Consider the following 57671-nt stretch of genomic DNA (forward strand, 5'->3'; position numbering starts at 1 on the left):
GCTGCATTCAAGGCGGCTTTGAGATCCGCCGGTGCGCGCTGAAGAACGTGATCCGCGCCGAGTGCCTTAACGTCTGCATGTTTGGCGGGCGACGCCAGAGCAATAACAGTCGCGCCCCGGCGTTTGGCGAGTTGGACCAAGGCCGATCCGACACCGCCCGAGGCACCAGTCACCAGAACCGTATCTTTTGCACCGACATTGGCGCGGCTGAGCATCCCTTCTGCGGTTGTGTAGGAACAGGAAAAAGTTGCCAGTTCTGCATCAGATAGTGTGCTGACGATGGGTCCGACATTCCGGGCATCAACAACCGTATATTCGGCAAAGCCACCGTTGCACTCGGAGCCAAAATAGCCGGTCTTGTCCATGTTGTCCGGATCGGACCAATCGCGCAGCCAGCAATCGACCATGACGCGCCTGTTCAGGAGGTCTTCAGAAACTCCATCTCCCAACGCGACGATCGTGCCGATCGTATCGGCGCCCTGAATCCGCGGGAAGGTAATGGGGCGTCCGCCCCAGGTCGGGTCTTCCTCTGCGACTTCTCGATAGGCTCCGCCGGTGGTCGCCTCGGAGACCGTTTTAGAATACCAGCCGGAACGGGTGTTCACGTCGGTGTTGTTGAGGCCGCAAGCTCCAACCCTGATCAGAACTTCACCGGCTCCCGGTTCGGGTGTCGGCCAGTGTTCGTGCCAGACGATCTTGTCCAGATCACCATGTCCCTCAAGAACCATCGCTTTCATTGTGGCGGGAATGCTCATTCCGCGGCCACCCCGACCGGTGCATCTGTACGCGGCAAAATGCTGTCCGGATCGTACGCCGGGACATCGAGAACTCTTGCAGCCCTCGCCCCGTTCATGACGACGACTTCCAACTGTGTTCCTGCTTGCGCAGCTTCCGGTTTGACGTAGGCGAAGGCCAGGATCTTGCCGACTGAATGACCGTAGGCAATCGAGCTTGTTGCTCCGACAACCTTCCCGTTCATCAGGACGGCTTCCCCGCCATGACCATCGGCGACGCCATCCGGTTCCACTTCAAGATAGACACAGACCCAAGGGAGTGCGCTTTCCGCGCTCTTTGCGGTTTCTTCACGGCCGAGGAAGTCACCCTTGTCGAGTTTGACGAAGCGCATCACATCCGCTTCCGGCAAAGTGACTTCGTTTGTCAGTTCACCAGCGCCTTTGAAGCCTTTTTCGAGCCGCAGGGCATTCATTGCAAATGACCCGTAGTCCGCGAGGCCGAGAGGCTCCCCGGTCGCCCAAAGTGCCTCATACACCGCCAGCATGTCTTCCCGGGGAACGTGGAACTCCCAACCAAGCTCGCCTGCATAGGACATGCGGAAGGCCCACAGTTTGCGGCCTGCCACTTCGATTTCTTGTGCCGTCAACCACCGGAACGACGCATTGTCCAGAGCGGCCGGGGTATTGGGAGCCAGAATATCGCGGGCCCGCGGCCCGTTCAGCGCCATCGCCCCCCAGTCGGTCGAGAGGTTTCGGACCATTACAGATTCACCGTCAAGGTGCTGGGCCAAGTGATCAAGGAGACGCTGTTCGAAGAACGCCGCGCAGACGAGATAGAACCGGTCCGGGCCAAGCCGCACCACGGTCAGCTCCAGCTCAATCCGGCCACGCCGGTTGAGCATATGGGTCAAGGCGATGCCGCCAACCTTTTTGGGAAGCTTGTTGGCAACGAGACGATCAAGGTAGGGTTCTGCGTCCGGACCGGACACTTCGATCTTGGTGAAAGCCGAGATATCCATGATGCCGGCAGTGTCCCGCACAGCCCTCATTTCCTCAGCGACCACGCCATGCCACTCAGGCCGGTTGAAGGAATAATAATCGCGCTGCTCCAAGCCGTCCTTTGCGAACCAGCGCGGCCGTTCATGGCCATAGACTTCTTCGTAAACCGCACCCTTGTCTTTCAAACGCTCATAAAGCGGGCTGGGTTTGATCGGCCGACCTTCCAGGCGGTTGAAGTGCGGGAACGGAATTTCGTGGCGCAGGCAATAGTCTTCCTTGGCCTTGATCACCTGCCAATCCTTGTCGGCATAGTCACCGAACCGGCGCGGATCGAATTCGCGCATGGAAATGTCGGCAGCGCCATGCACCATCCATCTGGCCAGCTCGCGGGTAAGGCCCGGACCCCAACCGATGCCGATTTGGGTGCCGCAGCAGCACCAGTAATTCTTGACGCCGGGAGCTGGGCCAATGAGGGGGTTGCCGTCCGGTGGGTGTGAAATCGCACCGTGAACTTCCCGCTTGATGCCGAGTTCTGCGAAAATTGGCATCCGGTCCATGGCGTTTTCCAGCCAGGGCATGATCCGGTCATAGTCGGCCTCAAACAGTTCGTTTTCCGCTTCCCAGGGGCAATGGTCTTCCCAAACCGTGTTTGGGTTTTCCTTTTCGTAGATCCCTATCAACCCGGATTTCTGCTCCATGCGGATATAGCCGGAGACCAGCTTGTCGTCGCGAATGACTGGAAGTTCTTTATCCAAATCAAGGAACTCAGGAACCGTGTCCGTGACGATGTAATGGTGGGTCATGGAAGTCATCGGCAGTTGCAAGCCGCTCCATTCGCCCATTTGGCGCGCATAGGTGCCACCCGCATTGACCACGTGTTCGCAGGTAATGTCGGCAAGTTCCGTGAACACCTTCCATTCGCCAGTCGGCAGCTGCTTGATGTCTTTTGCGCGACAGCGCCGGATAATTTTGACACCGAGTTTCCGGGCACCGATAGCAAGCGCCTGTGTCACGCCGGATGGATCTGCATGCCCATCGTCAGGTGTGTGAAGCGCGCCGAGAACGCCGTCGAGATTGTAATAGGGATGCAACTCCCGGATCCGGTCCGGACCCACAAGTTCCATCGGAAATTGAAGCGCACGGCCAACGCTCATGGTGTGGCTCAGCCAATCCATTTCGTCTTCAGTATAGGCGAGACGGAAAGACCCGCAGCCATGCCAGGTGACGGACTGCCCGGTCTCTTCTTCCAGTTGCCCGGAATAAAGATCGATGTTGTAACCGACGCATTTTCCAAGGCCAAAGCTGGAGGTGGAATGGGTAATCTGGCCTGCAGCATGCCAAGTCGAACCGGATGTCAATTCTGCCTTTTCCAAAAGCACAACATCGGACCAACCTTCATGCGCCAGATGATAGGCAAGACCACATCCCATAATACCGCCGCCAACGACGACGACACGCGCCGAAGACGGCAATTTCGTAGCTCCAAGTTCCGACACGTCGCATCTCCATGGACCGTAATTTTTCGATGGACAGCGTAATTGTACAAATGTACTCTCGTCAATCATGAATGATATGAATGTACCAAAATCTGATTTGAAGGCGCCGCAAACAGTGCTGGACGACCTGGCTTCCGAGCTTGAGGAACTCACTCCCGAGCTGCGCAAGGCGGCCAGCTATGTGCTTGAAAACCCGAATGATGTCGGTGTCAGCTCGATCCGCGAAATTGCAGATGCAGCAGGCGTGAAACCCAACACCTTCGTCCGGATGGCGCGGTCGGTGGGATTCGAAGGCTACGAGGATTTCCGGCAGCCGTTCCGTGAAGCGATCCGCAGCCGGGGCACGGATTTCCCGGATAGGGCCCGCTGGCTGCAATCTCTGTCAAAGGGTGGTCAGCTCGGTGAACTCTTTGCCGAAATGGCGGCCTGTGCGATCTCCAACATCGAAAACACATTTGCGGCGACCGACGCTGATGCAATGAAGGCGGCGGCCGATGCGATCGTCAACGCACGGCACACCTATGTGCTCGGGGTTGGTGTCAACAATTCCAACGCCCGCAACTTCACTTACCTCGCGGATATGGCCGTCGATACAATCTGGACGATCCCGCGCTTGGGCTCGATCGCAACGGATGACTTGGCACGAGCAGATACCCGAGATGTCCTTGTCGCCATGACCTGCAAGCCGTATCGCACCGATGTCATTGAAGCGGTAGAAGTCGCTCGCGAACAGTGCCTAACCATCATCGCAATCTCCGACAGCCCAGCGTCCCCCATCGTGGTCGGCAGCGATCACGCCTTCATCATCGATGCTGAAACACCGCAGTTTTTTCCCTCGTCCGTATCGACAATCGCGCTCTTGGAAACTCTGCTCGCCTTTGTCATTGCCGATGCGCCGCCGGATGTGGTTGCCAGTATCGAGCGTTTTCACACCCGCCGCCATGCCATGGGGCTCTACATGCAAGAATGGAAGGACCGCTCATGAACGTTCACAGTCAGCTGATCCATTCGCTTGAAGCCCGGTATTATACCGATCCGGCTCATTTTGAGCAGGAAAAAGGCGGTCTGCTGGCGCGAACGTGGCAGTTTGCCGGACATGCGTCCCTTCTGCAAAAGCCAGGAGACTATTTCACGGTTGAGATCGCCGACGAAAGCATCGTTTGCCTCAAGGACCGCGACGGCGTGTTGCGCGCCTATTACAACGTTTGCCAGCATCGAGCCCATCAACTGGTCCAGGGCGAAGGCAACACCAAGCTTCTGGTGTGCCCCTATCACAGTTGGACCTATGAGCTCACAGGCGGACTGCGCTCCGGTCCGAATGTGAGATCAGTACCTGGCTTTGACCGCAATGAGATCTGCCTGACGTCTGTCCGAATTGAAGACTTCTGCGGCTTCCTGTTTGTGAACTTAGATCCCGATGCCAAGCCAATGGACGCGTGGTTTCCCAACGTCCAGGAAGAGCTGAGATCCTTTGTGCCGCATATCGACCGGCTACAGCCGCTCGAGTGGGTGGAAATAGAAGAAAACTGCAATTGGAAAGTCTCGGTCGAGAACTATTCCGAGTGTTATCACTGCCCCATCAACCACCCGACTTTCGCAACCGGTGTCATCAAGCCCGAAACCTATGACATCCAGCCTCAAGGGTTTTGCCTGCGCCATACAACAGAATGTCAAAATCTGGAGCGCATGACCTATGAGATTGACCTCAATTCCAACGAACATGCAGGAGACTATTCATCCTGGTTCTTGTGGCCGCTGTTCTCCTTCCAGGTCTATCCAGGCAACATCCTGAACACCTATCATTGGCGGGCGGTCGATGTGGATCACGTCGTCGTCTGGCGCGGCTGGTACACGATTGACGGCGTCGACAGTGAGGTGGTGCGCCGCCTTGCCGTGCAGGATCGCTCCACCACGGTGGAAGAAGACATCTACCTGGTGGAATCCGTTCAACGTGGGCTGAAAAGCCGGGGCTACAAACCCGGTCCGCTGGTTCTGGATCCAGCCTGCGGTGTGCATTCCGAACATTCGGTACAGGCGCTGCAAAGCTGGATGCGCGACGCATGATTGGCAGAATTCAAGCTCACTGGCAAAACTTCATCGATGGCGAATTTGTGGATGGCGGTGCCGGACGTCTCGAAGTACTCAATCCGGGCACCGGAGAGAAACTTGCCGAGCAGGCGCTGGCGGATGCCGCTGACGTCGATCGCGCGGTTCGGGCCGCCAAACGGGTCAGCGATAGCCGCACGTGGATGGATCTTCGCCCTGTTGAGCGCGGCCGGATCGTCCGCAAGATGGGCGATTACCTTCTGGAACGTATCGATGAAATTGCCCCGATCCTGACCCGGGAAGCCGGAAAGCCACTTTGGGAAGCCAAACTCGAAGTCGAGGGCGCAGCGCGGTACTTCGAATATTACGGCAATCAGGCCGAAACCATGGAAGGCCGGTCGATCCCGTTGGGCGGCGGGTACTTCGACTTTACGGTCCACGAACCCTTTGCCGTTTCCGCCCAGATCATTCCGTGGAACTATCCGATGGAGATGACGGCACGGTCTGTTTCCGCGGCGCTCGCTGTTGGATCCGCTGTGGTGGTCAAGACACCGGAACTCGATCCGCTCACGAACCGGTATTTTGCAGATGCGGCCCTCGCCTGCGGTCTGCCGGCAGGCGTCTTGAATATCCTCTGCGGTCTTGGCAAGGAGGCCGGAGCGGCCTTGTCCGCCCATGCTGACGTCAATCAGATCGTCTTTACCGGGTCCGTGGCAACAGGCTCAGCCATTGCGACGGCTGCGGCCCGGAACATTGTGCCCTGTGTACTTGAACTTGGAGGGAAATCGGCTGCGCTCGTCTATGATGATGCCGACCTCGATGCCTTTCTCTCGGATGTCCGCTGGGGGATCTACTTTAACGCTGGGCAGGTGTGTTCGGCCATGTCCCGCGTCATCGCCCATGAAGCCATCCATGACAAGTTGGTGGACGGCATTGTCGGTATGGCGGAAGGCCTCAAGGTCGGCCCGGGTCTCGAGTTTCCGGACTTTGGCCCCAACATGGGCCCGATGATCTCTGAAGGCCAATGTCAACGCGCTGCTGGCATGGTCTCTCAAGCTGAACGCGAAGGAGCCCGGGTTGCGACCGGCGGCCGCCGCATGAACCGCCCAGGTTACTTTCTCGAACCAACAGTTTTGACCGGCGTCGCCCCTGATATGGCGATTGCAAGCGATGAAGTTTTCGGGCCAGTGCTGTCGGTTCTGAAGGCACGGGATGAAAGTGAAGCGCTCGAGATCGCTAACGGCACACCCTACGGCCTCGTGGCTGGGGTCTTCACCGCCAATGTCGATCGGGCCATGCGCGCCTCCCGGCAACTCCGGGCAGGTCAGGTGTTCGTCAATGAATGGTATGCTGGTGGGGTTGAAACGCCGTTCGGCGGTTTTGGCAAATCCGGCTATGGCCGGGAAAAGGGCCGCGAGGCCCTGCTCAACTACGTTCAAACCAAAAACATTGCAATCAGGATAGGCTGATGGACCAGGATCTATTTGAAAAAGGACTTGCTCAACGCAAGGCAACCCTTGGTGCGGAGTATGTGGAGAAGAACCTTGCGGCCGCCGATGATTTTACACGGCCGTTTCAGGAGGCAATGACGGCCTGGTGCTGGGGTTTTGGCTGGGGCGATGATGTCATAGACGCCAAGACCCGCTCCATGATGAACCTCGCCATGATCGGGGCGCTCGGCAAGATGACCGAGTGGGAAACCCATTGCCGCGGTGCCGTCACGAATGGCGTTTCCAAGGAGGAGATCCGCGCCATCATTCATGTGATCGGCATCTATTGCGGCGTCCCGCAGGCCCTCGAATGCTTCCGGGTGGCCAAGAAGGTTCTTGAGGAAGAAAATCTGATTTGAGGCGCGATACCGCCCGTTCTGATACGCACGGTCCCGCTCAATGCGAAGCATAGAGTGTTAGATTTAAGTATGCTCTACCAGGCCTACGGCTTCCTCGATGTCTATGCCTAAATACCTGACCGTTTTCTCAATCTTGGTAACTAGGCAGGATCTGGATCGCGCGCATGTTACCGATTGAAAAATCTATAAGATCCTCTCCTCAATTTGGTATCGTTCCTTATTTACGAGAGCCTGATCCCCCAGGATAGGTTCAGCCACTACCTTCGAGGGTCACATATGACATCACCCTTGCAGCTCCCCGGCTCCTGGATTTCTGCTCGCCAACACGCTCTGGCATCAAACGGGGAATGAAAACATAGGCTTTCATTGCTCCGGGCATCATGATCAACACGAAAAACCTGCCCCATCGAAGTGGTACGGAATTCCATGTGGGGGCGATATTGAATCTATTCGCCGCACCGCAACTATCTGTTGGCTTGCATGATTACTATTATGCCCAGATCATTGTAGTTTCAGGCTCGAGTACCACACTCGGCGGTTTCAGGCATGAGCCCCTCGAAGTTAGCCTTGGCTTTGTCTGACGCCCGAGGCGACAGGTCGTGATTGTCGCTCTCCGGAAAATGGATGCATGACTTCCACGCTAACAATCCCTTTTAATCCGACTACGCTACAATCGTTGGCGCCCGGAAACTCTAGATGCCATCTAATTGAGGCGATTAATTAACGCCCGAGCAAGACCAAACGAAGTAACGATTTCTTGGCGCCAGTGATGAGATCGTTTCATGCATTGAAAAGAATGCTCTGGAACAAATACGACCGATTTTGATGTAGTGGTGGGATCCGAAGTTTATGCTATTAGGTCGTGAAGCCGACTTGCGGTTCACAGGAGACCTGCCCGGCGTAAACAGCGTATTGGCAGACAAGCTTCCTGATTGAAGTTTTATAAGTAGACTTTCCGCCAATTCGAGCACACGCTAGGCCACGACCCACAGCGTTTGATAAAGAGTTCGCTACTTGACGGAGGCAAGTTGCGCTAGTCCAACGGCGCTTCTCCGGCGAGCTTGCCCAAGACGACCGCGCTCAGAAGGCCATTGCCGGAGAGATAGCCGCTGTCTCCGCTGCCTGAAACACCGCACGCAGCCCCGCCGCAGGCGTAGAGGTTGGGGAACACCGTACTGTCGGTGCGATAAACACGAGCATCTTTGCCCGTTCGAAGTCCACCTTGCGTGTGAAACAACGCGCCGGTTACGCGGACACCAAAGTAAGGTGTTTTCAAGGCTGGGCTTTTGAAGGTGCGGCCGAAAGCATCTGGGCCGTCTTCTGGAATGGTGTTCATGGTCTCCACGAACGGGCCAACCGGCAAGCCGAGCTCTCCTGCCAGACCTTCGAGTGTTGCCGATACCTTGATGGCAGTGGCAGTTTCGGCCTGTTTGAAATCCTCAAACTGCCGGGCAATTTCGGCGATACGGCCATCGAAAATGGCATAGGCCTCGCCCCTCGGCTGGGAAAGGACCGCACGTGCGGCTTCAGAATACCCTTTGGTCTCATTCCAGAAACGCCGGCCCTCACAGTTGACCTGGACTCCCCCCTCCATGATGACCGCCCAGGTGATCAGGATGCCATGGGGATGTGCGACGTTTCCGTGTCCCTGATAGGCGTTCAGGTGTTGAAGATCGGCACCGATCTCATGCCCCCAAAGCAGTGCTTCACCTCGGTTGCCGTCATGCCCGAACCAAACACCGTTTTCGATCTCCGGCATGAATTGATGTACCAGGTCCCTGTTTCCGCCAAAACCGTTGCAAGCCAGAACGAGCTTGTGACAGCCGATTGTCTCAACGCCGCCATCTGGTCGCGTAACAGCAACACCGGAAACGCGGTCACCTTCCAAAAACAAACGATGGGCTCGGCGCTCACAAATGATGTCTATCCCGGTGCTTTCGCATGTTGCCCGCAACCTGTCGATCAACTCCGCTCCCGACCGTGTCGGCAGGCCGTGCATGCGCCTGCGGCTGTGGCCAGGATAATCAAAATTGGACACCACCGAAAACGGCATTCCGAAAGTTTCCGTCAGCCAGTCAATGACCGGACCTGACGCATTGGCCAAACGGTCGACCAACGCTTGCTCGTTTTCGTTGTCAGCCTTGGTCTGAATGTCAGCTGCGAACAGCACCGCTTCATCGTCAATTCCGGCAACAGCCTGAGCTTTTGTTCCCGCGGCCGGGATCAACCCGGCGGAAAGGGCGGTCGATCCTTGCGGCACTGGGTCGGCCTCAATCACCAGCACCGACTGACCGGCTTCATGGGCCGCAAGCGCCGCCACCAAACCGCCGGCTCCCGCACCGATAATCAGGGTTTCACAGGTTAGGTCGAAGGCGTCAGGCGCAGGAACAACGTCAGGTTTCATTGCGGTCATAGGCAACGCCCTTGGCAAGCATGTCCGCCGTTCCGATCACGCCATTCAAACCATTGAAGTCGAACATCCTGTCGGCAAAGGGCCGGTTGCTGCCATGCTGGTGCAGGCTCTGATAATAATCTTGAGCGGTACGGGCCAGGGCGCGTACGATGCCGCCTGGGAAAATGACGATGGAATAGCCCTGCTCTTCCAGGTCGTCCGCGCCCGTAATCGGTGTTGCACCCCCTTCGACCATATTGGCCAGAAGCGGAACGCGCCCCTCAAAACGCCCGGCGATATCCGAAAGCTGCTCCCGCGATTGCGGAGCTTCGATGAAAAGGACGTCAGCGCCCGCTTCCAGGTAGGTTTCGGCACGGTCAATAGCTGCCTGAAATCCTTCAACGGCAATAGCATCCGTTCGAGCAATGATCAGAGTTTCGCCCGAACGGCGCGCATCGGCCATCGCCCGAACCTTGCCCGCCATTTCCTCTGCAGGGATTAGCGATTTGTCCGACAGGTGTCCGCAACGCTTAGGGTAGGTTTGATCCTCGACCTGAAGCGCTGAAGCTCCGGCCCGCTCATAAAGGCGCATGGTGCGCTGCGCGTTGAGTGCATTGCCGAAACCGGTGTCCGCATCAATGATGACCGGCAATTCGGAGCGGTCAGCGATCAGCGCCATGGTGTCAGTCATTTCCGTCACCGAGGTCAGGCCGATGTCGGGCCGTCCAAGACGTGTATAGGCAACCGCTGCACCGCTTAGATAAAGAGCTTCGAAGCCTGCCGCGGTCGCCAAGGACGCGGTCAATCCATCATAGACCCCTGGGGCGATCAGAATGTCTTTCTTTTGAAGGCGTTGTTTCAGGCTCATAATGTTGCCTCCAGCCAGGCCAGTACGTCCTGGCAACTCATCTCACGGGTAACCGTTGCCAGCGACACCAATGTTGCGTCGTGGACATCCTGATTGAAGGCCGCAGTGCCGTCTGTCAGGAGGACCGTGTCAATGTTGCGTAAATGGGCATCGCGCAATGTGGAAGCCACGCCGCCATTGGTCACGATACCGCCGACGATCAGATTGTCGATGCCGACAGCGCGCATGATGTATTCAAGACGCGTCTGATAGAAGGCGGAATAGGCCACTTTCTCGACCACAAAATCGGCCGGATACAGAACGTCGACCAGAGTGTTGCCGAAACTGCCCGGTGCGAAATCTCCTTTACCCAGAAAGGGACGCAGCTTTTTCAGATGCGGCGCAATCAGCGGCTCGCCGCCGGCGTCGGGAACCAGCGTAAATTGGGCTGAAACATAGTGTCCGCCGCGTTGCCGAATGGCAGCGACCAACGGCGCTATACGCTCCGGCAATGCGGCAATGCTATCTGCACGCTGTCCGGCCCGGCCATAAGCACCTTCTGGATGAATGAAGTCGTTTTGAAGATCGATCGTCAGGAGCGCCGTCCTGGACAAGTCCCACGTGTTCGGCTCGCTCATGACGCGCCCTCCGAAGGTTCGATGATGGTATTGCCAAAGGCGTCGACACGCGCTTGCAGGTCTGGTTCAACGAGCACGGTCGTATCCGGTTGTTCCAAGATTGCGGGTCCCTGAACGACGGTTCCCACAGGCAGCGCGAGCCGGTCGTAAATCGCGGTCTCGTGCCATTCGTCTCCAAAATGGACGTTTCGTTTTGTTCGGGGCTGCGGGTCTTCCGTGCCAGTTGGCGCAAGGGCTCGCAGATCGAATTTTGGCCGAAGTCCTGTCACCGCGCTGCGCAGGTTCAAGACACGCCGGACACCGTTTTCCAGTAGCCGTCCGAAAGCCGCTTCGTAGGCTGCATCGAAGGCCGCTTCAATCTCCGCTGTGGTTGGCGGAAGAACTTTGTCTTTTTCCGTTCGGATTGTTAGCGGCACAGAGACTGTATGCGTCTGGCCGACATAGGCCATGTCCAGTTCAAAACTAAGCGTGCGGCTGTCGAAGCGGGTCCGAGCCGCATCGAGCATTGCCAGCCCTTGGTCGACATGGATCTGCATGAAAGCTGTGAGCGCGACAACATCCAGTTGGTCTACCAATGAATTGATGGTCTGGACAAAATCCTGGCGCATGTCCGCAATGACACAGCCCATCGCTGAGGTAACACCGGGATAACGGGGAACAATGGCGCGGGCGATGCCGACATCCTTGAGCATGGCACCTGCATGCAGCGCGCCACCACCGCCAAACGGCATGAAGGCAAAGCGTTTTGGATCAAAACCTCGCTCAATACTGACAAGGCGGATCGCTCCGGCCATTCGGGAATTGGCCACCCGCAGAATGGCCTCAGCCGCCTGGATGGTGTTCAGGCCGAGAGGTTGGCCGACATGCTGATCGATCGCCTCAGAAGCAGCCTCCACATCGAGCCTTTCAAGTTTTCCGCCGATCGGATTGTCCGGATCGATGCGGCCGAGGACGACATTGGCATCCGTCACAGTCGGGCGGGTGTTCCCCAATCCATAAGCGACTGGCCCGGGGTTCGATCCGGCGCTTTCCGGGCCAATGTTCAAAAGCCCACCCTTATCAACCCAGGCGATGGACCCACCACCTGCACCAATTGTGGTGATTTCGATCATTGGCGTGCGCACCACCATGCCGAAATCGATAGCGGTTTGCGGCGACAGCATCGAGTGGCCGTCCGAAATGAGCGAGACATCGAAACTCGTCCCGCCCATGTCACCGGTGATCACATTGTCAAAGCCTGCCGAAGACGCAATGTAACCGGCCGCGATCACGCCTGCAGCCGGGCCTGACAGTGCTGTGCGGACCGGGAGACGGCAGGCCGTGTCGACCGCCATGACACCGCCATTGGACTGCACAATCATGAACTCGCCGTCAAAACCGCCTGAGGTCAGCGCACGCTCGAGCCGGTCCAGGTATCCGGAGACCTCCGGCTGAAGATAGGCGTTGAGTGCAGTCGTTGAAAACCGTTCAAACTCGCGGATTTCAGGCAGAATCTCCGAAGATGCCGACACATGCGGGTTATGCCAGATCTCGCGTACGGCTGTGACGGCTGCAGCTTCGTTTTCCGGATTGGCGTAAGCGTTGGCAAAAAGGATCGCGATCGCATCACAGCCCTGTGCCTGGAGCTGCCTGGCCGCCGCGCGCACAGCTTCAAGATCAACGGGTGTACGGATTGTGCCGTCGGCCAATGTACGTTCAGGCACTTCCAACCGGTTGCGCCGGTCAACTACCGGCTCGAAATCGCCCCTGAGGCCCCAAGTGCGCGGCCGGTCCCTGCGGCGCATTTCCAGGACATCGCGCAGGCCTTCAGTGCAGATAACCCCAGTTATTGCACCTTTTCGCTCCAACAGCGCGTTGGTGCCGGCGGTCGTGCCATGTACCACAACGGAGATTTCCGAAAGATCTGGAACCCGTTGCGAAATCCCGTCCAGAAATCCGCCCGATTGGTCCGGACGCGTTGTCGGCACCTTGGCGACAGATGCAGTTCCGTCTTCCTCGTTGAGTACGAATATGTCGGTAAATGTGCCGCCGACATCAACGCCAACCATGCGCCTGCTCATGAGGAGGCCTCCCGCCATGTGCGTCCATAGATCCGGTCGGCCGCCTCCGCTTCAACAAGCCCGCGGGCCACGTCCCGGGCAATGTCAGTAGCTGAGCGCTCCTCCGCATTGCCGTAACCGCCGCCTCCAGGCGTTTCCAGACGAACCGCCTGACCCTGCTGCAATTTAATGCCGCGCATTTTGGATGCGAGGGGTGGCGTCTGCCAGCCGTCATCCTGCTCGAAGGAAAACCGGTTGAGCGCACCGTCCTGGCCGTTCGCAATCCCCTTGGGAGCAAAGCGTCCGCGTTCACCAAACAAAAATGCCTCCGCGCCGTTTTCTTCCAGAACTTCGATCTCGTAGACCGCGCCCATGCCGCCGCGATGTTTGCCTGCTCCAGCGCTGTCCGGGCGCAGTGCCCATTTGCGGAACATCACCGGATAAGCGGCTTCAAGGATCTCCATCGGAGGGATGGTCGCCGTCGAAATCGGTGCATTGCCATGGTTGAGACCATCGCTTTCGGGAGAGCCACCATGCCCCCCGCCGTAGAAACTGAACATCACCCAGGGTTTGCCGTCACTGCGTTTGCCTGCGATCGACAGCGCGTTGATGGTGCCGTAAGCGTTGGCGACGACGCGGTCCGGCGCCGCCTTTGCAAAGGCTGAGAAGATGACATCGATCATGCGCAGGATTGTCTCCGTGTAGCCGCCCGTGGGACTTGGAAACTCTGCCGACAAGAGAGACCCTTCCGGCACCTCGACAGCGATTGGGCGCATGACACCGGCATTGGCCGGCAAATCTGGAAAGATATGTTTGATGGCGACATAGGCCGTTGCGACTGTTGTCGGCAGCGCAATGTTCACGGGTCCGGCGCATTGGGGAGCAGATCCTGTGAAGTCGAGGGTCATGCGGTCGCCCTTGATTTCAAGCGCCACCCGAATGGCGAGCGGTTCATCCGTAATGCCATCATTGTCGAGAAAATCTTCCGCTTCCCAGCGTCCATCCGGCAGATCAGATAGCTCGGCCCGCATTAATGCTTCCGCCCGATGTCCCAGCGCATCGAGGGCGGAGCGCACTGTCGGTGCACCATATTCATCCAGCAGTTCATCCATGCGCCGGACGCCGAGATCGAGGGCTCCCAGCTGGCCGTTTAGATCGCCCCTGGCAGATTGTGGCAGGCGCGTATTGCGCAAGAGAATGTCGATAATATCCTGGTTGATGGTGCCTGCACGGGCCAGCCGGACCGGCGGTAGCACAAAAGCTTCCTGAAAGACTTCCGTGGCTGCAGGGTTGTAGTTCCCAGGCACGGCGCCGCCAACATCATGCCAATGGCCAACGGAAGCAAGATAACAAAATAGCTTTCCATCCCGAAAATAGGGCCGGACGAGACGCATGTCGGAAAGATGGGTGCCGCCAATGTGCGCATCGTTGAAGATGAAGATGTCTCCGTCGGCCAAATCTCCGTCAGCTGCAACCTTTTCAATCACCGCCTTGACGGCAAAAGACATCACACCGACAAAAATCGGCAATCCGGATTTGCCTTGAACCAGCGTATCACCGCTGCCGGCATGGTAGAGCCCATGGCTGGCGTCGTGGGCTTCGGCGATGATCGGATTGAAGGCCGCGCGAAACAGCGTAGCGTCCATTTCATCGGCAATCTGCTCCATGCGGCCAGACAGGACCGACAGGGTAATGGGATCTATCTCGCTCATACTATTGCCTTCACCTCCGCAAGATCGTTCCACACGTCTTGGCGCGTGATCTTGCCAGTCTCGATTTCGAAGCGGTCGATAAATCGAATGCCATCAAACGGGGTACCGTCGGGCCATTCTCCAGATAGGGTGCCACGGCAATAAACCAGCGCCGCGGGGCCGGTGTCTTGCAGGACGTCAAAGCCTTGATACGCCTTTTTGACAAACCGGTAGCGAGGGCCTGCCCAGGCAATCAATTCCTCCAGTGTGTACATCGGCGGCGCGCCGGGAAACTGCATGAAAAAGTCCTCACTCAAGAACGCACGCGCGCTCTCAAGATCCCGCGCTTCCATGGTGCCCAAGAAATCTTTCACGATCTCTGCCGGATTTGTATGCGCAGCGGCACCTGTCCGGTGAATGCCGCCACGGGAATAGTTCGCCGGCTCCATTTCGTGGATCATGACAGTGATGGCCTCAGGCGCAGCAGGTACCACCAGGCGGACGGCATTTGTCAGGCCTTCATGCAGTCGGCGTTTGTCCTCGGCCCCATATCCCTGCAGTAGATGCAGTTCGACGATTGGCATACCGCCCTCCCAAAATTGTATTTTCTATAATACAGCTTTTTATATGTTGGTAATACCAAAAAAGACAAATTTTTTGTACAGATGCTTGATCTTTTTGACGACGGCGATAACATTGAGTGCGGAATAGGGAGGTATTTCCAGCGTGAGCAAGCCCGAAAAATCGCTGCTTCCGGAAGGTGCGAAGGCAAGACAGGTTTATCTTTCTCTGCGCGATCAGATTTCTGATGGCCGCCTGGAAGACGGGGACAGCCTGCCGCCGGAGCAAAAGCTGGCGGAAATTTTCGGTGTCTCCCGCGTCACGATCCGACGGGCACTGGATGCATTGGCTGCCGCCAATCTTGTCGTGCGGCGCGCAGGTAGCGGCACAACAGTCCGCACCTCCGGCCAAGCCGGACAACCAATGGCCATGAACCTGGCCACCTTGATGCCGCAGCTCGTCGAGATGGGGCAGACCACTACAGCGCGTCTGTTGTCCTTTTCTTATGGTGCGGCGCCGGAGTTCGTTACCAGTGCCCTGCAGCTGGAACCGAAAGAACAAGTCCAGATCGCAACCCGGGTCCGCAGCACCGATGCAACACCTTTCTCGCATCTGACCACCTATGTCCCTGCCGGCATTGCCGCAAACTATTCAGAAAACGATCTGGCGACGACGCCACTTTTCAAGCTCTTGGAATTAAGCGGTGTCCAGATCAAGGATGCACATCAGTCCGTTTCAGCCACGCTTGCCGGACCCGATGTTGCAGAAGCTCTTGACGTGGCTGTTGGTTCAGCCTTGCTTTCCCTGCGCCGCGTCGTGCGCGACGTCAATGACAACGGCGTAGAATACCTCTCCGCGCTTTACAGACCGGATATGTTCCGTCTTGAAATGCCGTTGACACGGGTCGGCGACGGCAGCGCACGCCATTGGCAGCCGGCCATCGGCAAACCGCCGGGTGAGCCGGCATGACGGCCCCGCGCACCCTCCTTGACAAGCTCTGGTCCGCACATGAAATCGTGCGGCGTGAGGACGGTGCATCCCTTTTGTGGGTAGACCGGCATCTCGTGCACGAGGGCTCGCACCACGCTTTCGGGAAAATAGCGGCAAGAGGCGCACCAGTCGCCGAACCCGACCTGACCTTTGCTGTGGTTGACCATTATGCCCCGACGCGGGGGCGCGACCGAATTTCCGATCCGCAGATCAAATACATGGTTGAGACTCTGCGCAAGAATGCCCAAGCGCATGGCTTGCGGTTGTTTGACCTTCAAGATCCCGGCCAAGGCATTGTCCATGTTGTTGGGCCCGAACAGGGGCTGACACTGCCTGGTCTCCTTGTTAATTGCGGTGACAGCCACACTTCTACCCACGGTGCATTCGGGGCACTTGCGTTCGGTATTGGTGCAACTGAAGTTGCGCATGTTCTGGCGACCCAGACCATTTGGCAAAAGATGCCAACCGCAATGCGCATACGGATCGAGGGAACACTTGGTCCGGGTGTCAGCGCCAAAGACATTGCGCTCAATTGGATCGCGCGCCTTGGTGCTGATGGTGCCCAGGGACATGCCCTTGAATATGCAGGCAGCACAGTTCGCAGCCTTTCCATGGAAGGCCGGATGACCTTGTGCAATCTCTCGATTGAGGGCGGTGCACGCTTCGGTCTGATTGCGCCGGATGAAACGACCTACGCCTACTTGAAAGGCCGCCCATACGCTCCAAAAGGGGTCGACTGGGAAGCTGCTCTGGAGCACTGGGCGGAGCTGAAAACCGACGAAACGGCTTCGTTTGACGAAGACATTCTCTTAAGTGCCGAGGATATCGCACCGACCGTAACTTGGGGCACCAGCCCCGAACAGGCGATCCCGGTCACCGCTGATATTCCTGATCCAAATCAGCTGGCAAACGGCAAGGCGCAAGGGGTGCGGGATGCACTCGAATACATGGGACTTTCCGCCGGCCACAGGATTGAGGGAACGCCAGTCGATCAGGTTTTTATCGGCTCATGTACGAACGGACGGATTGAAGATTTGCGCCATGCGGCGGCAGTCCTTTCCGGCCGCAAAGCAAAGGTCTCCGGACTGGTTTCTCCCGGCTCGGCGCTCGTCAAGGCGCAGGCTGAAGAAGAGGGGCTCGACAGGATCTTTCTCGATGCAGGCCTGGAGTGGGCCGCTTCCGGTTGTTCAATGTGCGTGGGCATGAATGGTGATCTGGTTTCGCCCGGCAAACGCTGCGCTTCGTCCACCAACCGCAACTTCCGAGGCAGACAGGGTCCCGGCGCGCTCACTCACCTGATGTCTCCGGCGATGGTAGCCGCAGCGGCTGTCACTGGGGCGATCACGGATGTGCGTCCGCTCTTGAAAGGACGCAAGGTATGAGCGGCTGGAGCCAGCATAAGGGGCACGCCGTGGCCCTGCCGATCCACAATGTCGATACGGATCAATTGATCCCCTCGCGGTTTATGTCGACGCCAAGAAGTGAAGGTTACGGCCGGTTTCTGCTGCATGATCTGCGCCGGGATACAGCCCGTGAAATCCGTCCCGACTTTCCTTTGAACCGTCATGATCATGCCAGCATCCTAGTGGCGGGCCGAAACTTCGGCAGCGGCTCGTCGCGCGAAGCTGCTGTCTATGCTCTGGTTGATGCCGGTATCAGGGCCGTGTTTGCGCCGAGTTTTGGCGACATATTTGCCAGCAATGCCATCAACAATGGCCTTCTACCTGCCCGGATCCGCGAAGAAGAGTTGAACCTGTTGTTTCAGGCTCTCGCTTATGAGGCGCTCTCTGCGGAGATTTGCCTTGAAAAGAGCAGCTTGCTGATTGGTGACCAGCTGATCGGATTTGATCTCGATTCAGGCTGGCGCACCAAATTGATCAACGGCTGGGACGACATCGATCTGACCCTTGCCCATAAGTCCGACATAGACCGACACAAGCAGAACCTAATGCAACGCGCACCGTGGGCGCTGCCCGCGCAAATGACAAAGAGCTCTTGATCCAACAGGAGCAGCAAGCCTCAGGACAATTCCTGAAACCGGAGGGGAGCGGCAAGGGCCGCCAGAAAAGTGGAGTGAGACTATGAAGAGGTTAATACTGGCCGGCCTGCTTGCCGGATCAACACTGCTCAACGTATCGGCGCAGGCGGAAGATACTCTGTCTGCCGTTCATGCTTTCCCTGAAACTTTGATCTACACGAAGAGCTTCCTGTCCTTCGTCGATAAAGTGAATGAGGCTGGCAAAGGCGTGGTGCAGATCGATGTGCGCGGTGGTCCTGAAGCAATCGGCATGTTCCAGCAGCCGGACGCGGTGCGTGACGGCATTGTCGACATGGTCTATACGCCGGGCTCTTTTTATGGCGGCGCTCTCCCGGAAAAAGATGCTATGGTCGCCTCCAACCTCACGGCGGTTGAAACGCGCGGAAATGGCGGTACTGAGCTGATCGATCAGATCCATCAGGAAAAGATGGGGCTTAAGTATCTCGGCTGGTTTGACAGCGGTGTTTGCTACAATCTTTGGACGCGCAACGAGCCCACCTTTGACGCAAACGGCAATCTGGAAGTTGAAGGCCTGAAACTGCGCGGCAACAACGTCTACAACGCGTTCTTCACCAACTACCTTGGCGCTCAAGTGATCGACCTTCCGACGGGGGAAGTCTACTCAGCCCTGCAGCGCGGAGTTGTTGATGCCACCGGCTGGACGCAAATCGGTCTGATCGATCTGAAATGGAACGAATTCCTGAACTACCGGATCGAACCCTGCTTTTTCTCGACGGACCTGGGTGTCATCGTCAACCTTGAGAAATGGAATTCTCTGTCTGACGAATCCAAGAAAATCCTGCAGGACGTTGCCATTCAGCACGAAAAGGACAGCGTGGCGGCGCTACGCGCGAAGCGGGATGAGGATTTTGCTGCGCTGGATGCTGCCGGCATGACCGCCATTTCGCTTGAAAGCGAAGCCAAGGCAAACTACCTGGCAGCGGCACGCGAAAAGACCTGGGAGCGGATGAAAGGCCTGATGGCTGAGCAACCGGGCGGAACTGGGAACTATGACAAGCTGATCGAACTCTTTTACGATCTGAATGCCGCAAAATAACAAGACAGTCAGGCCCGCCGGCAGGCGGGCCTGATTTGCCGATCCGGGGCGTATGCATGACGGCTGTTTCCAAGTTTTACAAATTTCTGATTGATGCCATGGCGATCGTAGCAGGCGCCACACTCGTGTGGCTGATGGTATCCGTCGTGATTTCGGTCGTGATGCGCAATCTGGGTCTGCAGCCATTTGCCTGGCTGTTTACGTCTTCCGAGTACGGGCTTTTGTATATGACCATGCTCGGAGCGCCGTGGCTGGTTCGCGAAAAGGGGCATGTTCACATCGAGTTGGTGACTTCCGCCATACCGGACGGCCCAAGGCGCATTGTCAGCCGATTGGTGGCACTTGCCTGTGTGCTTGTCTGCGTCATTCTAGCCTGGAAAGGGCTGGAGCTGTTATTGAAGAACATCGAGCGCGGCGACTATGACACGCGTGCCTACTACTACCCCCGCTGGCTGCTTACGATCACCTTTCCGCTGAGCTTCGGCCTTATGGCAGCTGAATTTATGCGCTTTGTCGTCGGCTCGGAGCTGATGCATACCGGTGAAGCGGGGATACACGAGTAATGGAATGGTACGAAGCTCTCGCCCTGCTGTTGGGCGTGATTGTGTTCCTCATGGCCATGGGCATGCCGGTAGCCCTGGCGTTTTTGGCGGCCAACATTGTTGGCGCTTGGGTTTTCATGGGCGGCGAACGCGGTATTGGTCAACTGCTTAACAACGGACTTGGGTCGCTCACCAAATTCGCGCTCGTACCGATCCCACTGTTTCTCTTGATGGGTGAGATTTTCTTTCACACGGGTCTTGGCGGACGCATGTTCAATGCGATCGACAAGCTGCTCGGCCGGCTTTCCGGCCGGTTGAGTTATGTCACCGTTTTGGGGGGCACGGCCTTTTCGACCCTCTCCGGCTCCTCGATGGGGTCAACGGCGTTGCTCGGATCGCTCATGGTGCCGGAAATGAACCAGAGGGGCTACAAGCCGCACATGAGCATCGGCCCGATCCTGGGCACGGGCGGTCTTGCCATCATCATTCCGCCTTCAGCGCTGGCGGTGCTCCTGGCCACATTGGCTCAGATCGATGTCGGCGCTCTCTTGATTGCCGGGGTCGTTCCCGGCCTTATCCTGGCCGGCTTTTACATTGGGACCATCTGGCTGCAAACCAAGCTGGACCCGAGCGCTGCGCCTGCCTATGACGTGGAGCCGCTCTCCTTTTTAAGCAAGATTTCCCTGCTCCTGCGGGAGGTCGTGCCGATGGTCGGTGTGATGGTGGTGATTATCATCCTGATGATCAATGGCTTCGTCACGCCATCAGAAGCTGCTGCTTTCGGCGCCTTGGGTGTCTTGATTCTAGCAGCGATTTTCCGCTGCCTGACTTGGGAAGCTATGCGCAAATCCGTGACCGGAGCGCTTAAAGTTACGCTGATGGCCTATCTGATCGTCTTCGGATCGGCGACTTTCAGTCAGCTCCTGGCCTTTTCCGGCGCCTCCAGGGGGCTGGTCAATTGGGCCATTTCCTTCGAGCTTGCTCCGATCGCTATGTTGATGGTGATGTTCGCGGTCTTGTTGCTTCTCGGTATGTTCATGGAGCAAATCTCCATGATGCTTCTCACTGTGCCGATCTTCTTTCCGCTCGCCATGAACCTTGGTTACGATCCGATTTGGTTCGGCCTAATCATGCTATTGGCACTGGAAATCAGCTTCACCACGCCGCCTTTTGGGCTCCTGCTTTTTGTCATGAAGGGGGTTTCTCCACCCGGGACAACCATGCGCACGATTTATACGTCGGCCTTCCCATTCATCGGCTGCTCGCTTCTGTTGGTTGCCCTGCTGGTGCTGTTTCCTGAAATCGCTCTGTGGCTCCCGGGGCTTTAGCAACGAATAATGCGCAGAATTCCGATAAGGCATTGAATTTATGAACTTATTTTCCTCTCTCGTGAGAACGAAGTATCCGTCCAATTGGGCGCTAAGCGAACTTCCGTTATGCTCCGATTGACCGGCCGTTTTGGGCTGGAAGTTGCTCATTACCAGCGACAAACGAATATCAAATTTCCCGCGGAGCCATGCAAACCGGACTTTCAGTTATGCGCCCTCAAATGCTACCGTCATCTGAATTCACGATCTTGAACAGCCACTTTACCCTTTGACGGCCAGCCAGTTGGATCACCCTGCATGAATGAAATCTTACGTTTGTGTCTGTGTTTTTCGTTTCTTCTGGCAGGTGCGTTTTCAGCCACGGCGCAAACCACAGCACATCCGGACTATGTAGGCAGCGAAACATGCATCGGTTGCCATGAGGCAGAAGCGGCCGCGTGGCAAAAGTCTCACCACGCAAAGGCCTGGATGGAACCGAGCGAAGTCACGGTAGATGGAGATTTCGACGATGCGGAATTCACCCACAAGGGACGCACGACCAAGTTCTTTCAGGAAGATGGCACCTATTTCATTGAAACAACGGACATTTCAGATGCACCCAAGGTTCTGAAAGTCGTCGGGGTAGGCGGCATTTATCCGCTTCAGCAATACCTGATCGAGACCGAACCGGGTCGAATGCAATCGCTTGATGTCGCCTGGGATCAGAAAAAAAAGACCTGGTACCACATCTATGAAGATCAGGAGCTCAAGCCTGAAGACGGATTTCACTGGAGCAGGTCGTACAAAAACTGGAACGGCCGGTGCGCCGAGTGCCATGCAACAGGATTTGAAAAGAACTACGATATTCGGGATCGCCAATATCACAGTACTCAAGTCGAGGTCGGCGTTGGGTGCGAAGCCTGTCATGGGCCGGGAGACGCGCATGTCGCCTGGGCAAATGGCGGAACTGCAAAATCCGAAAGTCCGTTTCCAGGTATGACCGAGACCGGGCTTTTGGTCGGTTTCTCGAAGGACAGCGCAGAAACAGAAATCCAGCAATGCGCGGGCTGTCATTCCAGACGAGAGCCTTATGAGGACGGCAACCCGCTTCCCGGAACACCCTATCATGATGCCTATAGGCTGGCTCTTTTACGACAAGGCCTTTATCACGCGGACGGGCAGATCCTTGATGAGGTCTATGTCTACGGCTCTTTCCTTCAGTCCAAGATGTACCAAAAGGGCGTGCGCTGTTCCAATTGCCACGATGTCCATAGCGGAACACTAAAGGCTGAAGGCAACGCGATTTGCACCCAGTGCCACTCGCTTGCTGGCAATGCTGATTTTCCGACGCTTGCCCTCAAGGACTACGACAACCCAACCCATCATTTCCACGCACAGGACACAGACGGCGCACAATGTGTTTCCTGTCACATGATCGATCGCACCTACATGGGCATCGACGATCGCCGGGACCACTCCTATCGGATTCCAAGGCCAGACCTTTCCGCCAGAATCGGAACACCGAACGCCTGTACGGATTGCCATGAAGACCAAACAGCTGAATGGGCGGTAAAAGAAATGGAGGTTCGGTTCCCGGACAGCCCTCACAGAGGCCGTCATTTCGGTGAGACGTTTTATGCGGCTAGAAACGGCACACCTGCTGCCCGGAATGATCTTTTGGAGATCGCGAAGCATGAGGCGTTTCCGACCATTGTCCGGGCGTCCGCACTGGATTTGTTGTCCAACTACCGCGATCCGGGCCTGGCCGAAGCGGCCGCCAGCCTCTTAAGCGATGACAATCCGATTGTCCGGGCCGCCGCGCTCAAACTTCAGGAAAGTGTCCCAGAGCCGCAAAGGCTGGACCGGGTAGTCACGGCTTTGGAAGATCCCCGGAAAGCCGTCAGAATCGAGGCCGCACGCCAGCTGCTTGGATTGCAAGGGATCCGCCTTCCAGAAACAGCTGTTGCAAATGCGCAAAGAGCTTCCAAGGAATGGCAGTCATCACTCGCCGCCAAGGCAGACTTTCCAGAAACACACATGGCCATCGGCGGAGCCAGCCTGACGATGAGAAACTGGCAAGCTGCAATCGCTGCATTCAAGGAAGTCACGATCCTTGATCCTCAGCTGGTTCAGGCCTGGGTGTTTATTGTTCGGCTTCAGCTTGGCTTGCAGGATTTTGCTTCGGCGCAGACAACCCTTCAAAAGGCTCTCTCAGCCAATCCAGGCACACCTGAACTTCTGGCGCTTAAAGACCAGTTCCCGCGCCGGTGAGGTTGGATACTTTTTCAGGAAATGCAACTAGCGGGGCAGCAAGTTCCGGCTGCGGATGGTGCGGCGAAGGAAGTCGGTGAGCAGTCGAATGCGCAGCGGAACAGCCGTGCTGGCAGCATAGACGATGTGCAAGGGGATGCTCGGCGGTGACCAGTCCGGCAATAGTTTGATCAGTCGCCCGGACTTCAGGTGGTCCGACATGATCCATTCCGGCATCATAACCACGCCTGCTCCGGCAGCAGCATATTCCACAAGGGTGTCGCCTTGGTCGGCCAACAAGCTGGCGGTGATCGTCACTTCCTCAACTTCTTCTCCTTTCGAGAAGTGCCAGGTTTGGGCGGATCTCATCCGGCTGAAGGCAACGCATCGATGTGCCGATAAGTCTGTTGGCGTATCCAATTTGCCTGCCTTCTCAAGGTAGGATGGGGCAGCTGAGATGCCTTAACAACGGCACGGCCCGATCTACAGCGTTCCCAAGCGCGTTCTTTCCGGTGTCATCGGTCAACGGCTCCTTGACCGATTGTCGAAACGGCCAGAGCCCGAACCGAGCCCGCAAGAACCCACCGGCAACGTCGTTCAATTCCCAAGACGTCGCCCCGCGCCATAGTGAAAACCAACGGATTGCATCGGAACCTTTGAGCAGAATTGGCAATTTGCCTAGGATCTGCTGACAAGGTGGATTCCAAGATCAGTTGAGTTGAGATTCAAGTCAATCTTGGCACGCGGTGATTTCTCAGACGCAGAAAGCAAATTGATTTAAACGTTGCCTCCCTCAGAGCGAAGCTGAACGTCCCGCCGGTCCCAAGACTATCGTCTTCATTCGGACGGCATCTGCGTGTCCTATGTGCCGACCGGCCTTGGCGTGACATGTGTGAGCACTACGGGAAACGAAGCTCGGTCTATGTCCGGTTTCGATGGTGATTGAAGCAAAGCTTCTGGCTACGCGACTTTGTCAAAAGGCTCCAGAATTCATTGTAAGTAGATGTGTTTCATATCAGATGTGGTTGATTTCTAAGTTGTAGTTTCGCATAGCAATTTGAATTGTTACGCCCCAGCACCCGGATTGTCATCAACGGTCCCGGCTACAAACTGGTCCAGGTCAATGATTGCACCGGTCATCATGGCCGCATCCTTGGACGCCAGAAACGCGATTACGCCCGCCGGATCGCTTGGCAGCAGCAAGCGGCCAAAAGGCTGCTTGGCTCCGATGGTATCGCCCCAGTCGTCTCCAAGGCCGTGAACCTTGGTTTGGACCTGCTGTTCAGCTGGTGTCAGAGTCCATCCGAGGTTGATACCAAAGACACGAACGCGATCCCGTTTCAGGGTGTTGGCCGCTCCGCGGGTTAAAGCCACCAGCGCGGCTTTGCTGGAAGAATATCCCAAGAGGAACGGCGGCCCACCGTAAGCCAGCATGGAGGTGATGTTGACGATTGCACCGCCTTGGACGATTGCCGGCGCGACCTTCTGCATCATGAAAAACGGTGCCCGGACATTCAGGTTGTAGATGAAGTCAAACGTCTCCGGGCTGGTGTCCGTCAATCCCCCTCGCGCCGTGGTGCCTGCAGCGTTCACCAGAAGATTGATCGGACCGGCCTCTTGCACCGCTCGTGTCACCTCTTGATCCAGGGCGGACATGTCCGTCAGGTCCAGAACGAGGTTTTTTGCTTCCGCTCCCTTGTTTTTAAGGGCATCACTCACTTCGGTCAGTTTGTCCGCCTGGCGGTCGATCAGGATAAACTTTCGAAATCCCTCGTCGGCAAGACGCAAAGCGACCGCTTCCCCGATTCCTTGAGCCGCGCCGGTGATAACTGCTGTTTTTGGTGTATCAGACATGGCGTGCCCCTTGTCAGCCTGCAAATTTTGGTTCTGGAAGGCCCCTTACCCCGAGCCCGTCGATGCGGAACAAAGATCCCCGCAACGGGCCATCTCCAGGATATTTGGGCAGTGGCGGCTCCGCCATAGACGTTACAAAAAGCTGATCCAGATTGGGGCCACCAAACGCGACGCTCGTGATTTTCACCACGGGCATTTCAATCGCCCAATCCACCTGTCCGTCCGGCGAATACCGGAAAATTCGGCCATCAAACACCGTTGCTCCCCAAAGATATCCTTCGTCATCAACCGTCGCCCCATCCGGCGCCCCGCCGCGTGAGCCATCAACTGCGGCAAATTCACGTTTGTTGGAAACCTGACCGGTTTCGGCCTCATAGTCATAAGCGCTGATGCTGCCGGAAAAACTGTCGCTGAAATAAAGCGTACTCCAATCCGGCGACCAGCAAGGTCCGTTTGAACAGATGATGCCGGTGTCAAGCTCGGTCAGCGTGTGATCCGGATCCAGACGCCACAAGGAACCGGTGGGAGCAGCTTCGCCGGTATCCATGGACCCGCAGATGAACCGGCCTTTTAGATCGACCTTTCCGTCATTCAAACGGTTCGCAGGTCTCTCCGGCTCCGGATCGACGATGTGCCGGGTTTCACCCGTCACAAAGTCCATATCATGGAACCCGTCACGAAGAGCCAAGATAGCCCCACCCGACTGTTTCAAGGCCATGGACCCGATCTCAGAGGGGACGGACCAAGTCTGCATGTCCCTGCCGTCAGCGGCGCACCGAAAAATACGCTTGCCCAAGCTGTCGATGAAATACAGGCGTTCGGTATCCGGGTCCCAAACCGGGCCTTCACCGAGCAGCGGTTTCATGTCCGCAACAACTGAGACTTCCATCAGAATTCCACCTTGTCTTCTCCTTTGAGGTCAAGGAGCTCCCTGGCCTCGTCCGGAGTTGCCGGCTCCAGGCTCAACCCCTCCAGCAGATGGCGTGCCTTATCGACCTGATCCGCGCTGGACTTTGCCATCTGGCCCGGCCCGGCCCAAAGACTGTCTTCAAGCCCGACACGGATATGCCCACCCATTGCTGCGGACATGGCACCGATCTTCATCTGGTTGGCACCTGCCCCTAGAACAGACCATACATAGCGGTCTCCCAGCAGACGGTCTGCGGTCCGGCGCATCATCATCACATCTTCCGGATGCGCTCCAATTCCGCCAAGAAGGCCAAAAACGGACTGGACGAACAGCGGAGCACTGGCATGCCCCTGGGCCACCATGTGGGTTAGGTTATAAAGATGGCCGATATCATAGCATTCGAACTCAAACCGGGTGCCGTTTTCCCGGCACGTATTCAAGACGAACTCAATATCCTTATAGGTGTTGCGGAAGACCAGGTCTCTTGAGTTTTCAAGGTGCTCGCGCTCCCATTGGTGGTCAAATTCCTTGAACCTTTCCAGCATTGGGTAGAGGCCGAAATTGATCGACCCCATATTCAAAGAGGCCAGTTCCGGTTTAAAAACAGCTGCTGGCTGAACCCGTTCATCAACCGACATGAACGGGCTGCCGCCGGTCGTAATATTGATGACGGCACCTGATCGCCGCTTCAGCTCAGGAAGGATCTTGGAAAACCCTTCAACTGTCTGGTCCGGCTGTCCGGTAACAGGGTTTCTGGCATGAACATGCAAGATCGCGGCACCAGCCTTGGCTGCCCGAACGCCTTCTTCAATGATCTCTTCCGGTGTCACTGGCAGGTACGGTGACATGGACGGCGTATGGATGGCGCCGGTCAAAGCACAGGTGATGATTGTTTTGCGTTTCTGCGTCATGGGCTATCAAGTTCTGTCTGTGTTGAAGAAAGCTGAGATGTTCGCAAGCTGACGGTCCCGCCATTCCTGACGGCTGATAAGGTCCGCTTCCGAAATTGCGTTGCGCCGTGCGCGGACGACCTGATCCCGAAGCGGGCCGTCCCATGTTTTCCGGTTGGGCCGCCCCTCCCCGATGTTCGCATAGGCTTCGCCGTAACGGTCCATGAAACCGGCGACGCCGCCCGGCGCATTCAGGTCAATCGTTTCGAACGGCCCCATGAAAGCCCACCGGCGCGCCAGACCATCCCGAACTGCCCGGTCGACATCATCCACCGTACACACTCCATCGCCAACGAGTGAGAAAGCCTCATCCAGGATGGCCCCCTGAAGACGGTTCATAATGAAGCCCGGAACCTCATCTTTCGCCACGATCGGTTTTTGCCCGATAGCCTGCATGAGCTCGCATGTCTTCTTTATGGAGCGGTCGCTTGTTCCTGGGTTGGGTACGATTTCAACAGCCGGGATCAGATGGGGCGGATTGAGCGGGTGGGCAACCAGACATCGCTCCGCTCCTTTCAGGTTCTCTGTGAATTGCGAAGGAAGCAGCGCAGAAGTAGAGCTGGCAATGATCGCATCCGGCTGGCAGAGCGCATCCAGTTCGTCAAACACCCGGGATTTCACTGAGGCGACTTCCGGTGTGTTCTCCTGGACATAGATCGCCTCACAAACCGCATCCTGCATGCTCGGTACGCTGGAAACCCGGCTTAAAACCGCTTGCGGCTCCTGTCCCTCCAGCAGCCCCAGTTCTTTCAAATCATCGAGAGCTGCTTTTAGGAACTGGTACCAATCCTCCGGAAGGTCTGGGTCAAAGACCCGCACCTTAAATCCAGCCCTGGCAAAGGAAATGCTCCAGGATTGGCCGATTATACCGAACCCGATAATCGCGACAGTTTCATCTCTTTGCGGCATAGCGCAGAATTCCTCAAATTAACCGGGATCCGTTGTCCGGATCGAAAAGCAGTATTCCGTCAGGGTCAGCCGTCAGACAGACATCGTCTCCAACGGCCAGGGGGATGTCGCCCGGGCTAACGGAGCGCAAACTCTCACCGCCCTTTGAGACAGTGACGATCGCAAACGCGCCCAGCCGTTCAATGTCGCTCACACACGCCGTATTGGCTCCTTGTTCGGAGACCTGGTGCAAGCGGACAGCTTCCGGGCGCAGCGCAATGCGGCAATCGGGGTACCCACTCTGGATCTGCGGCACCCGGCTTTCGGAAAGCGACTTGAGCGATTCAACGATAATGTCGGCGAATTGACTGCCGCTCAGCACATTGATCCGGGGCGATCCCATGAGCTCTGCAACATAGACAGAAGCCGGCGCTGCATAGATGCCGTCCGGGCGATCGACTTGAGCGACATGGCCGTTTTCCAGGATGGCCATTTTGTCGGCTACGCTCATTGCTTCATCACAGTCATGGGTGACGTAGATAAAGGTTTTTCCGAGCTCGGACTGCAGCCGCTTCAATTCGACCCGCATGGCATCGCGCAGGCGTGCATCAAGCGCAGCAATCGGTTCGTCCATGAGATAGACAGCAGCCTCCCGGATCAGCGCACGGGCTATTGCCACACGCTGACGTTCTCCCCCGGACAAGGCCGCCGGCTTCTTATGAAGGATATGGCCAATGCTGAGCACATTGGCGAGTTCATCGATTTTGGCCTCGATTTCCGTTTCCGCCGTTCCGCGCCTGCGCATTGGAAACGCGATATTGTTCCTTGCTGTCAGATGAGGAAACAGAGCCAGATTTTGGAAGACCATCGCCAGGTTCCGCTCCCGCGGCGAGGCAAACGTCATATCCTGACCATTGATCAGGATCTTCCCTTCATCCACCTGCTCCAATCCCAACAGGATCCTGAGCAATACGGATTTCCCGGAACCCGGAGGACCAAAAACCGACGTAAACGCGGCTGTATCAATGGTCAAATTGACATCATCGAGCGCGGTGACCGCACCGTAGCGTTTGGTAACGCCTTCCAGACGGATTTCAGCCATAGGCCCGCTCCTTTTCAACATTCATGCTGGGCGCATCGCAGGGTTTCAGGCGAAGTTCCGTTTCAGGATCAAAAAGATGGCAACGTGAAAGGTCGAAACGCACGTAGGTTGCGTCCCCAGAACGAAGCGAAAAACTGCGATCAAACACGCCCAAAAACTTGGTTCCGCCCGATTGGAAGTGCACGATGCGCCGCCGGCCAACGGTTTCCACCAAAGCCACATCCGCTGCGATGCAGTCCGGACCAGGTGTGTTGCTTACCGACAGCGTTTCCGGACGGAACCCAAACAGCAATCCCTGGTAACCCAGTACTTTAGCAGCATTGGCCAAGGGTAGCGGCAGCCTCAAACTGTCCGCAGCCCGGCCGCCGATATGCAGTTCCAGATTATTACCCATGTGGTGAAGCGTGCCGCTCACGATGTTCATGCTCGGAGCGCCAATGAACCGGGCAACAAACACGTTGGCTGGCTGGGCGTAGATTTCCTCCGGCGTGGCGAACTGCTGGAGATGAGCCTGGTTCATAACCGCGATCTTGTCGGCCAGCCCCATAGCCTCAATCTGGTCATGGGTGACATAGACCATGGTTTGTTTCAGTTCCCGCTGCAGCTCCCGAAGATCGGATCGCATCCGTTCGCGGAAAGCGGCATCAAGGTTGGAAAGCGGCTCATCAAGCAGGAAGATGCTTGGCTCGACAATTGCGGACCGTCCGATGGCAAGCTTTTGCAATTCGTTCACACTGAGCGAAGACGACTTTTCCTCCAACCGGTGCGACAAGGCCATAAACTCTGCCATCTCACCAACCTTGCGATCGATATCGGCCTGCGGAAGGTTCTTGATGCGCAAACCGAACGCCAGGTTGTCACGCACACTCATGTGCGTGAAAATCGCGTAGTTCTGAAAGACAAACCCCACGCCGCGCTGCTGCACCTTGAGGTTCGTTACGTCCTGCTTATCAAACCGGATGGTCCCGGACGTGATATCCTCAAGACCTGCGATCATGTTCATGGTCGTGGTCTTGCCGCAGCCCGACGGCCCCAGAATTGCAACAAACTCGGCGTTCTGTATCTCCAATGACACGCTGTTGACCGCGGTAAAGTTGCCGTATTTCTTGCTAACGTTTTCCAGCGAAATTCCGGACATCAGTTCGCCTCCGGTTTTGCCTGCCCAGCCTTTTGAACGCGGGACAGAATGAGTGCGGTAAGGACACTAAGGGCGACCAGGACGGTGATGCCGATGGCCGCGACATAGGACCATTCGAGCCCTTGAAAGGTCAGCTTGTAGAGGTAGAGCGAGAGGCTTTGGGTCGCGACGCCAGGGCCGCCACTCGTCATGACAAAGATCTCATCGAAGATTTTCAGGCTTTCGATCACCCGCAAACCAATCGCAATGAAGATGACAGCCTTGATCCGCGGCAACGCGATATAGCGGAAGCGGACCCACCAGTTGGCACCCAGAATTACGGATGCGCGCATTTGATCTTCCGGCACGCTCATCAGCCCGGCGAACAGGATCAAGAACATCAGCGGCGTCCAATGCCAAACTTCTGCAATGATGATCGCAATGAAGGCGTTGGTCACGTCGGAAAGCCAATTGATCTCGCTGGCACCAGACCAGAACAGACCTAAAAACGCATTCAACGGGCCGGTTTGCTGAAAGATCAGATGGAAGATGTAGCCGGCAACAGCCGGAACAACCATCATAGGCATCAGGATCAGGCTGTAGAACACGGATCGCGCCATAATGCCTTCGTAAAACAAAACGGCCAGCAAAAGTCCAAGGAAGAACTCGATGGGAACGGCAATGGCCACGAACAGAACAGTCCGCCAGACCGCTGCCCAAAGGTCGGAATCCGACAACAGATACAGATAGTTGTCGAACCAGGCCCAACTCAGATAGGCCAGGTACCAAGGATCTCCGTCCAGCGGCGTCCACCAGGTCAGACTGATGTAGATCTGCATAACCAATGGAAAGGCCACGATGAACACCAGCAACAGCTGGGTCGGCAAAATCAGGCGGCGCGCGAGAGTTACCTTCTCTACAGCGAGCTGGTCGCGGGTGGCTGGCTTGGGAGCGTCTGCTTCAACAGGGATTGTATCGGCCATGGTCATTGTTTCAGAGCTCCGAAAGTGAGACCGCGCACCAAAAACTTCTGGATAGAGATCCCGAGAATGACAGGGGGAATGGCGGCGATGAGGCCAAGAGCAGCCTTAGCGCCAAACAGCTGGCCGCTGGCTGCGGTTGCGAGCGCATTCATGTAGACCGGCACGGTGGTCCAATCCTTGCGCGTCAAAAGGAGAGCGATCAGATAGTCCGACCAGTTGAGAATGAAGATAAACAGCGCGGTCGACGCGACGGCGGGCGCGACGATCGGCAAGGTGATCTGGTAAAAAGCTTCAAAAGCCGAGCAGCCTTCAACGATCGCCGCTTCTTCAATCTCGCGCGGCAAGTCATCGAAATAGGTTTTCATCAACCAGAAGGAAAACGGCATCGTCACAATGCCATAGATGAGCGACAGTCCCCACCAGGTGTCGATCATGCCAAGGAATGCCCACATGATCATGACCGGGATCATCACGGCAAGAGGCGGGAATATCCGCAATTGCAAAAGGGAAAGGCCAATGCTTTCACCAACCTTTTGACGGCTCACCGCATAGGCTGACGCTGTCCCGCAGATCACCGCAATCAGTGTCCCGATGACCGAGGTCAACAAGCTGGCAAACATCGGCCACCAAACGGTCCTGTCCAGCGACACAGGCTGGTTCATAGCTTCGCCGGTCAGGATGTACTGGAAATTCGACAGCGTCGGATTCTGCGGCAGGAAAGTGATCGCACCAGACGCCGAAGTCCATTCCGCCGGCGGTTTAAAAGCCATAGAAATCATCCAGGACACCGGTAAAAGCGCGATAACCGCAACAACGGCCACGACCATGGTTCTGAGTATGAGACTGCCCACGATGCAGCTCTCCTTGTAGTAAGCAGGAATCCTGCCGGGCGCGGCGCTTCCGCGCCCGGTTACAGTTCAATCGGATGTTGTTTGGATCACGCTTTGTCGACGATCGTCGGCCAGGCAGCCCGGCTCTGCTGGATGATCGGGATCATCTTGTCCTCGCCTTTCCGCCGTATGACGCGCTCCCAGCGCTTCGTCGCTGACTGCATCGCATCTTCCGGCGATTTCACCCCGATCAACGCGGCCTGCAGTTCCTCGTCCAGCGCCGCATCCAACGCTGTTTGACCCGCGAAGTTAATGGTTGGTGCCGACCGGGCGATGGTCTCCCGAATGGCGTCCATCATGTACGGATGATAGGTTTCGGAAACAAATTGCTCTTCGAAGTTCGCTTTTTGGAACGGATCGAAGTAGCCAGCAGGGTTACCCGCCATCCAGGAGTAGGTTCTGGTAGAACTCAACCATTGCAGGAAGAGGTAAGCAGCTTCCGGGTTCTGGCTTCTGGAACTGACTGTCCCGGTAATGTTGTAGTAGATCACGGACCGACGAACTAGGTCATCACCATGCTGGACACCTGGCGGCATATAGGCGCTCAACATGCCCGTCGCAGGACTTGCAGGAGATCCGTCGGCGTTCTTGCGGTCAACGAACTTCGACACATTCGTGTAAGTGGTCAGATGAGCGGTCTGCCCGGATCCGATGCCGTTGTAGCCTTCCGCATAGGTCCAGGACATCACGTCCGGATGCGACCAATCCTTGGTTTTGACGTACTCAGTCGCCGCCTTGATGCCTTCATCGGTATCGAGATTCGGCCGGCCATTCTCGTCGAACCAATACATGTTCGGCACCGCCTGGGCTGCGAAACGTGCATAGAAACGCGGCAAACCCCAGAACGGCGCCATATCATTACCGTTGCCGTAGATCTTAGTACCGCCCAAACCGGTCCGTCCGGTAAAGAACGCACTGACCTGATCACTCTCCACCCAAGTGTTCGGCACAGCGAGATCACGGCCATGTTCGGCCTGGAAATCCGCCATGTTCTTCGGATCTTCAAAATAGGCTTTGTTGTAGACCCAAGTCTGGAAATCGCCGTCCAGCGAAGCACCGTAGTAACTGCCGCCATATTTGTAGAGCAGCTCAGCGGTTTGAGCAGTCGGCGTCCCACGTTCACCGTCCGCCCAGTCCGGGCGGTGCTTTTCGACCAGTTCATCCAGGTTCATGGCACCGCCAGCCTCGACCAGGTCTCCCAAACTGTTCCAGGGATGGGTATAAATGTCGAAGGTACCGGACCGGGTGGTGACATCCTGAAGCACGCGGGCCCAGATATCTCCAGCAGGCGCGCCCACAATATCAAGTTCTACACCAGTCTCGGCCTCCCAAACCTCCTTGACTGACGGCCCCGACGGAAAGGGCTTTGTGATTTGGCCGATCGCCCCATCGGCGAGCAGCATCGTAATCTTTTTCGGCGCCGTGCCGTCCGCCACCATCTTCTTCATGGCTTCGATGGCCCGGCCCTCAGAATGGGTCTCATTGTACTGAAACCGCTCGGCACCTGGAAAACCAGAAGGCCCGCCTGTCATTCCAGGTGCCAATTCGGAGGCATGCGCTGCCACCAAAAACTTTGGATTAATTCCGACCGCGGCAGTGGCCATAAAGGCGGCACTGCCCTTAAGCAGACTTCTGCGTGTACTCGATCCTCTAATCATCTCATCTCCTCCCTAGAGATCGCCGCAGCAACTTCATCGGATGCAATTACACCGTCATTTTGCTGCGCCGTGAGGGCTGCAAAATGTCAGAAAACGTTTTCAGTAGTCAAGGCCGATTTTGATATTTTTGAAAATTACCCATTCAATAGCAAGATTAACCATGCAAGAGACCACACCCCGAAACAATCAATAACTCTCTATTACTGTATTGTTTTTTATTGTTATTTCAACTTGTACGAACCACCTTCCAGCCAACGTCATAAATTTCACCAGCATCAAGACTTGACACACAGATGCGATCAAGAACATATTTCTGAGTGAAAACGTTATCAGTTTTTCAGTTTGCCAACTCACGCAGGTGTGATGGCAATATGCTGAAAGACACATTTTGGAGAGTCGGGAGGAGACTATGCAAACACTCAAAGGCCCAGGACTGTTTCTCGGGCAATTCGCAGACGACAAACCACCGTTCAACTCATTGAGCGCCATTGCAAAATGGTGCGCAGACGGTGGTTTCGAAGCGATCCAGCTGCCGATGTGGGATGGCAGGTTTATCGACCTGACAAAAGCGGCTGAAAGCAAAGACTATGCAGATGAGTTGAACGGCATCGCAAAAGAAAATGGGGTGGTCATCTGCGACACCGCCAGTCACATTCAAGGACAATTATGTGCGGTCCACCCGGCATATGATGTTTGGATGGACGGCTTGTGCCCGGAAAACGTTCGCGGCAACCGGAAAGCACGCCAGGAATGGGCAATGGACCAGCTGGTGAAATGTGCGCAGGCTTCCAAGAATCTGGGCCTGACCGAACACGCAACCTTTTCCGGCGCACTCGCATGGCCGTTCTGGTACCCGTTCCCGCAGCGCGACGAATCCTTGATCAACGAAGCCTTCGACGAATTGGCGCGGATCTGGACTCCGATCCTCAACACGTTCGACGAGTGCGGCGTCGATCTCTGCTTCGAATTGCACCCGACAGAAGACCTTTATGACGGCGTGACATTTGAGATGTTCTACGAGCGCACTGGTAGCCACCCACGCTGTGCGATCAACTATGACGCCAGCCACTTCGTGAAACAGGGTCTGGATTATGTCCAGTTCATCGATTTCTATCACGAGCGGATCAAGATGTTCCACGTCAAGGACAGTGAGTTCAATCCGACTGGCAAACAGGGTTTCCTTTCCGGCTATCAGCCATGGCTGAAACGGGCCGCCCGGGACCGCAGCCTCGGAGATGGGCAGACCGATTTCGGCCAAATCTTCTCCAAGTTCACTGAATACGGCTTTGAAGGCTGGTGCGTCTACGAATGGGAAGACTGCATCGAGCACCCGGAAGATGCCGCTCCGAAGGGCGCCCAGTTCATTCGCGATCACATCCGCCGTGTTACAGACAAAACGTTCGATGACTTTGCCGGCGGCAAGGGCGACACCAGCGGCGCGCGTGCCATTCTTGGTCTGGAGTAATCAAGATGGCAATTGAATCCTTTGGAACAGAACGGGCGGCGCGCAAGCTCCGCCTGGGCATGGTCGGCGGCGGCCGCGGCGCGTTTATCGGCGCCGTTCACCGCATGGCTGCACGCCTTGATGACAAATGGGACATCGTGGCAGGCGCGCTTTCCGCAAATCCGGACAATGCCAAACTGTCCGGTCAGGATCTCGGCCTGAGTGACGACCGGATCTACACCAGTTGGGAAGACATGGCCGAAAAGGAAGCGGCCCGGGAAAACGGGATCGACGCCGTCTCGATCGTCACCCCCAACCAATTGCACTTTGGCCCTGCAAAAGCATTTTTAGAGCGCGGCATTAATGTGATCTGCGACAAGCCGATGACGCTTGATCTGGAAGAGGCCAAGGAGCTGGTGAAGATCGCCCGGGCGTCGGAGTGCCAGTTCGTACTGACCCAGAACAACACCGGCTATCCGCTTGTCCGGCAGGCCCGGGCGATGGTCGCGGACGGCACCTTGGGAACCATTCAAGTTGTCCGTACCTCTTATGTACAGGATTGGCTAACGACTGCTCTGGACCAGGAAGGACAGAAGCAGGCAGCCTGGCGGACCGATCCTAAACAGGCAGGTGCCGGCGGTTCAATCGGTGACATCGGCGTTCACGCCTTCAATCTGGCCTCCTTTATAACGGGCCTGGAACTGGATGAAGTGTGCGCCGACTTGCGGTCCTATGTCCCCAACCGACAGCTGGACGACAATGCCAACGTGCTTCTGCGCTACCAGGGCGGTGCCAGTGGCACCCTTTGGACCAGCCAGGTCGCTCCAGGCAACTACAACAGACTGTCTATCGAGGTCTACGGTACGAAGGGCGGCATTCAATGGGTTGGTGAGGATAACGACAACCTCTACTATACACCCCTTGGAGAGCCGACCCGGTGCATCACGCGCGGTGGCCCGGGCGCAATGGACGTCGCCAATGCGGCGACCCGGATGCCCCCCCGCCATCCGGAAGGCTACATTGAAGGTTTCGGCAATCTTTATTCCAATGCGGCCGAGATGATTTGGGCCCAGCGGGAAGGCCGCGAGCCGGACCGTTTTGCCACAGATCTGCCAACGGTCGAGGATGGAGCTAGAGGGCTCGCCTTCATCGAAGCATGCGTTCGCTCCAGCCAAAACGGAGCGAGCTGGGAAAAAGTGAGCTGGGGCGCATAACCCCAAATCGCGGCGGCTGGCCTTTAGGTAACGCACATCCTACAGCCGCCGCGAAACCGCTTTATTGAGAGCAGGATTTTGGGATGGACCAGCAAAGTCAAATTCAATTGCGGCGGCGCAGTGTTTTGCTCCGCGGTCTTGCCGACATCCGCCTGGTAACCGTAAACGACGGCCCAGCTGCCGGCGGACGCCTTTTGGAACTGCGCAGTCCGTCCGGCGTTGCCATGGATATCGCGCTGGACCGGGGCGGCGATATCCTCCGCCTGTCCTTTCGCGGGCAGGAACTGGGTTGGCACAGCGCAAACTCTGCCCCGGCACCCTGGCCGCAACTTGACACTGAGAAGGGCCTCGGCTTCCTGCGCGGATTTGACGGTTTTCTAGTGACTTGCGGCTTGGATCACCATGGCGTTGCAACGGAGACCTCAGCGGCCGATGCGCTGTATCCGCTTCGAAAAGTGAATGCCCACCCCCTGCATGGCCGCATCATGGCCTGCAAGGCCGAACTCATTACAAAACACATCAAGTGGGACGACGACCTGATTGAGGTTGTCCTTGTGGTCAGGCAAACCTCCGTTTTCGGCGAAGTATTGGAACTGGAACGGAAAATCTCAGTTGGCCTGTCCCGGCCAGAAATATCAATCTCGGATCGGGTCACCAATAGAGGATATAGACCTACTCGGCACGGCATTCTGTACCACTTTAACATCGGCTATCCGCTTCTGGACCGGAGTGCAAAACTTGTAGGGGAGACTTGGGATTTTCAGCATTTTCTGGACAATGGATCCGCTGTTCCCTCAGACGATCACGTGGAGATCGTTAATGCCGGGGTCTCGCCAGATCCAACCGAAAACGGCCTGTCAGTCATTGGTATTGAAAATGAACTAATAAAGACCCGGTTGCTGCTGAAATTCGATGCCGCCCAGCTTCCTGTCACCGCTTTGTGGAGGGCCTTTCAATCCGGTGTTTTTGCTTTGGGCCTGGAACCTCAAACAAGTTTACAAGCAGATGCCCCTCTTTCTGCCGGTGAAACCAGAAAATATGACCTGGAGCTGGTGTTGGAGGATGTTTAAACACGGACTAAGAATTGAAGCCGTTCAGACATTATATGATTTAGTCGAGTAAACCTCGGGATCGATCCAAAATGAAAAAAGGTCACGCCTCTCCATCAATCAAGGATGTTGCCAAACACGCCGGTGTATCGATTTCCAGCGTTTCGAGGGTCATCAATGATCGCTCCGGAACGGTATCCAGCGAAACACGCCGGCGGGTTCAAGAGGCAATTGACGAGCTCGGCTATCGGCCCAACCGGGCGGGACGCGCGCTTCGAGGACAAGCCAATGACACCTACGCGTTGGTAATCTCAAACATTCACAACAACTTCTACGCTGCCGTTGCTTGGGAAATTGAACGGATCCTGAATGACCGGGGCCAGGCCTTGCTCATGTTCAATTCCAATGAGGATGTAGCCTTGCAAGACAGGGCATTGGAAGACATGCGCTCCCGTCAAGTTGCCGGGATTTTTATGCTCTGCGCGCTGGAGAGCGACAAGCTCACAGAAGCCAATGATGACTTTCCAGTGATCTTCATTAACCGCCGTGTGACATCCATGCCGGATGTGCCATTCGTCGGGATCGACGATTATTCTGCAGCGCGGGAAATTACTTCATCTATGCTGCGCATGTATGGACACAGTGCAGCTTTCATCCATGGCCCGCAATCGTCGGATACGAGTTCCAGGCGCTTGAAAGGCATGATGGACGCATGCGCAGATCATGGCAAAACCATCGATGCCAACGATGTTCGCGAAGCGAGCCTCTCTATGGAAAGTGGATACGAAACCGCCGTCGAGATGCTGTCCCAGAAGCGGTACTCTGCAATCGTTTGCGGCAATGATCAGATTGCCTACGGCGTTTACCGCAGGTGCAGAGAACTGGGGCTGTCCGTCCCCGAAGACGTTGCGATTTTCGGGTTCGATGATAATCCCATGAACCAATGGCTGGCCCCATGGCTCAATACGGTGCGTGTTCCTCACGTCCAGCTCGCCTTATCCGCGCTTGACCAGATGGAAATCGTTCAGGGCGGTGAAACCGGCCGGAATATAGTCCTGCCCTATGACCTCGTCTTGAAGGGTTAGTTGCTTCTTCTATCTTGCAGCGCAGGAAGAGTAGCTTCGATCCGACCAACACCATTTACAAACTCGCTCCATTATGGCTAGAGCGAACGCATGGCCTATACAAGTGTGGCGCCGTAATTCTTCGGGTTCGACAATGGAACCCAATCCATCACGCGAAAGGCGTTCAACGACATCCAGTTGGCGCTGACTTGTTCTGGACGCAGCGGACTGCAAGTGGCGCCTGGACCACGCCTAGGGTGTTTTAACGCGTGTCTTCAAAGTGAAGAGGGAACGCTACTCGGCGACAACATCAGCACCTGCTTTAAGCCGTGTATAATGTTAAACTTTAAGGTCTGAACGTTCCTCGCAACTGATCATTGTGTAGCGTGCAGCGAAGGTCTGCTTCCCGCCTAATCAGGGAATTCGTTCCATCTTAGAAGAATGTCCCCTTTGAAGCTTTGGCTCTAGCACGGCGAACGGCCAGAATGGAGGCGCATTGTTGCCGTTCAGAACAAGCACAGCGAAGACCGTCGGAAATGCGGGCCTTCTCGCAGCAAAAAAGATAACCCTAGCCTCCGCAAAATCAGTTCAATCCGTTCAAGTAACCTGATGCAGAACCGGTTCCGGACATGGAGAAAGAGACGCCGTTATCGCGCTCTCTGCTGTTTGACGGCTTCCGGGCTCTGTTCCTCAGAGCCTCTGCTGTAATGGAGACCCCAACCTCAAGATTTGAATGGTGTTCACCAAGACTTGGATCAATCAAGCCATGTTGGTAACGGTCGACAAGCGATTCAGGGAGATCAACCAGCCAGAAGTTTTCATCAGAATGGAAAGACAGAAGGATCGTATATGGTTCAATCCCGTGTTCCTTGATCATCGCCTCAATTAGAACCATGCCGTCATCAGATGAAAGGCCTACCTCCTCGCAAATGGCTTCGGGTGCAGCTGTGTATCTGTAAGCGGGTGGCGCCCTGCGCGGCAATCGAAAGAACAATGGTGGCTTTTCAAGCAGGCGGGGGCAGAGTGCACCAATTTTTTCAACGAAGATTTTTCCGACGCCGAAATCGTCGCCAAGAAAGGCAATCATGTGTTCAACTGATTTGAAGGCAATATGTTCGTGCCCAGCGAATTCAGCGGAATTGGCATCACCGACCCAAACGTCGTTCTGGTAATCAACGTCCAAAAGCGTGAATTCACATCCGGTGATCCCGATGCTGAAATTCCATTGGTGCTCAAAAAGACGATTTAAGTCTCCCGGATTGCGCATTAGGATCTTGATCCCAATGACGCCAAATGGCGCTTCGCGTGAGATCATTTTTTGCACGGCGCCGTCTTGAATATCAAAAATTGTCGAGGTGTTCCGCAAGTCGATGAGATGAGACTGGAACTCTGCGCCTATCGTATCAATCAGTCTTTCAACACGGCCCTTGCTTGGTGACACATCAGTCTCCGGTCTCTGTTTGGTCACTTATTCTACCAATCCAATATATGTCATCTGCGCATTGTCAGAAACGCCCTGCTTTCAAAAAAGCGCCTCTGAAGAGGATTGGAGGGTCCAACGCATCCGACCTTCATCCGGCCCACAATGAACGGCTATTCCGGGCCCAACTTGTGAATTCAATCCGTCTGCGGTGAATGACGGCTTTCGGGAGCAACGAAAACCCTAAACACGTCCGATATGGCGGCGCAAAACGTACCACCAGTTATCAGAAAAGCAGACAATTCTTAGTGCGAACTAGCGTCCGTAACAGCGTCTCTTGAAAGAGCTATTCCTTGACTCCGAGAAACTCTGCTCAGGCGCGGGTCCTGTCGGAGCATTTATTGTCCTGCGGGTTTATTCGCCCCCCCGGGTCTCAATGACACGCGGTGTTTTTGAAAACGTGTCATCTTCATGTCTATTATCATGTTTCGCTGAGACGATAGCAGGGAAGATGACAGGCCATTACGAGCGCTAACAGTTTTGGCTCTGATAAATGCCTTTGAATTTGCCAATCAAAGACGGCTTCAGACGGCTCTGACGGGCATTTTTCTTTTCTGGGATAGGAAAGGAAAAGCCCGGAACGGCAACAGTTGTAACGCACAAGAACACTTGGCACTTAGGGCTTATCCGGGAATAAGTGGGATTGATCGGTATTTGGCGGAATTCTGGCGTTTACACTGGCATTTTATGAGTACCGCCGCGCAACTTCATTTGGCACGAAATCGCAGGAAGGCCTGTTGCGTAGTTTGTGCCATTTGAAATTACCTAATCAAAACAAAAGCAGCGCAACTTCAAGGAGGGAACGTTTATCAACCATGTTCTGCGCGTTCACACCTGGCAAAGAATGACTAACTTCTGCCGATAGTAAGATGTTCACCTCCCCTTCCCTTCAGCTGAGGTGGGAACACAGGGAACCAAACATTCCATATGATACGTTATGCGAATCCATCACCTGAACTAGATTTCCCAAGATGAGGATGAATGGCAGCTGAGCGGACAAAGCGGACCTAGTATCAAAGTTCATACTTGTTGGTAATGTGTCTAATTGATATCGTTATACTGCGCCGTAGCTCATGGGAGCTCCACCTTCAAAGAGCTCTAAATGCTCCATAAAAGCGGACGGGCGCGTTCGATTCGCGCGCGGTGTACAGTTTTGTATTTTGAACTCAATAGAACTCGGGCCCGCTGGGCATTTTAGCAACTGCTAGGGCAAGCAAACCACTTTCTCATAACAGTGCTTGTGGGACTAGAAGGTGTTCGATCTGGCAATACCGAACTTAGAGACGAATTTCGAACGTCATAGAATCCAAGAGACGTAACCCGATCTGCAGATAGAAGCAGAGTTTTTGTATAAGACCTTGCGCTTGTTCGTTCGGTAGATGCTTTGGACACCTATATGATGCTCTCAGTGAGAAAGCCTCGCGCGCTTACAAGTGAACACTTTATCTCTGCAATGAACGGAACCGGTCGAAGCGTAGCCAAAAGACTCGCAGTCTTTGACGCACATCTTGAGTCTCTGGATTCGCGAACAAAATCTGCACTCGATATCGCAATTGAGTGGCGGAATCGGCGTGTGCACTCGCTTGCAAAAGACAAGGTAGATGAACCTACCAAAAAATTCTTGCGAACCCAGGAAGAACATTTTTCGGCTGGATACAGTGGGCTTGATATTAAGGAAATGCTCTCACGATTTGAATCAGGTGAAGCTCCAACCTTCAAGGAAGCTGCCGCTGTAGTTCGCCTTTGCCATGAAGCGGTTGAGCACTACGATGGGTATCTTTTGAAGCAAATCGATATTGAAGCTTAATTGAAATCTTCGTTGCTGCGTTTTTTCGGCGAAGATAGCACGACTTAGGCCGTCACAATTCGGAAAACATGGGTCACCCAAGTAAAAAGCAGGAGAAGATTAAACGACTTCTTAGGATGGTTGGAGTGAACCAGACACCAGTTCTGAAAGGCCGTGAAGTACCATTGGAATTTATTGAGGAACTATATGCATTGAACCCAGAGGCTGTCGGCGAGTTTCTCAGAGCTTGAGTTGTCTGCAGATGGGCTCAAAGCGGCCATTTGTGCCTCTGAGATAAGCGGCCTAGGCAGACAACTCGATTGCTGTACGCTCCGGCAAAAAAAGGCATTCCACAACGTACATTATGCGTTTTTTGGAGCTGCGATAGACCCGGCCTACTTTTCGCAAATTTGGTGGATCTCCGATCAGATGCTTCTTCCGCGAGCTCAGCCCCCAAAAATGTCAGCATTATTGTTCATGTTATACATACTAAGTACAGGGACTGACCATGATGTAGGATCTGCTGACATCACTTTGATTGTTTGCCATGATTACCTCCTTTGGTTCGCTTTGGCTTGTCTACGCCGCTCCTATCGATCCGAACGGATGAGGGCTTGCGGTCATGTCCAACACGGGTGAGCGGCAAAGCGAACTGGCGCGGGCAGGCACTTAACGGCAGCCCACGTTTGGATCAGGGCGAATAACCGTAAAAGACAAGCTTCAGCCGTATCCAAAGGCACATCACTGGCTCTTTAGATACCGCCCTTTCCAATCCATTTAAAAACGCTCCCGCATCGCTGCACTGAGCCGCACTTCACGCGGGTCTATGGCATTTCAGGTCTGGCATGGCTGCCCGGCTTGATAACAAGGATGGCTAACCGCCTTCCTGCTCCACTTTTGATGTTGCGCCCCTGATGGGTGTTTTCGCCGCGCGCTCATGCGCCTCCCGATGCGCAAGACGACCCGAGTGGTCCGGGTCAGAAGCAAAACGGAGGTTTTCATGAGAAATTTAATTGGAACAAACGCCCTTCAACGGCTGCGCGACTATGAGCTTATTGGATTGCAAAAACTGCTGTTTCGAGCGCTGAACTGCCCTGAAACGAGGGGCTCAGAACTACCTGCGATCCGCGCCACACTCGCTGTCATCGAGGCTGAGTTGGCGCGGCGCTCTTGTCACCTAGTTCCGTGTTTCTAGCGGAGCCGGCAAATGGCATTGTTCAAAACCAATCTCAAAGCAGGCTGAGCTGCGACGGCAAGAAATCCAGTTCCTGCAGATGGATGAAGTCATTCAGCAGGTGGGCGAAATTCAAGCGCATGGCGACGTGCACGCCATCGCAAATTCTGGGACTGGCCTCAGGTTGATGGTTTTTCTGTAGGCCAATAGGTTCCTTACCGCCCTGCGATAACCGCTGATGTCCCTGCGCAGATCTTCCACGATGACAGCGCGAATTTTCGATAGCGCTGCTGTGCGTTTTGGTTCGGGCAATCTGTGCGCTGCGTCGATTTCTGCTGCCCTGTATCCGCGCATTCCGAAATGCTCTGCATAAGCACTGATTTGCTTCAAAGTGAGTCGTTTACCGCTGAGCAGATAATATCAAGGATGTCCTGCGCAATAGCCACCGCACTCCAATTCAGTTTCCAAGGTTTCTGTCTGTGTCATGATCCCCTCCCTTTACGCGCAGCGATAGATGAGGGTTTCACCAGTGATCACCGTTTCGATGTAGTCCGCCGAAAGATCACGGGCGATAGCATCATAATAGAGGTAGTATTGCAGGCGTTCGGGGATCTCACCGAACAGACCTTCTTCGACAAACTGCTCGGCCAGCTCGCGCATGCTAGACACATAGTAGATGTCAAGATCCACGGCGCCTATATGGCTAAGAACACGCTCGATGTCGTAGCCGCATTCACCCACGGCCAAGATCACCGTTTTCTTTTCGTCTTCTTCCAGTTCATCAACGGCGCTGAAATAGCTTTTCAGATTGGCCTGATTGATCCCGTAGGCCTTGGCGAGTTCGCAATCGATGAATTGAATTTCGAATTCTTCAACGGGCTGCCCGTAGCTGTTTGCGGCCTTGGCTGCTTGTTTCTGATAGCTCTCAAAATCTTCAAAACAAAAGCCATTCGCTGAAATGTCGTAGGGCTGAGCAAAGAGATAGGTCATCAATGATTCCTCCAAATTAGAAGTGGGTTGTTCATGCAACCCTGCTTCCGGCCGAGGATGGTGATGCGAGGGGACAAGGAAAATCGATGCTGGGTGGTGCGGGCGCAAGGCACTGAGCCACGACCAGTGTCTATTTTCCTTGTGGGGAGAAAGAGGCAAAGCTTTTTGGCTTCCCCGATATAAAGGAAAGCGCTGCCAAGCTGCTCAAGGATCATGCGTCAGGGATGGAAACCGAATGGCCGAGACTACAGGCTCGGTTTACGACAGCTCGCCCGGACGCTTCACCTAAATAGCGGTCATTAAACCGGCCAAAATAGCGGACAAAATATCGGCTCATATTTCGTGACAAGTTCTATAAATATATGCATTATATAGTGAAATTAAAAAGAATAAGCGGCCAATAAAGCGGCCAAAATTGAGGAAGTGATGACAATAAGAGATGATGGGGAGACAATAGGATTATTCGAGCCATTGATGGTGAGCGAGGGATCGGGTCACCGATCAAAGCTCAACGATCTTGCTCTCGAACTGGCTGAACGCACCGCTGCCTTTCGCAGCAGCCTTCCTGCTTCCACAGCTTCTGCCCTGGCCGATCTGATCCGCTCGATGAATTGCTATTACAGCAATCTGATTGAAGGGCATAATACACATCCTGTCGACATCGAGCGTGCATTGCAGGACGATTACAGTGCCGATCCTCAAAAGCGGGATTTACAGCTTGAAGCCAAGGCTCATATCGAGGTCCAGAAATGGATTGATGAAAACGGCCTTGAAGACCCTCCAACTGCACCGGCAAGCCTTTTAGAAATCCATCGCCGCTTTTGCGAACTTTTGCCCGAAGATCTGCTTCTTGTTGAAAATCCGGACACAGGCGAGCGGCTGCGTGTAGTGCCAGGGGCGCTGCGAGAAAGCGACGTGCGGGTTGGTCGACATTTTGCAAACAGCCCCGGCTCGGTTCCGCGTTTCCTGGATCGCCTGCATGATGCGTATCGCAGAGCGGGCAAGATTGAAGCGATATTGGCAGCAGCTTGCGCACATCATCGTATGCTATGGGTGCACCCTTTCCTTGATGGCAATGGCCGCGTTGCGCGTTTGATGTCCTATGCCATGCTGCGCCAGACACTCAACACGGGCGGCTTGTGGTCGATTGCACGAGGGCTGGCACGCAATGAAACTGCCTACAAAAAATACTTACAGGCTTGTGATGAGCCGCGCCGTGGTGATCGTGATGGGCGGGGCAGCTTGAGCGAAAGTGCCCTTGCCAACTTCACCGAATTCTTTCTGAAAATCTGCATCGATCAGATCGAATTCATGGAAGGATTGATGAAGCCGGATCGTCTGCGTGACCGGATTATGATTTGGGCGGAGGAAGAAATTCGGGCAGGAAGCTTGCCGGCCAAATCCGATTTGGTGCTCAAGGCCATACTCTTTCAGGGTGAATTGAGCCGCAGCGAGGTGGCCGAAATGTTGGGAGCTAGTGATCGCACCGCCCGCCGCATCACATCTGAGCTAATCAAGTCCGGCGCTCTAAAATCAGAAAGCAGCCGCGCCCCACTCCTGCTCGCCTTCCCGGCGAAACTTGCTGGGCGATGGATGCCTGGCTTGTTTCCAGAGGATTGAGGAAATTTGGATTATCAACCAAAAAACATAAATGTCTGCGAGTTCAATCACACTGAACTGTTCGCTTATTGCCATCGTTTTTTAGGATGACTTTATCTCGTTTTGGAGCAACATCGAACACTACCTCGAAAAACTCAACTTCACGCTATATAAAGGCACACCATACCTTTTATTTATTAGCGCTTAACTCGAACACCTTCCAGCTTACTTCGGGTCGGCCCAAAATATCGTCAAAGTCTCCGCGCGGGATTACATTAAAACCAGCATCTTTTGCCAATAGGGCAAATTCACTTGGATCAACTCGGTGCATGTCACGTTCAGGGTCTGCTGGTCCCAAACGTAGGGAGACTATTACCGCTCCGGTAGGTGATATGATTTCCTTTAAGCGCTGCAGCGACGCCGCACGATCCGTTGGCGCGATGTGCATCCAAACAGCATTCACAAGCACAAAATCAAACTGATCCTTCTGGATCATTGGATGGTCTAGTCGCGGAAGACCCGCTGCCACCCATGCAATTTTATCGCTCGGATGCAGCTCCTTCGCGATTTTGCGCATCGCTTCTGAGGGTTCAACAGCGGTGACCGAATGACCATGCTTAGCTAACCAAGCGGCATCGCGGCCTGTTCCGGCCCCTATGTCCGCGATTTTAAGGTCACCTTTCGACAGCTGATTAACCAGAAAGGGATATGCTTTCTCGAAAGCCACGGCCTCATAGCGATCAGCAAGTGTAGCGGCATGACGTTCGTAGAACTCGATAGCGGTCGGCGTTTGCCTCATATCATTCGATCCAAGACGATCATACCAATAGCCTACCAGTAAGATTGCACTGCATGCGGAGGCCCAAAAAAGCATAATCGAGAACAAAGATCGAACAGTTTTGTCTTTGTTGCAGAACTTTTCTAACCTTCCTGTGGCATTCGAGTTTGCACTTGCGTCGACGAAGGAAGATTCATCAGCTTCTTTTAGCCAAGCAAGATAGCATCCCATGACATGGCGAAATCGAAAAAGAACCGCCAAAAAAATTAAGTTTCCCAATGTTGCTGTGCTCAGCAATGCAGTGACAAGGAGTGGGTTCTCAGTAATACGCGATACACCAAACCATAGACCTCCAGTCAAAGTCATTGCGAGTACGGGAATTTGCCACATGATTTGGTTGAGCGATCGGAAATGCAGATAGTTCTGTTGGTAGGCTTCGCTATGAAGTGACATTGGCTAAACTCCCAAACAAAATCTTGGAATGTGGCGGCTGATCATTGCAACGAATACAATTGAGGAATGATGCGAAACTAGAGGTAAAAGTTTTTGAATCGCATCGTTTACCTACACTCTCGCAATCAAAAACTGAATGCTGATTAAACTGCTAAGCTAGGAAGATTGAATACAAAATCATTTCAAGGTTACTTAGAAACGCTATTGCTCCAATAGACACAAAACCTAGTTGTTTCAGGCCTCCAATGCGCTGATCAATTCTTGAGTGTCGAAGCTAAGGAGAAACTGAGCGTAAGCATTGGTAAAGAGATCAGAGATGTACTCAGTGATCTCGATTGACGCGTTGTCGGAACCTTCGTCCTCACGCTGAATAACGTATTTTCGATTGCTAGTGATCGCATACAAAAACAGAGTGTGGAAGTACACTGCCGAAAAATATCGCTTTTCCGCAACTGATATTGCTTCTGCGGTTTTCAAACCGCTGCGATAATTCAAAAGCGCTGTGCTATCCATGTTGACATAAACCACGCTCAAGCCGTTTTCATCGGCAAGTGGATGAACAACTGTTTCGTGCGACATGTCGATACCGTTTTCATCCAGCTTTTCCCACGTCATCACATTGGTTTGGTCTGCCTCCCGAGGCTCTTTGTAGACCATTACAGGTTCTGGCAGGCCAAGGCGGTCATCAGGGGTATCCCCGCCGGGATCTTTCGATGGCTTCCTATTTTCAGGGTCCGTGACCTTCACCACGAACACCTGTTGCAACGCGCCGGCCGGCTGGGATAACTCTGCGCGCAGGGTGACGGCATCCCCGACTGTGAGTTCTTCGGTGGCGTTGATGTGCACGCGAATAGTTCCCGATGACGGGCTCGATTTGACGACATTAAGGACTGACTTGATATCTGTTAGTCTACCTGGCTTGTCGCCACCATTATTATCCGATGGTTCCGGCCCCAAGACCGCGATACGCAACTCGCCGGGCTCCGACACGCGATCGAAATAGTGATCCTCGACATCAGTTGAGAACCGTATGGTCTTGGAGCTGCCGGCAGGGAGCATTACCAAGGGCAACCCGGACTCATCCTTCGCCTTCACATCGATCTGGAAAGTTGACGGAAACCGTTGAGGGTTAAATTCTGGTTTATCTGGTTTTGGAGTCTCAGTTTTCTTTTTCGTCTCCCCTTTCTGGCGTTTGCCTTCGCGTGGGTCTTCGAGCCGAAAAGTTTGATTGAGCAGCTTCGCCAAATCCTGCTTGAGAGGCAAGTGCCTGGTCATATTGCGCAGAAGGTCTTTCGCGTCATTGCCTTCGATGTTCAAGGACGCTTTACGTGAAGCATTGATTTCCTTCAGCCGTCCACCAGTGAGCAACGCTGCGAGACGCTTGCGTAAATTGCGCGACTCTTCACCACCTTTCAGACGATCACGCGACGCCATGAACAGCTCGTTTCTCACACTAGTCCTGATCCCAGTGCAATCGACATGGATCAGCAGATGATCCTTCAACAAGGGAAACTTCAAGGATCGGGTAATAAACTCCGATGTGAAATGGCCGTGTACTTGGCCATTTATCGAGAAAATGACCGCCATATTGTTCTTGAAGAACTCTCGTTGGATCGTGCTCCGGGTATCCTTCGAAGACCTACCTTCCGCCCGAGCATTGAAGACATAGGAAGTTACCCTGACCGCTCCGATCTCGGCGTCGTTGATTTCGTCCGAAAAATAGGTCTGCACGTAATTGCTGTCGTCTTCTTCCAGCCGCCTTTGGAGACCGAAGAGATCCCGCTCTAGGTTCCGATCGTCCGGATACCTTGCTTTGGTGTCGACCGTCAGGATCGGCAAAGCCGGACGAAAAAGGTACTCGTTCAAGCTCTGATTAAGGTCGCGGGATATGACGGATCGCGAGCCGGATGGAAGATCGTAGGAATAGAGTTTGATGATGCTGCCGGTTCGAAATTTTCGGCTTGCCAGTCCCAGATCGATCTCGCCGATTTTAAAGGAGGGGATACGGTTATCGATAACCAGATACTCATACCACGTATTCTTGCGGGTGATTTCCTCAGATGAAGTCAGTGGATGCCGGCGGACAAGCGTGAATCCAAATTCGGAATCGTTATCGAAGCGCTTCGAGGCAATGAGCTGGTACCGGTGCTTCCCACAGAATGCGACCGCGCCTGCACCACCCATATTGTACTTGCCCTGTACGAAGTGGATTTCGTTCTTGTTGCCACGAAGAAGCGATAGGAATGTATCCGCAAAATCCTCTGGCGCCTGCCCAATCCCGTCATCGTATATGACCAAGGAAGTTTCCATCCGTGGACCGTCAGCCACTATCTGCAACATTTCCGATTGTTGCTTTCGGTGTGCGGAGAGATCCCAGTTTTTATGGTCGGGGAAAAACTGAGCCACGCCTTCCGGAATAGACTTAGGCGCCGTGGAAGATTTAGGGTCGATCCCTTCTTCGCGACACCGCCGCTCCAAGATGGCGTCTATTCCGTTCGTAATTTTTTCGACCAGAGCCGGGATCGGCGAAGCTTGCTGGTTTTCGACAACACCATAGTTGTTTTCGTGCCCGCCATAGGGTTTCCAGTTTGGCGGAGACTCAAGCAGGCTGGCGTCTTCAAGGACGGCATGAACATCGGCCTCAACAGGACAACGAAATAAGCTCCAAAACAAATCCTTTGCGTTCAAAAGTCGCCTCCATGCAACGTCTCAGATGACACGTTCCGGAAGCTTCGCGTCTTCCTGTCCAAGAGCTTTTGAGTATCGTTCTATCAAATCTTTTTCAGAAAATTTTGAACAATTTACCATATGACCTAACACTTCACGTAAAGTTATCTTATGGTTATTTAGTATGGTCTTCGTGTTATTGTCCCACATTAAACCTGCATAAGGCTTGGACCGCAGCTCACGAGGTAATTTGGCTGCGATTTCGATTGATTTCGATATAGTATTTTTCTGAGAGAGGCGAGCAATAATTTCAGCGAATATTTCAATTCCAATTGGCCTGAAAACCGCGCTGCCTCCATGATTACCGCGATACTTTCGAACGACGCTTTCTGTTTCATTTGAATTAAAGAACTCTCCGAGCTCTGAAAAATTTTTACTCAAATCTTCGAAATAATCTTGCGCGAAATCGAAAAAAATCTTCAGCTCTTCCTCAGATGGCCGGCGGTCTTGAAGCGATTTTGGGTTTTGCTTAACTGGTGATTTATGCCTGGAAAAAAGGGAAGTCAAAACATCGTAAAGGTTGCCGATCGTTGTTAGGCTGGCGAAGTTTGTGGCAGGCATGTTATTAGACGCGACGAATGCGATCCTGTCACTTCCAAAGAGATTAGATTCCTCAATAAGACGGCGTACAGTTATTGCCATGACGTCATCTTCGTCCAGTGCGATTATGTCTCCTTTTGAGACTGGTTTTGCTGTTTTGTTCAGTGTCGTGAACAGACGCCTAGTTCGCTGTAGGCCCTTGGTTGTTTTTCTGTGAGCTACAAAAATCACGGATATATCATCGGGAGGATCTTGTTCGAGCCCGGAACTAATTACTTTTTTAATTCCTGCCAAACGGTGTTGTCCGTCGATAGCAAACAAAACTTCTTTTCCAGTGAGGGTCAGAAAGCCTACCGAACTTATTGTTTCTTCGTCCAACTTACCAACAAAGTCTTTGCGAGTTTCACTCTTAAGATCATCAAGGCCGCTCCAGTTCGGCGCACCGCCGTAAGTTGCTATGACGAGTGAGTTGAAAAAGCGCTCCTCCTGTTCTCTAAGGTAAGAAGCAATTTGATCACTCCGCCCTTTCTTGAGCTGCCTCTGAATCATCTCTGACAGCTTTTTGTTCTTATGAATGTCTTCAGCAAATGACACTCTGGTTCCAATATCCGCAATACTCATCAAGCAAGAGTAGTATACCCAATCCCCCATGATGCCACGGAGTGCCGGTAAGATCAGTTCACTCGTTTGGGTCACTGAAAGGCATCCCTTTGTTGCTTTATGTCAGCTTCAAGATCAGCTTTTGACATTGGGGGAAGAAGAGCACCATTCAACTCCTTCTCTATTTTCTTAAGTTGCTCCGAGGATACTTCATTTCCGACAGGTGCAAAGTAAAAGTGGAGCATCGAGTGCCATTCACCGAAGAGTCGCCGGACTCTTGCGGAGCGTTTCATCAGCTTCTTGGCATTGAGGTAGTCTCGGTAACGCGCTCGGATAGATCTGTCTGAATCGTGACCTGCGATACCGACGTACATGACATATCTATGGCACGGAAGCACTTGGCTCTCTTGGCAGATGCAGAATGCGTACACGCCTCTGCTGTCATCAGGCACTTTTTCAAGCTGATCATGCCCATACGGGATATGATCCCATTCGAGGCTTTCAATACAGAACGGATCCTTCGACATGAGTTCGGGCGATAAAACAAATCGCACTTCGAACCTAGCAATATTTGCGGCGGCGGTCGCTGCGAAGTCTTCTAATTCGCTTAAGTCGGCTACCACAGTCTCAGCTCCGTTAGCTCCCTTAGTGGGTATGGTTCTCTGAGCAGCCTATGATTTTGAAAATACTCAAAAAACTTCACATTTAGGTTTTAGATGCGGCCAAGGGAAAATTCAACCCTTTCGTGTGCATCGCAAGTACGTCACTTGTGGCAAGTTAGACAAGCTTTTGCCGCGCCCCCATAAACGTCATCTAAATCAACGACTTGTCGTGGTCGCAATGGGTTCGACTGCAGACGCGCCTTTGCACGCTCCAATCGCCGTTCGTGTTCTTCTCGAATTTGCGCTTGTCGCTTTGGGTTCTCGAGTTCGGTAAGGGACTCGCCTTGGCTCCAGGTAAAAGGAGAGCCGTTTTCAATCGCAGTCTTTTCGTATTTCTTGGCTTCTTCAAATGCCTCCGGGTGGCGTTCGCGTAGCCGTACCCATTCGATCTTCTGCTGAAAAAAGCAAAACGTGCAGCCGCTTCGAGTCCGCCAATCATAGTAGGCAGGGAGACCTAAGCCCGAGCCTTCGAGGATTTCGATGACACCGGCCTTATCGATGCCCGCCTCTTTGAACGGGAGCCTTATGAGAAGCTTGTCTTTTTTCGATTGATATCCCTCGCGGTATTCCTCGTCACCGCGAATGGCCACATAGGAAATCACGGTGTCTCCCGCTTCGAGGTATTCACGCGCCCACTTTTCAAATGGTTTTAGTTTCAACTGCTTCGTACACCAGCGTGACTGCGCAGACGGCAAATAGTTCTTGTAGCTCTTCAACCAGAAATCAAAATCACGATCAGGGTTAAGGCGCCGTACGGGTTTGCCGAGATAGCCTTCCAACCGCGTCAGGTAATCATATACCTCCGGAAGCTCCTTCCCTGTATCGGTGAAGAAGTACTCTATATCGATTTCTGGATGCCGTTGCCGCATAAAGATCGCGAGCGCCGCGCTGTCTCGTCCTCCAGACAATCCTAGAACGTGCCGATAGGCGCTCATACTTGTTCTCCCACGAGGCGATCGTCGCTCGCATTGAGGTATTTTGAGGTCACTTCTATAAGCGCCGCGAGAATGATCTCCCGGCTCTGATGGTCGGCCTTGCTCAAGGCGCGATCCAGCGTCGCAACTAGATGTGCGACGTCTTCCCGGTCGACATCTGAAACCTCGAACTCTCTGAACAGCGAATGAGGCATGTCATCCATGCCGAGGACGACGGCCAGAGCATGCCGCCGGTCTTTGCGTCCCTTTACCCGTGCGACTGTCTCTGTCTTCAGGAAGGATTTCGCCAAGTCCACTAAACCGACGACCGCGCGTTCCCTGTCGCCATCGTTCCAGTCTCGCGGGAGTTTATTAACCGCCACACCGGCGATCCCTTCCATGTCCTCGCGGGTGCCATGAAACTGCGTAAGGCGCCCAACAAATGCTTCCATACGCAGATCGCCACCAATTTGGCGGATGTTATCTGCACGATCACGCAATTCTTTCAATGCTGCATCGCCCTGGCCGCGCACATCAAGTTCCTTCAGCATCAAGTTCTTTAGCTCGTCCAGCACTTTGGGATAAGCCGCCCGCATTTCGGCGAGAGCGTCACGCAGCAGCATGGCGGTCACGTTTGCGTCGAAACTGCCATCTGGCATGGGTTCCGTCAGCCGCGGTAGGTCATCGAACAGGAGTTTGTTCGGATCGCTCGCGCGTTTGAGGATCTCGCGCACCTGCAGTGTTTGGGGAGACAACGATTGCGTTCTAGCTGTCCAAGGAACAAGCGCATCGAATTCACCGATGATCTTGCGCGCGACGGCAAGAGGCTCGGCTTTGCCCCTCAGCTTCAACAGACCGCCAAGCGCTTCGAGGGTCTCACCAATAAAACCTTCCATTTCAACCCGCCGCAATCCGATATCTCGGGGGTCGCGCGCGAGGAACTCGACACACAGCTCGTTGAGGCTGCTTTGAAAGACGCCTTCGCCATAAACCGCGACGCGATCGCGACGGGAGAGCACATAGGCGACGATAAAGACTGGGCCGAGCCCGGCCTTTAGTCCGATAGGTCTCTTACCCCAAGTGCGGATTATCTCATCGGCCGTAACGAAACCGTGTTCTGACGCCTCAAGAAGCCGATCGGCCTCACGCCAAAGCGGAAAGAGCGTGTCGCCCTCTGTAGGAACGCGATACTGCCCGCCAATATGGATGCCGGTTTCCTGAAGAAGGGAGATGTAGAGTCCGCGTTCCGCCGGGTAGTTCTTTCCTTCAAACCCCAAATCGTCATCGACCGCCCGCATCGCCATTCGTTTCATCAGCTTCGTTCGTGCGCTCACCGCATTCGATGAAGGCTCGGAGCAATTCAGCAATTCGTTGCGAATGTGCGGTGTATCAACGTAGATCGCGTCAGCCAGAGCCGAGAGCCTATCGTTGAGCTTCCCCTTTGTTAGTTTCTCTGGCTTTTGGCAGTTTTCGTACCAGAGACACTCGCCGATGAGCCCGTGCAACATTTCCTCGAGCTTCTGGCGGACTTCGGTACTGCGCGCATCGATTTCTCTCCTGGCGATTGGATCTCCGCTTAGTTCCGGATACCGGGTCTCAAGGCTGTTCAGTGCTTCCAGTTCCCGCGCCAACTCAAGCAATGCGATCGCATCTGAATGATGGCCGATCATCAATGGAATTGCTTCGGGCGTTTGTTCTGCCTGCTTGTAGGCGCGCTCTATAGCAAGAGTGTTTTCACCATCCATCGGCAAGACAAAGACGATCCTGCCGATGACATCTCGCCCGCATTTAGTGAGTGTCAGGTTTTCCAAAGCGGAAATTGGCTCAATTGACATCTCAAACCACCGCATAGCACCGGTTTCTTCATGATGCCGTTTTGCCAACATTGGCTGAAAGTCGGCGAGGTTACGAACCAAGTTGAGATCGATTTCCGCGTTTTCGGAGAGGACTTCAGCAAGTCGCGCTTGGACGTCGAAATCGGAACCCGCGTAAAGAACATAAATACCAGAATGTTTCCTGAACACGATCTCTGATTGTTGTTCAAGGCGCCCCAGTGCGGCCTCAACATCGGAGCGATCAGTTTCATGCAATGCTAGAGCGAGTGTATTCAAGTCAGCTGCCAGTCCCGACCGATCTTTGAGCAACTCAAGGATAGCAATCGTCTTCAGTACCTGTTGCTCGACCTCGCTTGCCCCACGTGCCATGTTGCGTTCAAGAACATCATGTGCCAAAGCCCAACGGCGACCGTCAGGCGAAGATAGAATGGCCGCTTCAAAATTCGCGGCGAGATAATTCCAAAGCAGGTGTGGCGGATAGAAAGCGTCATTAAGTTGGCTCGCAAGCGCGTCCTGTAGTCCATAGGGCTCGGCCGAACTTAAAAATGAGAAGACACTCCGTTGGTTCTGTCCAAAACGTCGGCGGGACAGCGGCCCGACTAGGCAAGCAGTCAGTGGATGGAGTGGAGCTGTTCTTGCAAGCTTGCCCGCCATCCGTTTTGCGTCGCTTTTTGTACGCGCCGGACGCAAATGGTCGACACAATTTTCCGCCAGTGGGATTGCTTTGCGCACCGCACGCTGATGACCGAGCGCTTCACCTATCAGCTCGACGGTCTCCTCTAGTGAGACAGATATCGATATATCGACAAAACGCCCCTGAATCTTGGCCCAAGAATCCCGCGCCTTGCGTCCAAGACGCTCTGCATATTCTTCGAACGACTGATGCAACACTCCAACAAAAACTAACTTGCGTTGGCTGCGTGAAGCGAGTTCTGCGATATCTTGGAGTAGATGCAGGTCGCCTTCGCCATCAGCGGCAGCCTCAAGCCCGCGCCCCAATTCATCTATGACTAAAAGCAGACCGCGATCGCTCGTTCTGGTTTCAAGTTCAGCAAGAACGTCTGAAGGTGTTGCAGTGGTTGGCAGGTCGAGCAGCTCAATCAATTGCGCCGTTATGGATCGCCTCTCTGCTACAAGCGGCAGCACATTCCAGCGCGAAGGGAAATAAGGCAGGGCATTTTTCAACTCACTTACAACATTGTCTCCGAAGATTGTGGCAGCTTGCTCTCTAACCGGCTTTGGCGCTCCGAATAGGCAAGCGAGTGCAACAGCAAGACTCGATTTTCCGCCGCCATATGGCCCGGTCCATGTGAAAGCACCTTGGTCGGTATCGGCGATGTGGGTGGCCATGAATGTGACCGCGGCCTGAAAAGACGCTGGGCATTGAAATCCCTCAAGCGCGACAGGTGAAGCATAGTCACTATCGATCCGGACGGAGCGTCGAAATCTTGGTGTGATGGAAATGGGATCGGTCATGCGACTACGCTCCTGTCGTCCATAGACAGCGCCTCACGAAGAATGGTGCGCTGCTCGTTTTTCGAGCGCGTGTGGGTGCGAATGATCTGACGTAAGCCGGCGGTTTCAGACCATACAAAGTCTCCCGAAGAAGTCTGTTCAAGCCGCTCGAGCCGTTTAGTGATGTCGTCTTCGTCTAAAAGAAATACACGTCCGGGTGAGCCCGGCGCATATGACGTTTTTTCAAACGACATTGTATTTTGGCTTTCGGTAAAATCATCCCAGAATTCATTGAGACAATAGAGAAAAACCGAGTCTGGAAGATTCGGCTTGCGCCCGCGGGAAAGCCGTGAGCGGTGCTTATCCATTGGCCGGATTAAGCCTAACTCAGCGAGAATGGATTCCCCGGCTTCACTCGATCCACGGCCGCCGATATAGGTTCTGAGAAGACACTGAAGATCCCGGTCGACGGTTGTTGAAGCAACCCGGCTCCATGCACGTTCTTGGGCAAGCTTCAACAACGAGTCAACTATATCCTGTTTGATGAAACTGCCGCCTCGGAACTCGTTGAACAGCCAATAAGCAGATGTCAGACGCGTACGGCCAACAAGATGCCAATGCAGGAGCCACAATGAAGCATCTTCTTCGAGATAAGGATCTATGGCGGAAGCCCCAAAGAGCATATCGCCGAGCCATGTTACCTCGAGCCCCTCACGTGTTTCTTCAAGAATACCAGCGCCTGTTGCCCAATACCGGATGGCGCCAACCATGTTCCGGCCGACGCCAAATTGTGCAATCGAAGCCGGATCCCGGAAAATATGAACCGCATCCTTTGGAGATTTTTCTCGGCTCACGGCCTCATAAGCCTTCTGCAGCCATCCATAGCGAAGTGGAAAGGTTTCATGACCCGAAAAACAGGGCCGATAGTCGTCAGATTTTAGGCCGAGCGCGCGCACTTGATCTCCTGGGGGTATCATCCAGTATATGACTCAGTCATACTAGGAACTGGAGACTACGTCCAGTATCGAGGGCATAATGCAAGTTGGCGAAACGATCTATCTCGACTATCAAGCATCGACGCCTATGGATGAGCGGGTGCTACAGGCAATGCAACGAGCGTCAGCAACCTTGTTTGCCAATCCCCACTCCGCAGATCATGTACTCGGATGGCGCGCGAGCGCGGCAATAGAGACGGCAGCGCTTCAGGTTTCAAATCTCTTTGGATTTCAACAAGATGACGTAATATTCACGTCGGGTGCAAGCGAGGCGAATGCGATGGCAATACGCACTGCTGAGACGAGTGCCAGGGTCTCAGAAAGAACTGACATTTTCGTCGGCGCGGCTGATCACGGGTCAATTCTCAATGAAGCCACGCATTGTAGTTTGAACGTTCAAAAAATCCCTTTGGACGCAAGTGGCGCGCCTGATTCTCGACGCCTGGATGAAATGATTAGCGACGTTACCGCGCTCGTATCGATCATCGGCGTTAACAATGAAAACGGTGCGATCGCCGATCTTAAAGAGATTGCGGCGATCTGCAGATCGAATGGCGCGCTCTTTCACGTCGACCTTGCCCAAGCGCCTCTTGCCATGGATGTTGATCTGCTCGAACTTGGGGTCGATTTGGCAACCGTTTCGGCTCACAAAATCTACGGTCCAAAAGGCATCGGCGCGCTGCTGACTGGACCTGTCGTATCCGATCTAGTGAAACCGGTCATCGTAGGCGCAGGCCAACAAGCCGGTCGGCGTGGCGGTACGATGCCAACAGAACTTATTGTTGGATTTGGTGAAGCGAGCCGACTCGTCGCAGAAGCCGGGCAATATGAACGTGATAGAGTGGCCGCGATACGCGACCGATTTGTTGCGATTCTTCAAATAAAACAGATTGCCAACTTGATCGGCTCCCGAAATGGCCGACATCCCGGCAATGCCCTTTTGCGCTTTCCTGGGCAAGATGCATCTGAACTTCTCGGACGAATGCAACCTCGGATAGCCGCATCTACCCAATCGGCTTGTTCATCGGGCACGATCGAACCGTCGCATGTTTTGCTAGCGATGGGATACGATAAACAGATTGCC

General features: G+C 54.5%; 46 protein-coding genes and 1 pseudogene (2 of these 47 only partly in view). 19 read left to right on the forward strand and 28 right to left on the reverse strand.

Going from position 1 to position 57671, the window contains the following annotated elements; genetic code table 11:
- Positions 1–755 carry the 5' portion of an alcohol dehydrogenase family protein gene (locus ACOOFE_RS22840; RefSeq protein WP_420412179.1) on the reverse strand. Its footprint begins 340 nt before the window's first position, so only the first 755 of its 1095 coding nucleotides appear in the window; the start codon lies at positions 753–755; the stop codon falls past the left edge of the window.
- Positions 752–3229: an FAD-dependent oxidoreductase gene (locus ACOOFE_RS22845; RefSeq protein WP_420412180.1), complete on the reverse strand. Its 2478-nt coding sequence runs from the start codon at positions 3227–3229 to the stop codon at positions 752–754. The genes ACOOFE_RS22840 and ACOOFE_RS22845 overlap by 4 nt, the downstream gene beginning before the upstream one ends.
- Positions 3230–3305: 76 nt before the next feature.
- Here ACOOFE_RS22845 and ACOOFE_RS22850 point away from each other — a divergent pair, with 76 nt between their 5' ends.
- From ACOOFE_RS22850 to ACOOFE_RS22865, 4 genes are read left to right on the forward strand one after another with little or no spacing between them, the layout of a single operon-like run.
- Positions 3306–4214, forward strand: a complete 909-nt coding sequence (locus ACOOFE_RS22850; RefSeq protein WP_420412181.1) for a MurR/RpiR family transcriptional regulator — start codon at positions 3306–3308, stop codon at positions 4212–4214.
- A complete protein-coding gene (locus ACOOFE_RS22855) occupies positions 4211–5293 on the forward strand; it encodes an aromatic ring-hydroxylating oxygenase subunit alpha (protein WP_420412182.1) in 1083 nt (360 codons plus the stop codon). The genes ACOOFE_RS22850 and ACOOFE_RS22855 overlap by 4 nt, the downstream gene beginning before the upstream one ends.
- Complete coding sequence (locus tag ACOOFE_RS22860; protein WP_420412183.1) at positions 5290–6744, forward strand: aldehyde dehydrogenase family protein; 1455 nt, start codon at positions 5290–5292, stop codon at positions 6742–6744. Before ACOOFE_RS22855 ends, ACOOFE_RS22860 begins: the two co-directional genes overlap by 4 nt.
- A complete protein-coding gene (locus ACOOFE_RS22865; RefSeq protein ID WP_420412184.1) occupies positions 6744–7124 on the forward strand; it encodes a carboxymuconolactone decarboxylase family protein in 381 nt (126 codons plus the stop codon). The genes ACOOFE_RS22860 and ACOOFE_RS22865 overlap by 1 nt, the downstream gene beginning before the upstream one ends.
- A 63-nt stretch (positions 7125–7187) precedes the next feature.
- Here the strand turns inward: ACOOFE_RS22865 and ACOOFE_RS22870 are convergent.
- The 7 genes and pseudogenes from ACOOFE_RS22870 to ACOOFE_RS22900 form a co-directional block, all read right to left on the reverse strand.
- Positions 7188–7296, reverse strand: a pseudogene (locus tag ACOOFE_RS22870) (integrase); the annotation flags it as partial.
- Positions 7297–8157: 861 nt separating this feature from the next.
- Positions 8158–9537, reverse strand: a complete 1380-nt coding sequence (locus ACOOFE_RS22875) for an FAD-dependent oxidoreductase (protein WP_420412185.1) — start codon at positions 9535–9537, stop codon at positions 8158–8160.
- Positions 9518–10384, reverse strand: coding sequence for an isocitrate lyase/PEP mutase family protein (locus ACOOFE_RS22880; protein ID WP_420412186.1), 867 nt, complete (start codon positions 10382–10384; stop codon positions 9518–9520). The genes ACOOFE_RS22875 and ACOOFE_RS22880 overlap by 20 nt, the downstream gene beginning before the upstream one ends.
- Complete coding sequence (locus tag ACOOFE_RS22885; protein ID WP_420412187.1) at positions 10381–11001, reverse strand: cysteine hydrolase family protein; 621 nt, start codon at positions 10999–11001, stop codon at positions 10381–10383. Before ACOOFE_RS22885 ends, ACOOFE_RS22880 begins: the two co-directional genes overlap by 4 nt.
- The gene (locus ACOOFE_RS22890; RefSeq protein WP_420412188.1) at positions 10998–13061 is read right to left on the reverse strand and encodes a hydantoinase/oxoprolinase family protein; all 2064 of its coding nucleotides are present in this window, start codon (positions 13059–13061) and stop codon (positions 10998–11000) included. The genes ACOOFE_RS22885 and ACOOFE_RS22890 overlap by 4 nt, the downstream gene beginning before the upstream one ends.
- Positions 13058–14752 carry a hydantoinase B/oxoprolinase family protein gene (locus ACOOFE_RS22895; protein WP_420412189.1) on the reverse strand — a complete coding sequence of 565 codons (1695 nt, stop codon included), beginning with the start codon at positions 14750–14752 and terminating at the stop codon, positions 13058–13060. The genes ACOOFE_RS22890 and ACOOFE_RS22895 overlap by 4 nt, the downstream gene beginning before the upstream one ends.
- Positions 14749–15315: a tautomerase family protein gene (locus tag ACOOFE_RS22900; protein WP_420412190.1), complete on the reverse strand. Its 567-nt coding sequence runs from the start codon at positions 15313–15315 to the stop codon at positions 14749–14751. The genes ACOOFE_RS22895 and ACOOFE_RS22900 overlap by 4 nt, the downstream gene beginning before the upstream one ends.
- A 142-nt stretch (positions 15316–15457) precedes the next feature.
- On the opposite strand from ACOOFE_RS22900, the gene ACOOFE_RS22905 reads away from it, so the two are divergent.
- The 7 genes from ACOOFE_RS22905 (at position 15458) to ACOOFE_RS22935 (ending at position 23497) form a co-directional block, all read left to right on the forward strand.
- Positions 15458–16261: a GntR family transcriptional regulator gene (locus ACOOFE_RS22905; RefSeq protein WP_420412191.1), complete on the forward strand. Its 804-nt coding sequence runs from the start codon at positions 15458–15460 to the stop codon at positions 16259–16261.
- Complete coding sequence (gene leuC / locus ACOOFE_RS22910; protein WP_420412192.1) at positions 16258–17664, forward strand: 3-isopropylmalate dehydratase large subunit; 1407 nt, start codon at positions 16258–16260, stop codon at positions 17662–17664. Before ACOOFE_RS22905 ends, leuC begins: the two co-directional genes overlap by 4 nt.
- Positions 17661–18281 (forward strand): 3-isopropylmalate dehydratase small subunit, encoded by a 621-nt coding sequence (leuD, locus tag ACOOFE_RS22915; protein WP_141188030.1) that lies wholly within the window; start codon positions 17661–17663, stop codon positions 18279–18281. Before leuC ends, leuD begins: the two co-directional genes overlap by 4 nt.
- An 82-nt stretch (positions 18282–18363) precedes the next feature.
- Entirely contained in the window at positions 18364–19377 is a 1014-nt protein-coding gene (gene dctP, locus ACOOFE_RS22920; RefSeq protein WP_420412193.1) for a TRAP transporter substrate-binding protein DctP, read from the forward strand.
- 56 nt (positions 19378–19433) lie between these two features.
- Positions 19434–19940, forward strand: a complete 507-nt coding sequence (locus ACOOFE_RS22925) for a TRAP transporter small permease (RefSeq protein WP_420412194.1) — start codon at positions 19434–19436, stop codon at positions 19938–19940.
- Positions 19940–21247 (forward strand): TRAP transporter large permease, encoded by a 1308-nt coding sequence (locus ACOOFE_RS22930; protein WP_420412195.1) that lies wholly within the window; start codon positions 19940–19942, stop codon positions 21245–21247. The genes ACOOFE_RS22925 and ACOOFE_RS22930 overlap by 1 nt, the downstream gene beginning before the upstream one ends.
- Positions 21248–21544: 297 nt before the next feature.
- Positions 21545–23497, forward strand: a complete 1953-nt coding sequence (locus tag ACOOFE_RS22935) for a multiheme c-type cytochrome (RefSeq protein WP_420412196.1) — start codon at positions 21545–21547, stop codon at positions 23495–23497.
- A 27-nt stretch (positions 23498–23524) separates the two neighbouring features.
- Here the strand turns inward: ACOOFE_RS22935 and ACOOFE_RS22940 are convergent, their stop codons facing one another.
- From ACOOFE_RS22940 to ACOOFE_RS22985, 10 genes are all read right to left on the reverse strand, one after another.
- Positions 23525–23896, reverse strand: a complete 372-nt coding sequence (locus ACOOFE_RS22940) for a LysR substrate-binding domain-containing protein (RefSeq protein ID WP_420412197.1) — start codon at positions 23894–23896, stop codon at positions 23525–23527.
- Between the two features lie 645 nt (positions 23897–24541).
- The gene (locus tag ACOOFE_RS22945; RefSeq protein WP_420412198.1) at positions 24542–25330 is read right to left on the reverse strand and encodes an oxidoreductase; all 789 of its coding nucleotides are present in this window, start codon (positions 25328–25330) and stop codon (positions 24542–24544) included.
- 13 nt (positions 25331–25343) lie between these two features.
- Positions 25344–26219, reverse strand: coding sequence for an SMP-30/gluconolactonase/LRE family protein (locus tag ACOOFE_RS22950; protein WP_420412199.1), 876 nt, complete (start codon positions 26217–26219; stop codon positions 25344–25346).
- Positions 26219–27151: a 3-keto-5-aminohexanoate cleavage protein gene (locus ACOOFE_RS22955; protein ID WP_420412200.1), complete on the reverse strand. Its 933-nt coding sequence runs from the start codon at positions 27149–27151 to the stop codon at positions 26219–26221. Before ACOOFE_RS22955 ends, ACOOFE_RS22950 begins: the two co-directional genes overlap by 1 nt.
- 6 nt (positions 27152–27157) lie before the next feature.
- Entirely contained in the window at positions 27158–28099 is a 942-nt protein-coding gene (locus ACOOFE_RS22960) for a 3-hydroxyacyl-CoA dehydrogenase (RefSeq protein ID WP_420412201.1), read from the reverse strand.
- A 13-nt stretch (positions 28100–28112) separates the two neighbouring features.
- The gene (locus ACOOFE_RS22965; protein ID WP_420412202.1) at positions 28113–29180 is read right to left on the reverse strand and encodes an ABC transporter ATP-binding protein; all 1068 of its coding nucleotides are present in this window, start codon (positions 29178–29180) and stop codon (positions 28113–28115) included.
- Positions 29173–30318 (reverse strand): ABC transporter ATP-binding protein, encoded by a 1146-nt coding sequence (locus ACOOFE_RS22970; protein WP_420412203.1) that lies wholly within the window; start codon positions 30316–30318, stop codon positions 29173–29175. The genes ACOOFE_RS22965 and ACOOFE_RS22970 overlap by 8 nt, the downstream gene beginning before the upstream one ends.
- Positions 30318–31286, reverse strand: a complete 969-nt coding sequence (locus ACOOFE_RS22975) for a carbohydrate ABC transporter permease (protein ID WP_420412204.1) — start codon at positions 31284–31286, stop codon at positions 30318–30320. Before ACOOFE_RS22975 ends, ACOOFE_RS22970 begins: the two co-directional genes overlap by 1 nt.
- Positions 31283–32131: a carbohydrate ABC transporter permease gene (locus tag ACOOFE_RS22980; protein ID WP_420412205.1), complete on the reverse strand. Its 849-nt coding sequence runs from the start codon at positions 32129–32131 to the stop codon at positions 31283–31285. The genes ACOOFE_RS22975 and ACOOFE_RS22980 overlap by 4 nt, the downstream gene beginning before the upstream one ends.
- Before the next feature lie 86 nt (positions 32132–32217).
- Positions 32218–33774, reverse strand: coding sequence for an ABC transporter substrate-binding protein (locus ACOOFE_RS22985; protein WP_420412206.1), 1557 nt, complete (start codon positions 33772–33774; stop codon positions 32218–32220).
- A 463-nt stretch (positions 33775–34237) separates the two neighbouring features.
- On the opposite strand from ACOOFE_RS22985, the gene ACOOFE_RS22990 reads away from it, so the two are divergent.
- The 4 genes from ACOOFE_RS22990 to ACOOFE_RS23005 all read left to right on the forward strand — a co-directional run bounded on the left by ACOOFE_RS22990 (position 34238) and on the right by ACOOFE_RS23005 (position 38620).
- Positions 34238–35293, forward strand: coding sequence for a sugar phosphate isomerase/epimerase family protein (locus ACOOFE_RS22990; RefSeq protein ID WP_420412207.1), 1056 nt, complete (start codon positions 34238–34240; stop codon positions 35291–35293).
- A 5-nt stretch (positions 35294–35298) separates the two neighbouring features.
- Positions 35299–36486, forward strand: a complete 1188-nt coding sequence (locus ACOOFE_RS22995; RefSeq protein WP_420412208.1) for a Gfo/Idh/MocA family protein — start codon at positions 35299–35301, stop codon at positions 36484–36486.
- 83 nt (positions 36487–36569) lie between these two features.
- On the forward strand, positions 36570–37556 hold the full coding sequence (locus ACOOFE_RS23000; protein ID WP_420412209.1) for an aldose 1-epimerase family protein: 987 nt from the start codon (positions 36570–36572) through the stop codon (positions 37554–37556).
- Between the two features lie 71 nt (positions 37557–37627).
- Positions 37628–38620 (forward strand): LacI family DNA-binding transcriptional regulator, encoded by a 993-nt coding sequence (locus tag ACOOFE_RS23005; protein WP_420412210.1) that lies wholly within the window; start codon positions 37628–37630, stop codon positions 38618–38620.
- A gap of 562 nt (positions 38621–39182) precedes the next feature.
- Here ACOOFE_RS23005 and ACOOFE_RS23010 read toward each other — a convergent pair.
- Entirely contained in the window at positions 39183–40040 is an 858-nt protein-coding gene (locus tag ACOOFE_RS23010; protein WP_420412211.1) for a hypothetical protein, read from the reverse strand.
- A gap of 1435 nt (positions 40041–41475) precedes the next feature.
- Between ACOOFE_RS23010 and ACOOFE_RS23015 the strand changes: the two genes are divergently transcribed.
- Entirely contained in the window at positions 41476–41886 is a 411-nt protein-coding gene (locus ACOOFE_RS23015) for a hypothetical protein (RefSeq protein WP_420412212.1), read from the forward strand.
- Between the two features lie 979 nt (positions 41887–42865).
- Positions 42866–43060 (forward strand): hypothetical protein, encoded by a 195-nt coding sequence (locus ACOOFE_RS23020; protein ID WP_420412213.1) that lies wholly within the window; start codon positions 42866–42868, stop codon positions 43058–43060.
- Between the two features lie 477 nt (positions 43061–43537).
- On the opposite strand, the gene ACOOFE_RS23025 is transcribed toward ACOOFE_RS23020, so the two are convergent.
- Complete coding sequence (locus ACOOFE_RS23025) at positions 43538–44029, reverse strand: antirestriction protein ArdA (protein ID WP_420412214.1); 492 nt, start codon at positions 44027–44029, stop codon at positions 43538–43540.
- Between the two features lie 426 nt (positions 44030–44455).
- Here ACOOFE_RS23025 and ACOOFE_RS23030 point away from each other — a divergent pair, with 426 nt between their 5' ends.
- Positions 44456–45649 (forward strand): Fic family protein, encoded by a 1194-nt coding sequence (locus tag ACOOFE_RS23030; protein WP_420412215.1) that lies wholly within the window; start codon positions 44456–44458, stop codon positions 45647–45649.
- A gap of 169 nt (positions 45650–45818) precedes the next feature.
- Here the strand turns inward: ACOOFE_RS23030 and ACOOFE_RS23035 are convergent, their stop codons facing one another.
- The 7 genes from ACOOFE_RS23035 to ACOOFE_RS23065 all read right to left on the reverse strand — a co-directional run bounded on the left by ACOOFE_RS23035 (position 45819) and on the right by ACOOFE_RS23065 (position 56548).
- On the reverse strand, positions 45819–46859 hold the full coding sequence (locus tag ACOOFE_RS23035) for a class I SAM-dependent methyltransferase (protein WP_420412216.1): 1041 nt from the start codon (positions 46857–46859) through the stop codon (positions 45819–45821).
- A 234-nt stretch (positions 46860–47093) separates the two neighbouring features.
- Entirely contained in the window at positions 47094–49547 is a 2454-nt protein-coding gene (locus tag ACOOFE_RS23040; protein ID WP_420412217.1) for a hypothetical protein, read from the reverse strand.
- A 21-nt stretch (positions 49548–49568) separates the two neighbouring features.
- Positions 49569–50822 (reverse strand): DGQHR domain-containing protein, encoded by a 1254-nt coding sequence (locus ACOOFE_RS23045; RefSeq protein WP_420412218.1) that lies wholly within the window; start codon positions 50820–50822, stop codon positions 49569–49571.
- On the reverse strand, positions 50819–51349 hold the full coding sequence (locus tag ACOOFE_RS23050; RefSeq protein ID WP_420412219.1) for a hypothetical protein: 531 nt from the start codon (positions 51347–51349) through the stop codon (positions 50819–50821). Before ACOOFE_RS23050 ends, ACOOFE_RS23045 begins: the two co-directional genes overlap by 4 nt.
- A 140-nt stretch (positions 51350–51489) precedes the next feature.
- The gene (locus ACOOFE_RS23055) at positions 51490–52323 is read right to left on the reverse strand and encodes a phosphoadenosine phosphosulfate reductase family protein (protein ID WP_420412220.1); all 834 of its coding nucleotides are present in this window, start codon (positions 52321–52323) and stop codon (positions 51490–51492) included.
- Positions 52320–55613: a hypothetical protein gene (locus tag ACOOFE_RS23060; protein ID WP_420412221.1), complete on the reverse strand. Its 3294-nt coding sequence runs from the start codon at positions 55611–55613 to the stop codon at positions 52320–52322. The genes ACOOFE_RS23055 and ACOOFE_RS23060 overlap by 4 nt, the downstream gene beginning before the upstream one ends.
- Entirely contained in the window at positions 55610–56548 is a 939-nt protein-coding gene (locus ACOOFE_RS23065; protein WP_420412222.1) for a DUF4007 family protein, read from the reverse strand. Before ACOOFE_RS23065 ends, ACOOFE_RS23060 begins: the two co-directional genes overlap by 4 nt.
- A 79-nt stretch (positions 56549–56627) precedes the next feature.
- Here ACOOFE_RS23065 and ACOOFE_RS23070 point away from each other — a divergent pair, with 79 nt between their 5' ends.
- Positions 56628–57671: the 5' portion of a cysteine desulfurase family protein gene (locus tag ACOOFE_RS23070; RefSeq protein WP_420412223.1), read on the forward strand. Its footprint extends 96 nt past the window's final position; only the first 1044 of its 1140 coding nucleotides appear in the window; its start codon is at positions 56628–56630; the stop codon falls past the right edge of the window.

It is taken from the genome of Roseibium sp., assembly GCF_965216085.1.
In the GTDB taxonomy this organism is placed as follows: Bacteria; Pseudomonadota; Alphaproteobacteria; order Rhizobiales; family Stappiaceae; genus Roseibium.

Coding starts and splice junctions, on each gene's coding strand:
- ACOOFE_RS23005 (WP_420412210.1), top strand. CDS start 37,628: ATGAAAAAAGGTCACGCCTCTCCATCAATCAAGGATGTTGCCAAACAC.
- leuC (WP_420412192.1), top strand. CDS start 16,258: ATGACGGCCCCGCGCACCCTCCTTGACAAGCTCTGGTCCGCACATGAA.
- ACOOFE_RS23035 (WP_420412216.1), bottom strand. CDS start 46,859: ATGTCACTTCATAGCGAAGCCTACCAACAGAACTATCTGCATTTCCGA.
- ACOOFE_RS22970 (WP_420412203.1), bottom strand. CDS start 30,318: ATGTCCGGAATTTCGCTGGAAAACGTTAGCAAGAAATACGGCAACTTT.
- ACOOFE_RS22875 (WP_420412185.1), bottom strand. CDS start 9,537: ATGACCGCAATGAAACCTGACGTTGTTCCTGCGCCTGACGCCTTCGAC.
- ACOOFE_RS22935 (WP_420412196.1), top strand. CDS start 21,545: ATGAATGAAATCTTACGTTTGTGTCTGTGTTTTTCGTTTCTTCTGGCA.
- ACOOFE_RS22955 (WP_420412200.1), bottom strand. CDS start 27,151: ATGACGCAGAAACGCAAAACAATCATCACCTGTGCTTTGACCGGCGCC.
- ACOOFE_RS22965 (WP_420412202.1), bottom strand. CDS start 29,180: ATGGCTGAAATCCGTCTGGAAGGCGTTACCAAACGCTACGGTGCGGTC.
- ACOOFE_RS22885 (WP_420412187.1), bottom strand. CDS start 11,001: ATGAGCGAGCCGAACACGTGGGACTTGTCCAGGACGGCGCTCCTGACG.
- ACOOFE_RS22985 (WP_420412206.1), bottom strand. CDS start 33,774: ATGGCCACTGCCGCGGTCGGAATTAATCCAAAGTTTTTGGTGGCAGCG.
- dctP (WP_420412193.1), top strand. CDS start 18,364: ATGAAGAGGTTAATACTGGCCGGCCTGCTTGCCGGATCAACACTGCTC.
- leuD (WP_141188030.1), top strand. CDS start 17,661: ATGAGCGGCTGGAGCCAGCATAAGGGGCACGCCGTGGCCCTGCCGATC.
- ACOOFE_RS23015 (WP_420412212.1), top strand. CDS start 41,476: ATGATGCTCTCAGTGAGAAAGCCTCGCGCGCTTACAAGTGAACACTTT.
- ACOOFE_RS22960 (WP_420412201.1), bottom strand. CDS start 28,099: ATGCCGCAAAGAGATGAAACTGTCGCGATTATCGGGTTCGGTATAATC.
- ACOOFE_RS23060 (WP_420412221.1), bottom strand. CDS start 55,613: ATGACCGATCCCATTTCCATCACACCAAGATTTCGACGCTCCGTCCGG.
- ACOOFE_RS23025 (WP_420412214.1), bottom strand. CDS start 44,029: ATGACCTATCTCTTTGCTCAGCCCTACGACATTTCAGCGAATGGCTTT.
- ACOOFE_RS22990 (WP_420412207.1), top strand. CDS start 34,238: ATGCAAACACTCAAAGGCCCAGGACTGTTTCTCGGGCAATTCGCAGAC.
- ACOOFE_RS22890 (WP_420412188.1), bottom strand. CDS start 13,061: ATGAGCAGGCGCATGGTTGGCGTTGATGTCGGCGGCACATTTACCGAC.
- ACOOFE_RS22865 (WP_420412184.1), top strand. CDS start 6,744: ATGGACCAGGATCTATTTGAAAAAGGACTTGCTCAACGCAAGGCAACC.
- ACOOFE_RS22925 (WP_420412194.1), top strand. CDS start 19,434: ATGACGGCTGTTTCCAAGTTTTACAAATTTCTGATTGATGCCATGGCG.
- ACOOFE_RS22975 (WP_420412204.1), bottom strand. CDS start 31,286: ATGACCATGGCCGATACAATCCCTGTTGAAGCAGACGCTCCCAAGCCA.
- ACOOFE_RS22850 (WP_420412181.1), top strand. CDS start 3,306: ATGAATGTACCAAAATCTGATTTGAAGGCGCCGCAAACAGTGCTGGAC.
- ACOOFE_RS22855 (WP_420412182.1), top strand. CDS start 4,211: ATGAACGTTCACAGTCAGCTGATCCATTCGCTTGAAGCCCGGTATTAT.
- ACOOFE_RS22860 (WP_420412183.1), top strand. CDS start 5,290: ATGATTGGCAGAATTCAAGCTCACTGGCAAAACTTCATCGATGGCGAA.
- ACOOFE_RS23000 (WP_420412209.1), top strand. CDS start 36,570: ATGGACCAGCAAAGTCAAATTCAATTGCGGCGGCGCAGTGTTTTGCTC.
- ACOOFE_RS22945 (WP_420412198.1), bottom strand. CDS start 25,330: ATGTCTGATACACCAAAAACAGCAGTTATCACCGGCGCGGCTCAAGGA.
- ACOOFE_RS22895 (WP_420412189.1), bottom strand. CDS start 14,752: ATGAGCGAGATAGATCCCATTACCCTGTCGGTCCTGTCTGGCCGCATG.
- ACOOFE_RS23030 (WP_420412215.1), top strand. CDS start 44,456: ATGACAATAAGAGATGATGGGGAGACAATAGGATTATTCGAGCCATTG.
- ACOOFE_RS22900 (WP_420412190.1), bottom strand. CDS start 15,315: ATGCCAATCGTCGAACTGCATCTACTGCAGGGATATGGGGCCGAGGAC.
- ACOOFE_RS23055 (WP_420412220.1), bottom strand. CDS start 52,323: ATGAGCGCCTATCGGCACGTTCTAGGATTGTCTGGAGGACGAGACAGC.
- ACOOFE_RS22995 (WP_420412208.1), top strand. CDS start 35,299: ATGGCAATTGAATCCTTTGGAACAGAACGGGCGGCGCGCAAGCTCCGC.
- ACOOFE_RS22880 (WP_420412186.1), bottom strand. CDS start 10,384: ATGAGCCTGAAACAACGCCTTCAAAAGAAAGACATTCTGATCGCCCCA.
- ACOOFE_RS22930 (WP_420412195.1), top strand. CDS start 19,940: ATGGAATGGTACGAAGCTCTCGCCCTGCTGTTGGGCGTGATTGTGTTC.
- ACOOFE_RS23020 (WP_420412213.1), top strand. CDS start 42,866: ATGAGAAATTTAATTGGAACAAACGCCCTTCAACGGCTGCGCGACTAT.
- ACOOFE_RS22950 (WP_420412199.1), bottom strand. CDS start 26,219: ATGGAAGTCTCAGTTGTTGCGGACATGAAACCGCTGCTCGGTGAAGGC.